We start from the raw sequence: 46,536 nt of genomic DNA on the forward strand, positions 1-46,536 counted from the left end.
GGGGCGACCGGGGCCTCCTCCTCCAGGACCTCACCGCCGAAGTTCTTCAGCAGCGCTTCGAGGCCGCCGTCGAATCCCTGGCCGACGGCGGCGAACCGCCAGACGTCCTTCAGGTAGAAGTCACCCAGCATCACGGCCCGTTCGGTGGAGAACTCCGAGCCGTTGAAGGAGTACCGGGCCACCTCCTCACCGCCGGCCACGATACGGATGTAGCCGGGGTTGATCTGTGACATCTGCCCGGTGCCGTCGAGGGTCGCGGTGAACGACAGCTTCTGGATCTGCGGCGGGATCCGGTCCAGCGTGATCCGGAAGGACTCGGTGTCGCCGGACTGCGTACCCAGCAGCTGGATGGCCTCCTCGGGGGACTTCGGCTGGTTGAAGAAGACGAAGTACCGGTCGTCCGAGAGGCGTTCGTCGGCGTCGAGGCCGAAGCAGCTGATGTCGAAGGTCAGTCCCGGGGCGGTGATCTGCACGCCTACGTACAGATCCGTGCCCGCGGTGAGGTCACTGATCCTGGCCTTGTGGCCGCGTTGGAATTCCCTGGCCATGCGTAACGACCGTCCCCCATCCCGAATGTGAGTGCGTCGCGCCAGGCTAACGGCAAAACCGGCCACCGGCTGAAGTCGGTACAGACCCGGTACACAACCGCCTTCAGGGACGCTGAAGCCGGGGCCGCGGGGAGAGGTTACTCACCGCGCGTACCGGGCGAATGGGGCAAACGGCTTGCGGCAACCACCCCTTCGAGGTAGCCGCGCGCCCGCTCGGTCCGCGGGTAGGCCTCAAGGAGCTGCCAGAAGTCGGGCCCGTGCCCCGGCACCAGCAGATGCGCGAGCTCGTGGCACAGAACGTAGTCGACGACGTATTCGGGCATCCCCTGCAACCGGTGGGAGAGCCGGATGCTGCCCTCGGCCGGGGTGCACGAACCCCAGCGCGTGTTCTGGTTGGTGACCCAGCGCACGGAGGCGGGCCGGGCCCGGCCGCCGAAGTACTGGGCCGACAGCCGCTCGGCACGCTCGGCGAGCTCGGCGTCGCCCAGCACCCGCCTGCTCTCCTGGGCGGCCAACTTGTCGAGCATGAGGTTCACCCAGCGTTGCTCCTCCGCCTCGGACATCCGGGCAGGGATCAGCACGACGGTGCGATCGCCCTCGCGGTACGCGGAGACCGTCCGGCGTCGCCGGGCGCTTCTGCGGACCTCGATCGCGCTCACCCCCGAGCCGCTCGGCGGCTGGCTCGTCGTGCTGCGCTGTGACTTTCCGGCGCGGTGCAGTGGGTCGGCGGGCACGCCCCGACGTTACCCGCTGCACACGCGGGAAGTCCCGGGTCCGGGACGGTTCGATGCCGATCCCCCACCATGCGTTTGATTTATACGACCAATACCCACCGCCTGTGGATAACTTTGGGCGGCCGCGCGCCGCGCCGGGCATGCTGGCAGTCGTCGGCGGAGCGTGACCGGTTCCTCCGACACTCCACTGCGAACCAGGATGTTCCGGGACTTTTCTGAGGCTACGGGGGCCTGACATGCATCCGATGGTGAAACCCGCGCTCCGGCGCGGCTGGCGCGACCTCAACACCGTGCAGTTCGGGATGACTCCGGCACACGCGTTGACCCTCGGTCCGATGGACACGGCTACGGGCAGCTTCCTGGAGCTGCTCAACGGCACCCGCGGGCTTCCGCTCCTGCGCGAGGAGGGACGCCGCATGGACCTGCCGGACGGACAGGTGGACGCGCTCGTGGGGCGGCTGTCACGGGCCGGGCTGCTCGACGACGCACGGGGAGGCGGCACGGCGGCCGACGCCCTGCGGCAGAACAAGGAGGTGCTCGACCGGCTGCGCCCCGACCTGGCGTCGCTCTCCCTGATCACCTCCGAGCCCGGCGACGCGACCGGCCGCCTGGCGGCCCGCCGCTCCCTGCGCGTGCAGATCAGAGGCGCGGGCCGGGTCGGTGCCGCACTGGCCTCGCTCCTGGCGGCCGCGGGGGTCGGCGAGGTCGACGTGCGGGACGTCGGCCGCGTCGAGCCCTGGGACGTGACACCGGGCGGACTGGCGGCCGAGTCGATCGGCGAGCGCCGGGACGAGGCCGCGCGCCGGGCGGCACGCCGGGCAGCGCCCGGCCGCCCACCGCGCCGCACCCCTTCCGCACCACCCGTCACCGGTGACCCCGGCTTCTCGCTGGTGATCCTCGCCCCGAGGGACGACGTCGTCGTGCACGCACCCGACCCGGCCGCCGCAGCCCCGCTCATGGCCTCCGGTACGCCCCACCTCTACGCGGGCGTGGTGGAGGGAACGGGCATCGTCGGTCCCCTCGTCCTACCGGGCGGCACCGGCTGCGCCGGCTGTCTGCACCAGGACCGCACCGACCGGGACCCGGTCTGGCCCCGCCTGATCGCGCAGTGGCGCTCCGGCAGAACACGGCAGGTGGGAGCGTGTGACGTGACACTGGCGACGGTGGTCGCCGGGCTCGCGGCCGCGCACGCGCTCGCCTTCCTGGACGGGCAGACGCCGTCCAGCGCGGGAAACCGTTGGGAGGTGTCCCTGCCCACTCTCCACTGGCACGCGCGGCCGGTCAGGCCACATCCGGCATGCCCCTGCGCAACTGCGGAGAGAGGAAACAGGGAACACTCCTCAACGGACGGAGCAGCACACGAGACAATGGCGGGGCAACGGCCGTCGACGCAGCGACCACGCACGGCGGACGCGGCACGGCCGGCTGGGACTTGGAGGGCGCATGTCTGATCTTCCCCGGAAGGCGGTCACCCGGACCGCCAAGCTCGCCGCGCTCCCGCTCGGCTTCGCCGGCCGGGCGACCTGGGGGCTGGGCAAGCGGATCGTGGGCGAGTCCGCGGAGATCGTCGGCCGCGAGTTGCAACAACGCACGGCCGAGCAGTTGTTCAAGGTCCTCGGGGAGCTGAAGGGCGGTGCGATGAAGTTCGGGCAGGCCCTGTCCGTCTTCGAGTCGGCGCTGCCCGAGGAGGTCGCCGGCCCCTACCGGGCGGCCCTGACCAAGCTGCAGGACGCCGCGCCCCCGATGCCGACCCGCACCGTGCATTCCGTGCTCGCGGAGCGACTGGGCGCGGACTGGCGGGAGCTGTTCCTGGAGTTCGAGGACAAGCCCGCCGCGGCGGCCTCGATCGGGCAGGTGCACCGGGGCGTGTGGCACGACGGCCGCGAGGTGGCGGTCAAGGTGCAGTACCCGGGAGCGGGCGAGGCCCTCCTGTCCGACCTGAACCAACTGAGCCGGTTCGCCCGTCTGTTGGGTCCGCTGATCCCGGGCATGGACATCAAGCCGCTGATCGCCGAGCTGCGCGACCGCGTCTCCGAGGAGTTGGACTACGGCCTGGAGGCGCAGGCCCAGCAGGTGCACGCGGAGGAGTTCGCGGACGATCCCGACGTGGTCGTCCCGGCGGTGGTGCACCAGTGCGACCAGGTGCTGGTCACGGAGTGGATCGACGGCATCCCGCTCTCCGAGGTCATCTCCGATGGCACCACCGAGCAGCGCGACCGCGCCGGCCAGCTCCTGGCCCGCTTCCTGTTCTCCGGCCCGGCCCGCACCGGTCTGCTGCACGCCGACCCGCACCCGGGCAACTTCCGCCTGCTCCCCGCCGACCCGGACGGCGAGGGCGAGTGGCGCCTGGGCGTCCTCGACTTCGGCACCGTCGACCGCCTCCCCGGAGGCCTGCCGACGCCGATCGGCGAGTCCCTGCGCATGACCCTGGACGGCGAGGCCGAGGCGGTCTACCAGCTGCTGTGCGCCGAGGGCTTCGTCAAGGAGTCCATAGAGCTGGACCCGGACGCGGTCCTCGACTATCTCCTGCCGATCATCGAGCCGGCCCAGGTGGACGACTTCACCTTCACCCGCGGCTGGATGCGCACCCAGGCGGGCCGCGTGGCCGATCCCCGCTCCCCCGCCTACCAGCTGGGCAAGCGGCTCAACCTGCCGCCCGCGTACCTCCTGATCCATCGCGTGACCCTGAGCACGATCGGCGTCCTGTGCCAGCTGGGGGCGACGGTGCGGATGCGCGAGGAGCTGGAGGAGTGGCTGCCGGGGTTCGTGCCGGAGGAGGACGCGGAGGAGTCGGTCGCGGAGGCGTGAGGCGGCCTCACCACCAGGCCGAGTCCAGCCGGCCCTCGATCGATCTGAGGTTCTCCCGCGAGCAGCGGTCGCAGAAGTACTGACGGACGCCGTTCTCCACGGAGCAGGTCCAGGTGGTGGGCGGGGGGCCGTCGGCTGGGGCACCGCAGCGGGCGCACACGAGGGAGTGCTGCGGCTCCGCGCTGGGGCCGCCGTGGTCACTGTCTCCGGAAAGACTCGTCACCAGGTGACGATAACTCCGCGGCCCGCGGTTGAGCGGTCACAACGCACCGCGGGGGCCGGTCCGTTCGGACGGACCGGCCCCCGTGGGGAATTTTCGCCTCCCGAGACCGGGAGGCCACCGCTTCAGGTGTGATCGGCTACTGCATGACCGCCATGGCGAGCGCACGGCGGGCGCGCATCGAGGCGCGCTCCGCCCGGCGCTGCATCCGGCGGGCGGTCGCCAGGCGCACGGCCCGGCGTTCCCGCTCGGCCTCATGCAGCCGCTCGTGCATATGCGCACGAGCCAGGGCTTCTGGGATGAGTTGCATCTCTCGGGTCCTCGTCTGGCGCGTGTCGGTCGCGCCGGTGGTGGTGAAGTCTGGGGTCGCGGAGCCAGTGGGCTCGCTGGTGGACGGCTTCATCGGGGCCTGCTTCTTGGGGTCGTGCGTGAGGGGGCGATCGATCGTTCCTGCGGTGTTCATGCCGTGACCGGGTTCTTGCGCGGGCGACCACGCGGCCGCTTCCGGGCGACGACGACGCCCTGCACGAACAGCTCGCCACCCCAGACGCCCCAGGGCTCACGCCGCTCCTTGGCGCCGGCGAGGCAGGCCTCGATCAGCGGGCAGGTGCGGCAGAGGGACTTGGCGTACTCGACGTCCGCCGGCGACTCGGCGAAGAAGACCTCCGGGTCGTAGGAACGGCAGGGGACGGGTACGCCAAGGTTCTCGATGGCGTCGTCGAGCGCGGTGAGCGCGGTGAGCGGGGTCAAGGTGGAGTCCTCCGTGAGGCCGGGCGGGGGGATCGTTTCGGAAGGCGGTACGGACGGGGCGTGCGCTTCGAGTTGCACGGTTCGTCTTCCTCGTCTGGTCGGTCCGGCCTGTTGACCGGGTGTCGGCTAGGTACCGGGTTCTTTTCTTGTCCCGAGGCTCCTTCGCTCCGTTGTCCGAGTTCTTGGACAAACAGAAGGGCCGCGGATCCCGGGTGGGGTTCCGCGGCCCTGAAGGCGCCGGCCTGATCGTCGATCAGGCTGGATCACTCCAGGGTTCTGGCCCACGGAAGGCCCACATCAGGTGGTGCTGCTTCGTCTGCTTCCGGAATCCGGCACCGGCCGCAAAGGCATAGGCATGGGCCTGTGCCACTACTGCTTCCAGTGCCTTGGTCGGTCGCTCATTCCGCTCACTGACGGGAAGACCCGCGAGAGAAACGGAGGACGCCGGACGCTCGGCACGAATGCCGGACAGACCGGTGCCCAGGGTCGAGGCGCCGAGCATGCACAGGGAGACGGTCGAGCGATCGGTCAGTTTGGCCGTGCTGATGGTGCTGGTGTTGATCCTGGTCACTGGACTCGCCTCCTCTCGGCGTCTCTGGGACTGGGGTGAGCCAGTCCGTTCGGATATGCAAGTACAACACGGAATCAGGGCCTCCGAGAAGGCCGCTGTTCTCGTGCCTAGAACCTATGGGGATTGCTGGGGCATGCGCAAACTATTTTTTCGACGAGTTCGTATCAGTCCCGCTCGTCGTCTCCCCCGGCCTCCCGGCCCGCGCAAAGGGCCAGCACATCGGCCCCGTACAGGGTGAGTTTACGCGCGCGGACGCCCGGGATGCGGGCCAGTTCGCCGACATCGTCGGGCACGGCCTCGGCGATGGCCATCAGCGTCTTGTCGGTGAAGACACAGAAGTCGGGCTGGCCGCTGCGCCGGGCCCGCTCGGCACGCCAGTCACGCAACCGCTCGTACAGTCCCTCGTCCATGTCGGAGGGGCACTCCTCACAGCGCATCAACTTCATCTCACCCGCGTCGGTGAGGGTGCGGCCGCAGACGCGGCAACGTGCGGGGGTGCGCTGGCCGCGTCGTGGGACGGCGGCCGGGGCCTCACTCACGAAGCCGCGCTCGACACCCCCGGAAGCACCCGCGGCGGCGCGGCCGACGGTGGCGGTGGAGCCGGGGCGCAGGCCGTCGAGGAAGCGGCTGGGGCGGCGGTTGGCTCGGCCGCCGGGCGATCGAGCCAGAGCCCAGGAGACATGGAGCCGTTCTCTGGCGCGGGTCACGCCGACATAGAGGAGCCGGCGTTCCTCCTCGACCTGTTCGTCGGTCTTCGCGTAGGTGATCGGCATCATGCCCTCGGCGACGCCGACCAGGAAGACGACGTCCCATTCCAGACCCTTGGCCGAGTGCAGGGAGGCGAGGGTGACGCCCTGAACGGTGGGGGCGTGCTGGGCGTTGGCGCGCTCGTCGAGCTCGGCGACGAAGTCTCCGAGGGTGGCTGCGGGTCGGGCGGCCGCGAAGTCGTGGGCGAGGCCGACCAGGGCGGCCAGGGATTCCCAGCGCTCTCTGACGGCGCCGGAGCCGGCCGGCGGCTCGGTGGTCCAGCCCTCCCCCGACAGGACCGCACGCACCTGGGAGGGCAGGGTGACGGCGTCGTCGAGGAGGGAGTCGTTGCCGCCGAAGCGGGCCGCGCCGCGCAGGGCGACGCCGGCCTTGCGCACCTCGGGGCGGTCGAAGAACCGCTCGGCGCCGCGCAGCTGGTAGGGGACGCCCACGTCGGCGAGGGCCTGTTCGTAGGTCTCGGACTGGGAGTTCGTGCGGAACAGGACGGCGATCTCGGCGGCGGGGACGCCGGCGTCGATGAGCTCGCGGATCCGGCGGGCGGCACCTTCGGCCTCGGCGGGTTCGTCGGTGTACTCGGTGTAGACGGGTTCGGGGCCCGGGGCCCGCTGGGAGAGCAGTTCCAGGCGGTGATCGGCGGCGCGGCCGCGGGCCTGGGCGAGCAGGCCGTTGGCGAGGTGGACGACCTGGGGCGTGGAGCGGTAGTCGCGGACGAGTTTGACGACCGTCGCGCCGGGGTGGCGGGTGCGGAAGTCGAGGAGGTGGTCGGGGGTCGCTCCCGTGAACGAGTAGATCGTCTGGCTGGCGTCGCCGACGACGCACAGGTTGTTCCGCTCGCCGAGCCACAGGTCCAGCAGGCGCTGCTGGAGCGGGCTGACGTCCTGGTACTCATCGACGACGAAGTGCTGGTACTGGGAGCGGACCTGCTCGGCGATGTCGTGCCGGTCCTGGAGGACGGCGACGGTCAGCAGCAGGACGTCCTCGAAGTCGATGACGTTCCGGTCGCGTTTGAGGGCTTCGTAGGCCGCGTAGAGATGGGCGATCTCCACCGGGTCGCGAGGGGCCTCGCGACCGGCCCGCTTGGCGGCGAGCGTGTAGTCGGCGGGGACGGTCTGGGTGACCTTCGACCACTCGATCTCGCCGGTGACGTCGCGCAGCTCGTTGCGGTCGAGTCGGGTGCCACAGGCTGCGGCCGCGTCCGCGACGAGCTGGATCTTGCGGTCGACGAGCCGGGGCATGGAGCCACCGATCGCTTTCGGCCAGAAGTACTGGAGCTGACGCAGCGCGGCGGAGTGGAACGTACGGGCCTGGACGCCCTGTGCTCCGAGCTGGCGGAGACGGCCGCGCATCTCGCCGGCGGCGCGGTTGGTGAAGGTGACGGCGAGCACGCTGGAGGGCTGGAGTATCCCGGCGCGCACGCCGTAGGCGATGCGGTGGGTGATCGCCCGCGTCTTGCCCGTGCCCGCCCCCGCCAGCACGCACACCGGCCCGTGCAGGGCGGTGGCCACCTCGCGCTGCTCGGGGTCGAGCCCTTCGAGCACCGCGTCGGCCGAGTCCGGTACCCGCGGGAAGAGAGGGGAGTGCGTTGCTGCTGTCACACGGCCATGCTGCCAGGTCGCCGGAGACGGCTGTGCCGGTTGTCCACAGGGAGGCCCTTGCAGTCGTACTAATGCGGCAGGCGTCACGTCGGCCGTGTGCCGCCTGTGCGGCGCGGGTCACGTGCCGCCGGATACCCCGGGTGGGAATGGCGGCCGGATCGCATATGTTCCTCCCCTGGACGAGCTTCCCGAGCTGCCTAAGGAGCGCGAGCGAGATGCAGGGCACTGTGACGATGTACAGCACCACGTGGTGCGGCTACTGCCGCCGGCTGAAGAGCCAGATGGACCGCGAGGGCATCGCGTACACCGAGATCAACATCGAGCAGGACCCGGCCTCCGCGGCGTTCGTGGAGAAGGCGAATGGCGGAAACCAGACGGTCCCGACCGTCCTCTTCGCCGACGGCTCGACGCTCACGAACCCTTCGCTGGCCCAGGTGAAGCAGAAGATCAGCGCGTAACCGGACGCCGACTCAGGCTTGCACGAGGTGGTCCCTGACTTCGGTCAGGGGCCACCTTTTTTCTGCGGTTCCCCTGCTTCTACGTTCGTGCCGCCGCTCTGCTGCCGTTCGTCCCGCCGGACCTCTCCCCACGGCATGGCCGGGTCCTCGAACCGGACGCGGTGGACGACGGCGACGGCGCTGGACGAAGTCGTATCCGCCCTCGTTCAGCGCCGTGTCGCCGAGGTAGTCCGCCTCCAGGAAGGTACGGGTCGGCCGTTATCGGGCTGTGGTCAGACGAAGCTCCGGGTGGGCAGCGGCTTGCCGTACCAGAGCTCGATCAGCCGGGCCGCGATCGAGATGCCGTACGGAGGCAGGACCTCCTCGGTCTCGAACGCGGCGCGCAGCTCTTCGCGGGAGAACCAGCGGGCCTCGCTGATCTCGTCGCCGTCGACGTTGATGTCGGTCGAGGTGGCGCGGGCCATGAAGCCCAGCATGAGGCTGGACGGGAACGGCCAGGGCTGGCTGGCGACGTACTCGACCTGGCCGACGGTGATGCCCGCCTCCTCGTAGACCTCGCGGCGCACCGCCTGCTCGATGGACTCGCCGGGCTCGACGAAGCCCGCGAGCGTCGAGAAGCGGCCCTCCGGCCAGTGGACCTGGCGGCCCAGCAGGATGCGGTCGTCCTCGTCGGTCACGGCCATGATCACGGCGGGGTCGGTGCGCGGGTAGTGCTCGGCGCCGCAGGCCGGGCAGCGGCGGATGTGGCCGGCCGCGGCGATGACCGTGCGCTCGCCGCAGCGCGAGCAGAAGCGGTGGGTGCGCTGCCAGTTCTCCAGGCCGACCGCGTGCACCATCAGACCCGCGTCGCGCGGCGACAGCAGCAGGCCGGCCTCGCGCAGGCCCGCCGGGCGGGCGGACTGGTCGATGCGACCGGGCAGGGCGTCCTTCTGGAGCGCGAAGTATCTGATGCCGTCCGCGTCGGTGCCCAGGAAGTAGCGGTGCGCCTCGGTGAGCGGGGCCTCGAAGGAGGGCGTCATGACGAGTTCGGTCCGGCCGTCCGACGTCTCGTCGATGAGGACCTGGCCGCCGGAGACCACGAAGCAGCGGGTCGTGGGGTGGCTCCATGCCGCCGCGAGCCAGGCCTCGTCGAGCCGGTGGTGGGCGGCGCGGTCGATGCCGCTCGGGGCGGTGAGCGAGATGGGTCGGTCGGCGGTGTGGTCGGTCCAGGTGGTCACGGGTGCTTCCAACTCCCCCAGTACAACGGTTCGTTTCGGCGGGCGGTTCAGCAGGAGGTAGGGCGGGAGGGGACCGGGCCCGGCACGTGTGCGGCATGCGGGGCGGTCACTCCAGTGTGCCCCGCGCGCGATGCCGCTCCGGACGGCCCGGATTCGTCAGGGCGCATGGCGCCAGTTCTCCGCGAGGTCGCCCCACAGGTACGCGCTGGTCTCGACGCCCTTGAGGAGGAGGTCGAGCTCGACCTTCTCGTTCGGGGCGTGCCAGCCGTCGGAGGGGACGGAGATGCCCAGGAAGAGGACGGGCGCGCCGAGGAGCTCCTGGAGATCGGCGGCCGGTCCGGATCCACCCTCGCGGGTGAAGCGGACAGGTCCCTCGAAGGCGCGGCCCATGGCGCGGGCGACCGACTGGAGCGCGGGGTGGTCGAGCGGGGTCAGGCACGGGCGCGTGGCCGAGCCGAACGTGATCTCCTGACGGATCCCTGCGGGCACCTGTTCGGCGGCCCAGGAGCGGACGGCCTTCTCGATGTGGTCGGGGTCCTGTCCGGCGACCAGCCGGAAGGAGAGCTTCACCATCGCCGACGACGGGATGATCGTCTTGCTGCCGGCGCCCTGGTAGCCGCCGCCGATGCCGTTGACCTCGGCGGTGGGGCGGGCCCAGACGCGCTCCAGGGTGGTGTGTCCGGCCTCGCCGTGGGTGGCGCGGGACTTGGCGGTGCGCAGCCACTGCCGCTCGTCGAAGGGCAGCTCGGCGAAGAGCTCGCGCTCGCGGTCGGTGAGCTCGACGATGCCGTCGTAGAAGCCGGGGATCGCCACGCGCGTGTGCTCGTCGTGCAGGGCGGCGACGAGGCGGGCGACGGCGGTCGCGGGGTTGGGCACGGCGCCGCCGAACGAGCCGGAGTGGATGTCCTGGTCCGGGCCGTACAGCCGGATCTCGCACTCGGCGAGGCCGCGCATGCCGGTGCACACCGTGGGGGTGTCCTCGGACCACATGCCGGTGTCGGAGACGATCACGGCGTCGGCGGTCAGCCGGGCGGCGCGCTCTTCGACGAGGGCCCTGAAGTGCGGGGAGCCGGACTCCTCCTCGCCCTCGATGAGCAGCTTCAGGTGGACGGCCGGGGCGCCGCGGCCGGTGGCGGCGAGGTGGGCGCGGACGCCGAGTGTGTGGAAGAACACCTGACCCTTGTCGTCGGCCGCCCCGCGCGCGTAGAGGCGGTTTCCGCGGACGACTGGCTCGAAGGGCTCGCTGTCCCAGCCGTCCTCGAGGGCGGCGGGCTGGACGTCGTGGTGGCCGTAGACGAGGACGGTGGGGGCCTCGGGGTCGTCGGCGGGCCACTCGGCGAAGACGGCGGGGGCGCCCGGGGTCTCCCAGACCTCGGTGGTCGGGAAGCCGGTCTCCCGGAGTTTGGCGGCGAGCCAGTCGGCGCTGCGCCGCACGTCGGGCGCGTGGTCGGGCTGGGCGGACACCGAGGGGATGCGCAGCCATGCGGCGAGGTCGTCGAGGAAGGCGGCGCGGTGCTGCTCGATGTACGCGCGGACGGCGCTGTCCGGGGTCTGGCTCATGGTCACGAGCCTATCGGCCCGCGCCGACATCCTCGTCGGGCGTTCGTCACACTCCGCTTCCCCGGGGTATCAGGTAAGGCCCCGTGTCATGGGTCGCACGAGTGCCCCGGTCACCCCGGTCCCGCTTCCCCTTCTCCGGTGAGCAGTCTCTCCAGGGCCGGCCGGTCGGGCAGGTCGACGGGCCGTACGACCTCGCCGCTGCGGACGTACAGGAAGGCGGCCGTGACCGACTCCGGGGGCACGCCCTGCTGCTCGGCCCAGCCGAGCCGGTAGATCGCGAGCTGGAGCGGGTCGGCGGCGCGACCGTGACTGGTCTTCCAGTCGAGGATCTCGTACGTCGCCGCTTCTCCGTCGCCGTTCTTGTAGACGGCGTCGATACGGCCCCGTACGACGCGGCCGGCGAGGGCGAGCTGGAAGGGGACCTCGACGCGGTAGGGCGTGCGGCGCGCGTACTCGGTGCGTTCGAAGGCCTCCTTCAGGGCGTCGAGGTCACGCTCGTCGGCGATCTCGGCCTCGCTGCCGGGCAGCTCGTCCGGCTCCAGCATGGGGAGCGTCAGCGCTTCGAAGCGGGTCTCCACCCAGGCGTGGAACCGGGTGCCTCGACGTGCGGCGGGTTGCGGAGGGCGCGGCAGGGGGCGCGCGAGTTCCTGCGCCAGCCCGTCCGGGTCGGCGGCGAGGCGCAGCAGCTGGGTGGCGGTGAGCGAGGTCGGCAGGGGTACGTCCGTGACGCTCTGCCGGGCGCGCAGGAGCTCTCCGGTGAGCGCGTCGAGGTCACGGTCCCAGGAGGCGATGGTGCGGGCCTCCTCGGGCGTCAGGGGCTCGCGCTCCGGATCGGTGGGGTGCGGGCGGGCGTGGGCGCGCGCGGTCGGGGCGGCCGCCTGGTGCGGGACGGTCGGGCGGTCGGTGCTCCAGGAGTCCCAGTCGTCGGGGCCCTCGTCGGGGAAGGCCTCGTCCTCGTCGCGGGCCGGGCCGAAGAACGGGTCGTCGTCCCCGGGGAGAGCCTCGTCCTCGTCCGGCGGCGGGGGCCAGTCCGGGTCGTCGAAGGTGTCGGGGTCATGGCCGGCCGCCGGGTGGCCGGCCTCGTGGGAGGCGAGGGCGTCCAGGTGGGCGAGGACGGTCTCGGCGGCCGCGCGGCGGCGGGCCAGGCCGGCCGTGTCCAGGGGCAGCGGCCAGGCCTGTTCGGCGGACGCCTGGTGCAGGGCCGGGTTCTCCTCGTCCTCCTCGGGCTCGTCCGCCCACGCCTCGATCTCGCCGTACCCGGCGGCGCAGTGGTCGTGCAGGGCCAGCAGGAAGTCGGACGGTCCGCGGGGCTTCTTCTGAGCGGGGCCCCACCAGTGGCCGGAGCCGAGGAGCAGGGAGCGGGGGCGGGTGAAGGTGACGTAGCCGAGGCGGAGTTCCTCGGTGTGCTGGTGCTCCTTCATGGCCTCGTGGAAGGCCTTCATGCCGCGGGAGTCCCAGGCCTCGATGTCGGGCAGGGTGGCGGCGTCGCCGCGCAGGGCGTGCGGCAGGACCTTGGCCTGGGAGGTCCACTTCTCGCGGCCCTGGGTGCTCGGAAAGGTGCCGGTGACCAGGCCGGGGACGGCGACGACGTCCCATTCCAGGCCCTTGGACTTGTGCGCGGTGAGCACCTTGACGGTGTTCTCGCCGCCGGGGAGGGCGTTGTCGAGGCCCTTCTCGTACTGGGCGGCGGTGCGCAGGAAGCCGAGGAAGGCCAGCAGGGTGGCCTCGCCGTCGTTCGCGGCGAAGGAGGCGGCGATGTCCAGGAAGTTCGACAGGGTCTCGCGGCGGCGGGCGGCCAGGGCGTGCGGGGACGCCGACAGCTCCACCTCCAGGCCGGTGACGGCGAGGACGCGGTGCAGGACGTCCATCAGTGGGTCGGCCAGCGAACGGCGCAGCTCGCGCAGTTCGGTGGCCAGACGGGCGAAGCGCACGCGCGCGTCCGGGGAGAACGGCAGTCCGTCGTCTACGTCGCCCTCGGTGCCGCCCAGCGGCGTCTCCAGGAACGTGTCGAGGGCGTCCGCGAGCGAGATCACCTCGGACGGGTCGACGCCCTCCACCGCTTCGGCGAGCCGCCGGTCGGGGTCGTCGTCGGCGCCCACGCGCGCGTGGGCCACGAGCAGCCGGGCGCGCCGGCCCAGCAGGGCGAGGTCGCGCGGGCCGATGCGCCAGCGCGGGCCGGTCAGCAGGCGCACCAGGGACGCGTTGGCGCCCGGGTCCTGGAGGACCTCGCAGACGGCGACGAGGTCGGCGACCTCGGGCAGGTGCAGCAGCCCGGAGAGCCCGACCACCTCGACGGGGATGTCCCGCGCGACGAGGGCGCCCTGGATCTCGGCGAAGTCGGTGGCCGTACGGCACAGGACGGCGATCTCAGCGGGTGCCTTCCCGGTGCGCACGAGGTGGGCGACGGAGTCGGCGATCCAGTCGATCTCCTCGGCATGGGTGCTCAGCAGGGCGCAGCGGACCGTGCCGTCGCGTTCGGCGCCGGGGGCCGGGCGGAGGGCCTCCACGCCCGCGTGCATGGCGCGCAGCGGTTCGGCGAGGCCGTTGGCGAGGTCGAGGAGGCGGCCGCCGCTGCGGCGGTTCTCGCTGAGGGCCTGGCGGGTGGCGGGGCGGCCGTCGGCGTGCGCGAAGTGCTCGGGGAAGTCGTCGAGGTTGGCGACGGAGGCGCCGCGCCAGCCGTAGATCGCCTGGCAGGGGTCGCCGACGGCGGTCACCGGGTGGCCCGTGCCGGCGCCGAACAGGCCGGCCAGCAGGACGCGCTGGGCCACGGAGGTGTCCTGGTACTCGTCGAGGAGCACGACGCGGAACTCGTCGCGCAGGACGCGGCCGACTTCGGCGATGCCGGCGAGGGCCGCGGACAGGGCGATCTGGTCGCCGAAGTCGAGCAGGTCGCGCTCGCGCTTGGCGGAGCGGTAGCGCAGGACGAGCTCGGCGAGTTCGCGGCGGGCGGCGGCCGTCTCGGGGATCTTGCGCAGGTCGGCGTTGGTGAGTCTGGTGCCGTCCAGGGTGCGCAGCAGGCCGACGTCCCAGGCGCGCAGGTCCTCGGGGCGTACGAGGTGTTCGGCGAGCTCGGAGTCGAGGGTGAGCAGGTCGCTGACCAGGTCGGCGAAGGAGCGGGTCAGGGCCGGGTACGGGCCGGGGGCCTCGCGCAGCACGCGCGCGGCGAGCTGGTAGCGGGTGGCGTCGGCGAGCAGCCGGGACGTCGGCTCCAGGCCGAGGCGGAGGCCGTGGTCGGTCAGGAGGCGGCCGGCGAAGGCGTGGTACGTGGAGATCACCGGCTCGCCCGGCGGGTTGTCCGGGTCGATGACGTCGGGGTCGGTGACGCCGGCCTTGATCAGGGCCTTGCGGACGCGTTCGGCAAGTTCGCCCGCGGCCTTGTTGGTGAAGGTCAGTCCAAGGACCTGTTCGGGGGCGACCTGTCCGGTGCCGACCAGCCACACCACGCGGGCCGCCATCACCGTGGTCTTGCCCGATCCGGCTCCGGCCACGATCACCTGCGGGGCGGGCGGTGCGGTGATGCAGGCCGTCTGCTCCGAGGTGAAGGGGATGCCGAGGAGCTCCTTGAGCTGCTCGGGGTCGGTGATACGGGCGGGCATGTCGCAGAGGCTAGCGGCGGGCACTGACAGTGGCGGCCAGATTGCCCGTCGGGCGGGAGGAAGCACAGGTCAGCGCCTGTGGTGCGATGCGTCACGCGCGTCACTCGACCACGTGGCGCCCCTCCGGCCGCGCGCTGCACGACGCCCGGAACGCGCAGTGCGCGCAGTGCTGGCCCGCGGTCGGCGTGAACCGCTCGTCGAGGACCTTCCCGGCGGCGGTGGCCAGCAACTCGCCGGCCCACTCCCCCTCCAGCGGCTGCTGCGCCTGCACCTTGGGCAGGGTCTCGCCGCCGTTCCGCTGGGCGGCGCCCTGCCTGAGGTGCACCAGTTCGGCACCGCCCGCCTCGGGGCGTACGCCGTCGAAGGCGTCGTCGACGGCGCCTTCGCGGACGGCGAGCTGGTAGACGGCGAGCTGGGGGTGGCGGGCCACCTCGGCGGCACTGGGTGCCTGCTTGCCGGTCTTGAAGTCGACGACGTACGCGCGTCCCTCGCCGTCCGCCTCGACACGGTCCAGCTGGCCGCGGATGCGCACTTCGTAGTCGCCCGCTTCGAGGGTGACGTCGAAGTCGTGCTCGCTGGCCACCGGTGTGCGCCCGGTGCGCTCCAGGACATGCCACTTCAGGAACCGTTCGAGCGCCACGCGCGCGTTCTGCTTCTCCTGCGTCGACTTCCAGGGCGCGTCGAAGGCGAGCGCGTTCCACACCGACTCCAGGCGCTCCATGAGGACGGCGAGGTCGGCGGGGGTACGGCCGGAGGCCACCTCGTCGGCGAGGACGTGCACGACGTTGCCGAAGCCCTGGGCGGTGGTGGCGGGCGCGTCGGCCTTCACCTCGCGGCCCAGGAACCACTGCAGGGAGCAGGTGTTGGCGAGCTGGTCCAGGGCGCTGCCGGACAGCACGACGGGCTGGTCGCGGTTGCGCAGCGGCACCTTGCTCTCGGTCGGCTCGAACATGCCCCACCAGCGGTAGGGGTGCGCCGAGGGGACCAGCGGGCGGCCGTCCTCGTCGGCGAGCGCGGCGAGCCGGGCCAGCCGGCGGGCGGCGGCTTCCCGCAGGGTGCCGGACACGCGCGGGTCGACGGTGGTGGCGCGCAGTTCGGCGACGAGCGCGGCCACGGACAGCGGGCGACGCGGGCGGCCCGTGACGTCCTGGGCCTCGACACCGAGTTCCGTGAGGAACCGGGAGGGCTGGTCGCCGTCGTCGGCGGGTGCCTTCACCGCGGTGACGACGAGGCGTTCACGCGCGCGCGTGGCGGCGACGTAGAACAGGCGGCGCTCCTCGGCCAGCAGCGCGCCCGGGGTGAGCGGTTCGGCGAGGCCGTCGCGGCCGATGCGGTCGGCCTCCAGCAGGGAGCCGCGGCGGCGCAGGTCCGGCCACAGCCCCTCCTGGACGCCGGCGACGACGACCAGGCGCCACTGAAGGCCCTTGGCGCGGTGCGCGGTCATCAGACGGACGGCGTCGGGGCGTACGGCACGCCGGGTGAGCGTGTCGGCGGCGATGTCCTCGGCCTCGATCTCCTCCAGGAAGTTCAGGGCGCCCCGGCCGCCGGTGCGCTCCTCCGCGCGCGCGGCTGTCGCGAACAGCGCGCACACGGCGTCCAGGTCGCGGTCGGCGTTGCGGCCGGCCGCGCCGCCGCGCCGGGCGGCCCGCTCCAGACGCCCGGGCCACGGTGTGCCCTCCCACAGGTCCCACAGCGCCTCCTCGGCGGTGCCGCCGCCGGCCAGGCACTGCCGGGCCTTCCTGAGCAGCGCGCCGAGGCGCTGGGCTCCCCGGGCGTACACCGGGTCGTGCGCGACCAGGCGTTCCGGCTCGGCGAGGGCCCGCGCGAGCAGCTCGTCCGAGGGCGGCGGCACCGGGTTGCCGCCCGCCCGCTCCTCCTCGCGCAACGCCCGCCCGAGACGGCGCAGGTCAGCCGTGTCCATGCCGGCGAGCGGAGAGGCGAGCAGCGTCAGGGCGGTCTCGGTGTCGAGCCAGCAGACGTCTTCGGGCCGATCCGCGAGGTCCTGGCCCCGGTCCACCGACCCCTGAGGCAAGTCCGCGACGCCCTGAGGCCGGCCCGCGGCGTCCCCGGACCTATCCGCCGCACCCTGAGACCGATCCGCGGCATCCCCGGACGGTTCCACGGCGCCCTCCTCAGAGAGCCCCGCGGTCTGCTCCGCACGCCCCTCCTGCTGCTCCGCAAGGGCATCCGCGTCACCCCGCACACCCGCTGCGGACACCGTCGCGGCCTCCGCCATGGCCACCGCCCTGAGTGCCGTCAGCAGGGGTGCCACCGCCGGCTCGTGGCGCAGGGGGAGGTCGTCGCCGTCGATGTCCAGGGGAACCCCGGCCGCCGTGAGGGCGCGGCGGACCGTCGGGATGGAGCGGGAGCCGGCGCGCACCAGGACGGCCATGTCGCTCCAGGCGACCCCGTCCTCCAGGTGCGCTCTGCGCAGGATGTCGGCGATGTTGTCCAATTCCGTACCGGACGTCGGGTACGTGTAGACCTCGACTCGGCCGCCGTCCCCTACCGGGGCGAGCTCGCGATGGGCGCGGACCTTGTCGGCCGGCAGGCGGGTCAGCGGCATGCGCTGGGTGAGCAGGCGGGTCGCGGCCAGCAGCCCGGAGGCGGAGCGGCGGGAGGTCCGCAGCACCTCGACGGGGGCCGGGCGGCCGTCCGCGCGCGGGAAGGCCGCCGGGAAGTCCAGGATGCCGTTCACGTCGGCGCCCCGGAACGCGTAGATCGACTGGTCGGGGTCGCCGAAGGCGGCCAGGGTGCGGCCGCCGCCGGCCAGGGCGTGCAGCAGGCGCACCTGGGCGGGGTCGGTGTCCTGGTACTCGTCGACGTACACGGCGTCGTACTGGGTGGCGAGCCGGGCCGCGACCTCGGGGCGGCGGGCCAGCAGCACGGCGCGGTGGACGAGTTCCGCGTAGTCGAGCACGCCCTGCATGTCGAGCACGTCCAGGTACTCGGCGAGGAAGGCGGCCGCGGCCCGCCAGTCGGGGCGGCCTGTACGGCGCGCGAAGGCGTCCAGGGCGCCGGGGCCGAGGCCCAGTTCGCGGCTGCGGGCGAGGACGGCGCGGACCTCGTCGGCGAAACCGCGGGTGGTCAGGCAGGCACGCAGCTCGTCCGGCCAGCGCACGTGCTGGAGGCCGAGCCGCTCCAGTTCCGGCTGCCCCGCGAGCAGCTCACGGACGGTGACGTCCTGCTCGGGGCCGGAGAGCAGGCGCAACGGCTCCACGAACAGGTCGTTGTCCTGATGGGCGCGGACCAGCGCGTAGCAGTACGAGTGGAAGGTGGTCGCCCGGGGCGCGCGGGCCGCCCCCATGCGCAGGGCCATGCGGTCGCGCAGTTCGACGGCGGCCTTGCGGCTGAACGTCAGGACGAGGATCCTCGCTGGGTCCCCACCCCGCGCGATCCGTGCCGCCACGGACTCGACCAGCGTGGTGGTCTTGCCGGTGCCGGGACCCGCGAGGACGAGCAGCGGTCCGGCCCGGTGGTCAACCACGGCGCGCTGCGCCGCGTCCAGACGAGGGGGATCCTGCTCGGTCGGCGGGGTACGCACCAGTCGGTAAGCGCCACGGTTCCCCTGTCGCACCTGGGGGTGCGACAGGCGCCTGGTGGAGGAAGAGGAGCTCACGTGGTTCGCCGGTCCTGGTGTCTGTGCTGGTTTGCAGGCCGCCGCGCGTGCGGGGCGGTGGCCGCGGGGTGAGAGGGACACGTGCAGCCGACGCTACGCCGGGCATCGGGACGGAAGCGGGGCTTCCGCTTCTTCCCTCCCGGCTCGCGCGACACGCGCACCCCACGCCTCACGAACGTACGGCATGCCACGGGCGTCCCCCGTGTCCCTCGTACGGGCCACAGGTTCCCCCCGAGGGCGTCCGATGGCGGAAGCTGTCAGGTGTGACCGTCCGCGTCCTCGCCGCCGTCCCACCGCGCCCGCTTCATGTCGAGCCGCGGCAGGTGGCCCTCGGCGGCCCTGCTCGCCTCCTTCAGCGGGGTGCCCTCCGCGCGATAGTGATCGAGCGCCCGCAGCTCGTGCCCCGGGAGCAGGGCCCCGTCGGAGCGCACGACGCGCCACCACGGAACGGCTCCCCCGTAGAGAGCCATCACCCGGCCGACCTGGCGGGGACCGCCCGCTTCCAGCCATTCGGCCACGTCGCCGTACGTCATGACGCGCCCCGGAGGAATCCGCTCAGCGACATCGAGGACCCGCTCCGCGTACTCCGGCAGCGCGTCCTCCGCCCGGGCCCCGGGAAGGCTCTCCTCGCTCATTCGTCCCATCCTGCCCCACCGCACCGACAACGTGACGCGATCGGTACCGAGCGCATCCCTCGCCCCGAAGCGGCAGGTCCGGCAGACTGTGCGCCCCCGCATTTGCACCCTGACGCCCCCGTGTGTCGGTGGAGCATGCCACCATCGTGCGGGCGGTGACTGGTGATACGAGATCAAGAAGAGACGATGAAGCAGCAGGGCGTGCACCCCGAAGGCGCGGAGGGCACCTCTGACGATCCGTCGCGCCCGGACCCCGCCGACACTCCGAAGAAGGGCCCTGACCAGGACGTACGCGGGGAAGTACGCGCGGACGACGGGGACTGCCCGGACGACGCGCACATCGACGAGGTCGAGGGCGACGAACCGCTGCTCCCCGCGCGCGTGCACCGTCCCTCCGACCTCATGCGGCTCCTGGTGGGTGTGCTCGCCATCGCCGTCCTGCTCGCGATCGCCGCGTTCGCGCACGGAACGACCTCGGGGCTCGAACAGGACATCAACAAGGGCACCGGTCAGGCACCCGACCTGCTGATCAAGATCGCGGGGCTGGCGTCCAGCATCGCGATCCTGCTGGTGCCGGTCGCGTTCGCGATCGAGCGGCTGATCAAACGGGACGGGTTGCGCATCGCCGACGGCGTGCTCGCGGCGGTCCTCGCGCACGGAGTGACCCTCGCCACCGACCTGTGGGTCGCCAGGGCCGCCCCCGACTCGATCCAGGAGGCGCTCACCCAGCCCTCCCCCGGTGACATCCACGCCCTGACCGACCCGGTGCACGGCTACCTCGCGCCGGTCATCGCGTACATGACGGCGGTCGGCATGTCCCGGCGGCCACGCTGGCGTGCCGTGCTGTGGATCGTGCTGCTGCTCGACGCCTTCTCAATGCTGGTCACCGGCTACACCACACCGTTCTCGATCATCCTTACGGTGCTGATCGGCTGGACCGTGGCCTACGGGACGCTGTACGCGGTCGGCTCCCCCAACGTCCGCCCCACGGGACAGACCCTGATGGCCGGCCTGCGGCACGTCGGCTTCCACCCCGTCGGAGCGGCCCGCGAGGAGGCCGCGGACACCGAGAACGGCGACCGCGGCCGACGCTACTTCGTCACCCTGGAGGACGGCCGGCCCCTGGACGTCACGGTGGTCGACCGGGAGCAACAGGCGCAGGGCTTCTTCTACCGCGCCTGGCGCAACCTGACCCTGCGCGGCTTCGCCACCCGCTCCAGCCTCCAGTCGCTGCGCCAGGCACTGGAGCAGGAGGCGCTGCTCGCCTACGCGGCCATTGCGGCCGGCGCCAACGCGCCCAAGCTGATCGCGACCTCCGAGCTGGGCCCCGACGCCGTCATGCTCATCTACGAGCACACCGGCGGCCGCACGCTCGACACACTGGCCGACGAGGAGATCACCGACGAGCTGCTGCGCCACACCTGGCACCAGGTGCGGGCGCTGCAGTCCCGGCGTATCGCGCACCGCAGGCTGGCGGGCGACGCGATCCTGGTGGATCGTTCCGGCAAGGTGATCCTCACCGACCTGCGCGGCGGCGAGATCGCGGCAGGTGACCTGCTGCTGCGCATGGACGTCGCCCAGCTGGTCACCACGCTCGGCCTGCGGGTGGGCGCCGAGCGGGCGGTGGCCTCGGCGGTCGGCGTCCTCGGCCCGGACGCGGTCGCGGACTGCCTTCCGATGCTCCAGCCGATCGCGCTGACCCGCTCCACGCGCGCGACGCTGCGCAAACTGGCCCGCGAACGGGCGGAGCGCGAACGCGAGGCGGTCCTGGAGGCTTCCCGGCAGGACAAACTGGCCCGCCTGGAGGCAGCCTCGGAAGACACCAGACCCGAACTCGAAAAGCCCGACAAGAAGACGGTGCGCGCCGAGCAGCGGGCCGAGAAGCGGGCCATCGACGAGGCTCTGGAAGAGGCCCGCGAGGAGGATCTGCTCACCCAGATCCGGCACGAGGTGCTGCGGATCCGGCCGCAGGCGCCCGTGGAGCCGGCCCGTCTGGAGCGGGTGCGGCCGCGCACGCTGATCAGTTTCATCGCGGGGGCCATCGGCGCCTACTACCTGTTGACGCAGCTCACCCACATCGAGTTCGGCACCCTCTTCGCGCAGGCCCAGTGGGGCTGGGTGGCCGCCGCGGTGCTGTTCTCGGCGCTCAGCTACGTCGCCGCGGCCATGGCCCTGCTCGGCTTCGTGCCGGAGCGGGTCCCGTTCGTGCGAACCGTGGCGGCGCAGGTCGCCGGGTCCTTCGTGAAGATCGTGGCACCGGCCGCGGTCGGCGGTGTCGCCCTGAACACCCGGTTCCTGCAGCGCGCGGGCGTACGGCCCGGGCTCGCGGTGGCCAGTGTCGGCGCCTCGCAGCTGTTCGGGCTCGGCTGCCACATCCTGATGCTGCTGTCCTTCGGCTATCTGACCGGCACCGAGAAGACCCCGTCGCTGTCGCCGTCCCGGACGGTCATCGCGGGTCTGCTGACGGTGGCGGTTCTGGTGCTCGTGGTGACGTCGGTGCCGTTCCTGCGGAAATTCGTCGTCACGCGCGTGAAGACGCTGTTCGCGGGTGTCGTGCCGCGCATGCTCGACGTGCTGCAGCGGCCCCAGAAGCTGGTCACCGGCATCGGCGGCATGCTGCTGCTGACCGCCTGCTTCGTGATGTGCCTGGACGCGTCGATCCGGGCGTTCGGCGACAGCTCGACCTCGCTCAGCATCGCCAGCGTCGCCGTCGTCTTCCTCGCCGGAAACGCGCTCGGCTCCGCGGCGCCGACCCCGGGCGGCGTCGGCGCGGTCGAGGCGACCCTGACGGTCGGCCTGATCGCCGTCGGCCTCCCCAAGGAGGTCGCCGCCCCCGCCGTCCTGCTGTTCCGGCTGCTGACCCTGTGGCTGCCGGTGCTGCCCGGCTGGCTGGCGTTCAACCACCTGTCACGCAAGGGCGCTCTCTAGACGCAGGGCGACCTGACCTGCGAGGGCGCCCCGTGGGCACCGGCCGGGGCGTACCTCTTACGGCCCGCGCCCCGAGCGCTCCGGCGGCCACGGATCCAGGATGGACGTATGCACCCCTCCCGGATCCTCGTCGCCCTCTCCGCAGCCGTCCTGCTGCCTGCCCTGCTCGCGGGCTGCGGCGGCGACTCCGCGAACCGGGATCTGACGGCACAGAAACTTCAATGGAAGGACTGCCCCGCCCCCTCCGAGGCGGAGGGCGGCGGCAGCGCCCCGTCACCGCTGCCGAACGGCGGCACCTGGCAGTGCGCCACCATGAAGGCGCCCCTCGACTGGAACGATCCCAAGGGCCCCACCATCGACCTCGCGCTGATCCGGGCCAAGGCCAGCGGCGACCCGAGCAAGCGGATCGGCTCGCTGATCTTCAACTTCGGCGGCCCCGGCGGTTCCGGCGTCACCACCCTGCCCGCCTTCGGCGAGGACTACGCGAAACTGCGCACCCGCTACGACCTGGTGAGCTTCGACCCGCGCGGTGTCGGCCGCAGCGCCCCCGTCGAGTGCGAGGACGACGCCCAGCTCGACGAATTCTTCCAGCAGGACGCGACGCCCGACGACGCGGCCGAGCGCGCCCAGCTCGTCAACCGCACCAAGCAGTTCAACGGGGCCTGCGAAAAGCGCTCCAAGAAGGTCCTGCCGCATGTCCGCACCACAGACGCCGCCCGTGACATGGACCTGATGCGCCAGGTCCTCGGCGACAAGAAGCTCCACTACTTCGGCATCTCCTACGGCACCGAACTCGGCGGTGTCTACGCCCACCTGTTCCCCAAGCACGTGGGCAGGGCCGTCTTCGACGGGGTCGTCGACCCCACGCAGAACCCCGAACAGGGCTCCCTCGGGCAGGCCAAGGGCTTCCAGCTGGCGCTCGACAACTTCGCCCAGGACTGCGTGTCGAAGGCGACCGAGTGCCCGATCGGCGACACCGCCCAGGACGTCAAGGACCGGATCGCCAAGCTGCTCAACGACCTTGAGAAGAAGCCGATCCCGGGCGTCTTCCCGCGCGAGCTGACCCAGACCGCCGCGACGAACGGCATCGCGCAGTCCCTGTACTCCAAGGACTTCTGGGAGTACCTCACCGAGGGACTGGAGGAGGCGTACGACGGTGACGGCAGGATCCTGCTGCTGCTGTCCGACTCGATGAACGGGCGCAACGAGAACGGCGAGTACAGCAACATCACCGCGGCCAACGTCGCCATCAACTGCGCCGACGACAAACCGCGGTACACCGCCGACTACGTTCAGGAGAGGCTGCCGGTGTTCCGCGCCGCGTCCCCGCTGTTCGGGGACTTCCTGGCCTGGGGCATGATCAGCTGCACCAACTGGGCGGTGCCGGGCGCCGCCTACCATCCCGACGTGAGTGCGCCGGGATCGGCGCCGATCCTCGTCGTGGGCAACACCGGCGACCCGGCGACGCCGTACGAGGGCGCGCGGAAAATGGTGGAGGCGCTGGGCAAGGGCGTCGGTGTGCAGCTGACCTACAAGGGACAGGGGCACGGGGCCTACGACAGCAAGAACAAGTGCGTGCAGGACGCGGTGAACGGCTACCTGCTGGACGGGAAGGTGCCTCGGGCCGGCACGGTCTGCGCCTGACGCACGCGCTCTCCTCACATACACTCCAGGAAAACCGCAGGTCAGACGGTTATCCACAGGCCGGAGCGGGCTTCGCTTGATCCGCCTACGATGGCCTGACCGCTCCCCGCTGCTCGATGCGGAGAGCTCTTGAGGGGGTGCACATGTCGCGTTTTCCACGCTGGGCGGCCACGGTCGCCGCGGCCGCGCTGGTGGCCGGTTGCAGCAGCGGATCCTCGGACGAGGGCGGAAGCAAGGGACGGTCCGGCCCGCCGTCGGGGTCGCCGGCCACCACGGCAGCAGCCGACCTGCCCGCCTCGCTGACGGGGCAGAAGCCTGACTGGGGCCGCTGCAAGGCCACCGGGGACTCGTCCGCGCCCGGCGCCGACTGGCAGTGCGCCACCCTCAAGGTGCCGCTGGACTGGGCGAAGCCGGACGGCTCGACGATCGGCCTCGCGCTGATCCGGGCCAAGTCCAGTGGCGACGCCGACCAGCGGATCGGTTCGCTGCTGTTCAACTTCGGCGGACCGGGCGGCTCGGGCGTCTCGATGATGCCGTACTACGCGGCCACGGCCTCCAAGCTCCGCGAGCGGTACGACCTGGTGAGCTGGGACCCGCGCGGGGTCGGGGAGAGCGAGGGCATCCGCTGCCGCGGCGACCGCCAGATCCAGTCCGCCGAGACGGTGGACGCCACCCCTGACACCCCGGCCGAGGAAAAGGCCTACTTCCAGGACGCCGCCGACTTCGGCAAGGGCTGCCAGAAGGCCGCCCGGAAGCTGATCGCGCACGTGTCGACGACCGACACCGCCCGGGACATGGACCTGATGCGCCAGGTCCTCGGCGACGAGAAGATGCACTACTTCGGCATCTCGTACGGCACCGAACTCGGCGGTGTGTACGCCCACCTGTTCCCGAAGAACGTGGGGCGGCTCATCCTCGACGCGGTGGTCGACCCGAGCGCGGACGCGATGGGCCACGCCGAGAACCAGGCGCGGGGCTTCCAGCGGGCCCTGGACGACTACCTGAAGTCCACCGGCCAGGACCCGAAGCAGGGGGCGCAGAAGATCGCGGACCTGCTGAAGCGGATCGACGCCAAGCCGCTGCCGACCTCCTCCGGGCGCAAGCTCACGCAGACGCTCGCGGTCACCGGCATCGTCCTGCCGCTGTACAGCGAGGCCAGCTGGCCGACGCTGACCAACGCCCTGAAGTCGGCGGAGCGGGGCGACGGTTCGCAGTTGCTCTCGCTCGCCGACAACTACAACGAGCGGGACTCCTCCGGCCACTACGGCACGACGACCCACGCCCAACGGGTCATATCGTGCCTGGACGACAAGCAGCGGCCGACGCTGGAGGAGACGAAGAAGCGGCTGCCGGAGTTCGAGAAGATCTCGCCGGTGTTCGGCGACTTCCTGGGCTGGGACACGGCCGGCTGGTGCCACGACTGGCCGGTAGCCGGGCAGTACGACAGCCCGGAGGTCGGCGCGCCGGGCGCGGCGCCGATCCTGCTGGTCGGCAACACCGGCGACCCGGCGACCCCCTACGAGGGCGCCCGCAGGATGGCCGACGAACTGGGCAACGGTGTCGGTGTGGAGCTCACCTGGAAGGGCGAGGGACACGGCGCCTACGGCAACGGGAGCGACTGCGTGGACTCGACAGTGAACGCGTACCTGCTCAAGGGCACGGTGCCGAAGGACGGCAAGGTCTGCTCGTAGCGTCGGCGCCGGGCGCGGCGCCCCGGACACCGGAAAGGGGCCCGGCACTCGTGGTGCCGAGCCCCTCCGGGACCAGGGAAGGCGCGGGCCTGAAAGGCGCGGGCCTAGTAGACCGGCTTGTCCGGCTCGATCTGGTTGACCCAGCCGATCACGCCGCCGCCGACGTGCACGGCGTCCGCGAAGCCCGCGGACTTCAGCACGGCGAGGACCTCGGCGCTGCGGACACCCGTCTTGCAGTGCAGGACGATCTTCTTGTCCTGCGGGAGGGTCGCCAGGGCGGTGCCCATGAGGAACTCGTTCTTGGGGATCAGCTTGGCGCCGGGGATCGAGACGATCTCGTACTCGTTGATCTCGCGGACGTCGATGATCTCGATGTTCTCGCCGTCGTCGATCCACTCCTTGAGCTGCTTCGGAGTGATCGTCGAGCCGAGCGCCGCCTCCTGGGCCTCCTCGGACACGACGCCGCAGAAGGCCTCGTAGTCGATGAGCTCGGTGACGGTCGGGTTCTCGCCGCAGACCGCGCAGTTGGGGTCCTTGCGGACCTTGACCTGGCGGTACTGCATCTCCAGGGCGTCGTAGATCATCAGTCGGCCGACCAGGGGCTCACCGGTGCCGGTGAGGACCTTGATGGCCTCGGTGACCTGGATGGAGCCGATGGAGGCGCACAGCACGCCGAGCACACCGCCCTCGGCGCAGGACGGAACCATGCCGGGCGGCGGGGGCTCCGGGTACAGGCAGCGGTAGCAGGGACCGTGCTCGGACCAGAAGACCGAGGCCTGGCCGTCGAAGCGGTAGATCGAGCCCCACACGTACGGCTTGTTCAGCAGCACGCAGGCGTCGTTGACCAGGTAGCGGGTCGCGAAGTTGTCCGTGCCGTCGACGATCAGGTCGTACTGGCTGAAGATGTCCATCACGTTGTCGGCTTCGAGCCGCTCCTCGTGAAGGATCACGTTCACGTACGGGTTGATGCCCTTGACGGAGTCACGGGCGGACTCGGCCTTGGAGCGGCCGATGTCCGACTGGCTGTGGATGATCTGGCGCTGCAGGTTCGACTCGTCGACCTCGTCGAACTCCACGATGCCGAGCGTGCCGACGCCCGCGGCGGCCAGGTACATCAGCGCCGGCGAGCCCAGGCCGCCGGCGCCCACACACAGCACCTTGGCGTTCTTCAGCCGCTTCTGCCCGTCCATCCCGACGTCGGGGATGATCAGGTGGCGGGAGTACCTGCGGACCTCGTCTACGGTGAGCTCGGAAGCCGGCTCGACCAGGGGTGGCAGCGACACGGGGACTCCGTTGGTCGGTCAATCACTACGGTTGTTCTCGCTGTAACACTGCCATGGGCTTCTTCATTCCGAGACACCTGTTCCGATCCGCGAGACAATTTCGTCCCAGTAGCCGGGCATGGTCTCCCACGGGTCGGCGCGGCCGCCCTGGTCGGTGCGGTCCGTGAAGTAGATCGTCGCCGCGCCCTGCCAGCGGGCGATGCGCAGCGCCTCGTCGAGGTGGCCGCGGGGCACGCTGTGCACGCAGTGGCAGAAGCGGTCGGGCGGATAGTCGGCGGTCCACTCGGCGACCTGCGACCAGCGGTAGTCCGACCAGGAGCCGGAGAAGGTCACCAGTTGGTCGGCGTTCTCGGCGTAGCCCGGGTGGGGATGGGTGCCGTGGCCGAGGACGATGTGGGGATCGTCACCGCTCGCGCGGAGCGCGGTGACGGTGCGGCGGACGTCGGGGAGCGCGGTGCGCTCGGTCGGGCAGCGGTCGAGGAGGAAGCCGTCGACCCGGTACCAGTCGCGATAGCGGTGCGCGTCGCCGAGCAGGTCGGCGCGGGCACGGGCGCCGAAGGTGGTGTCCAGGTGGCCGAGGACGCGGACGCCCGCGGTGCGCAGCCGGGCCACCGCCGCCAGGCAGTGCGGATCGGGGCGAGTGCCGGGGCCGCCCGCGACGTTGAGGACGACCCAGTGCAGGGGCGTGCCCGGCCGGGTGAGTTCGGCCCACTCGGCCGGGGCGACGAGCGGGTGCGCATAGCCGGGGACGCCGAAGCCGGTACGGACGCCGGTGTGCGCCGTACCGACCGCGGCGCTGGTCAGATGCGGCATGCCGCCTCCATCCAGATGTCGGCCAGGGACTCTTCGAGGTTGATCCGGGGCCGCCAGCCGAGCCGGTCGCGTGCGGTGCGCACGTCGGCCTGCTGCCAGCTGCCGCAGCCGTCCGGGTACGGGTACGCGACGGGGCCCGCGTGGTCGGCTTCGGAGCGGGGGTGGCCGATGGCCATCCGCAGGGGGCCGGGCGGGCCGTCGAGTTCGTGCAGGGCGCCGCCGTACCCGGCGACCCGGGCGAGGACGGCGGCGGCGTCACGGAGGCGGACGGCGCGGCCGGAACCGATGTTGATGACGCCCTGGGCGGCGGAGAGCGAGGCGGCGTGGACGGCGCGTGCCACATCGCGGACGTCGATGAAGTCGCGCTGGGCGCCCAGCCCGCCGAGCTTGAGTTCGCCGTCGCCGGACTGCATGGCGCGGCGCATGGCCTCGGCGAGGCGGCCGAGCGGGGAGCCGGCCGGGGTGCCGGGTCCGGCGGGCGAGAAGACGCGCAGGACCACGGCGTCCAGGCCGGAGCCCAGGACCAGTTCGGTGGCGGCGAGTTTGCTGACGCCGTACGGGCCGCCGGGGCGCGGGACCGCGTCCTCGGCCGTGGAGGAGCCGGGCTGGCTCGGGCCGTACTCGGAGCTGCAGCCGACCTGCACCAGGCGGGCGCCGCAGCCGCTGCGGCGCAGGGCCTCGCAGATGGTCGCGACGGCGACGGTGTTGTGCCGGGTGAGTTCGCGGGCTCCGCCGCGGGTGGCGCCGGCGCAGTTGACGACGACGCCGGGGTGGACCGCGTCGAGGAAGCGGGTGAGCGCCCCGGGGCTGCCGGTGGCGAGGTCGAAGCGGACGTCGGCGTCGTCGCCGCGGCCGAGTGCGGTGAGCTGGACGGCCGGGTCGGCGAGCAGACGGTCGGCGACGAAGCGGCCGAGGTAGCCGTTGGCTCCGATCAGCAGGACCCTCATCGTTCGGCTCCCGGGGTGTGCGCTCCGGCTGTTCCGGTGGCTCCGGACGCTCCGGGTCGGGAGGTGGTCATCTGGTGTTCTCCTTCGAAGGGATGATGCGGTTGCCTCTGGTGGCCCGGCCGGGCACCTGCGGCGGGGGCTGATCCGTGGTCGCGCGGGCGGATGTGCCGCGCGCGGCGGTGGGTCGCGTCGGTCACCGGGCCTCTCCCGTCGCCGCGTGCGCCGACGCGCGGGTCAGCGTGCGGGCGGCGTGGCCCAGCAGGGCGAGGGCGGCCGCTCCGCAGGCGAGGGCCGGGACGCTGCCCACGCCCCAGGCGTCCACGAGCGTTTCGACGGGGGTGGACAGGAAGGCGCACCCCGGGAGGCGCCCGCCGAGGACCAGGGCCGGGGCCGCCGCCTCGGTCGCGACCGCCGCGGCGAGGGCGTGGGCGGCGGCGTGCGGGTGGTGGTGGACGGCGAGGAGGCGGGCCACCAGGAGGAGTGCGCCCAGGGTGAGGACCTCGGGGTAGGCGGCGGGCTCGTGCAGGGCCGCGCCGCACAGGGCGGCCAGGACGGTGAGCGCGCCCAGGAACAGGGTCACGGCGCCGAGCAGCAGGGGCCGTGCCGCGGCGGTGAACTCCTCCAGGCCGCGGCTCGCCGCGAGCCTGCGGCGGGCGCGGGCGGCGAAGAGGTGGGCGGTCCAGGCCGCCGGGGCGCAGGCCAGGACGAGCGCGAGGACGGGAGCCGTGGACAGGGGCCAGGATCCGTCCGGTGTGCCGGTGGGCGGGCTGTCGGGGCCGCCGTGCAGGACGGCGAGGAGGAGGCCGTCGCCGAGGAGGGCGTAGGCGAGGAGCCAGTGGACGCACGCGCGGGTGCGTGCCGCGGTCGCCCACGCGTGCGTGCCGGGCGGCGTGCTCAGCGGGCCCCGGCGAAGTGCCGTGCGCAGGGCGAGGACCACGGCGAGGACGCCGACGGCGGCCGCCAGGAGTCGTGTGCGGCCGTGGGTGAGATGCAGGGCGGCCACGACCGCCGCGCTCAGGGCTCCGGGGAGGAGGGTGAGCAGGGCCCAGTCGGCGCGGGCCCTGACAGTGGTGGCGGTCTCGGCGTGCGGGAGGCCGTCGCCGTCGCGGGGCACGCGCGCGTACATCTCCTCGGCGAGCGAGAACACGTCGCGGTGTCGGAAGCGGGCGGCGGTGCGGTCGGTGATGCCGTGCGCCTCCAGGCCCGCCGCAATCTCCAGCGGGTCGACGGCCCGCTCGCACAAATCGCGGTGACGGTGCATCAGCGCCTTCACAGGGTCGGCGGCACCCCTGCGGGCGGCGGGTCTGCGCCCCCTGCCCGCCTCGGCCCCGACTCGGCTCCCGCCCGCCGCCGCCGTCGTCGACGAGGCGACCGCACGCGGGGAGTCCCACTCGGGTACCTCGACGGGAGCGGCGCCGATCCGGTCCGCAGCACCCGAGCCGCCCATGCCGAAGCCGTCCGAGTCGCCCGTGGAGAAGCCGTCCGGCTCGCGCGCGCCGGAGCGTTCCGGCTCCGCCGCGTTGGAGCCGTACGCGTCCCGTCGGACGGAGGCGTCGGCTCCCCACGCGCCAGGGTCGTCCGCCTCCGGCTCTCCCACGTCCTCCGACCCCCGTCGGCGCCACCCCTCCGACGGGGCGTCCCAGGCGCCGGGGCTGCCGGGGGTGCCGGGACGGTCCAGTTCACCCAGGTCGCTCATCGGGCCGCCTCCGGGGCTGTGACGGGTGTGGCGCATGCCGGTGCGGTGGTGGCCCAGCCGGGTCCGCCGCGGGCGAGGACGCGGGAGGCGGGGCCGGTCCAGCGGCCGGGGATGTGGGCCTCGGCCGGGACGGCGAAGGGGCGGGGCTCGCGGGCGTCGTCGACCGCGTAGCGGACGGGGCAGTGCGCGACGATCTCCAGGTAAATGCCGTGAAATGCCGCGATGTTCTGCTCGACGGTAAACAGTTCGAGCGCTCGGGCGCGCGCGGCGGCGCCGAGACGCTCACGGCGCTCGGGAATGCGCAGCAGCGCCACGCACGCCTCGGCGAGCGCCCGTGGATTGCGCGGCGGCACGACCAGTCCCGTGCCGCCGATGACCTCCACCACCGCGCCGACGTCCGTGGACACGGTCGCGCGGCCGCAGAACATGGCCTCGACCAGGCTGATCGGGAACCCCTCGACGACGCTGGAGAGGACGATCACGGTGCCGGAGGCATAGGCGTCGGCGAGGGTCGGGCACTCCGGGCCGCCGATCTCCTCGAAGGACACCGGGTTGTCGCCGACGGCGTGCACGCCGTCGGCCTCGTCCGGGAAGAGCTGCGCGGCGAGGGCTCTGCAGTGCCCCAGATACGCCTCGCCGTCGGGGCCCGACGGCGCGCCGACGACCCGCAGGCGCGCCTTGGGTTCGTCCTTGCGGACCTCCGCGAAGGCGTGCAGCAGGGACACCAGGTCCTTGGCGGGCTCGACCCGGCCGACCCACACGAGCGTGTCCGGGTCGGCCCGGTCCTCGGACTCGCCCACTTCCGCGAAGCGGGAGGCCTCCATGCCCGGGTAGACCGTGCGGATCTTGGCGCGATCCGCACCGCAGCGCTCCTGCCAACGGCGGGCGTGCGCGTTGCCGGGCGTGACGACGGCGGCGCGGGCGTAGACCTCGGCGGCGAGCCTGCCGTGGAAGGAGGCGAGCAGGGCCCGCACGGCGGGGGCGGCGTCCCCGGAGGCCAGGTAGTGGGCGCGCAGTTGCACGCCGTACTCGGTCACCAGCAGCGGTACGCCGAAGAAGTGACGGGCCAGCAGTCCGGGCAGGGCCGCCGGTCCGCCGGCCGCCGCGTGGCACAGGTCGGCCGAACCGAGGCCCTCTTCCGTGTACCAGTCGAGGGAGAGGGGGCGCAGGGTGCGTTCGAGGTGCGCGGCCACGGTGAGCAGTTCGGGCACCCGGGCCTCGCGCGCCGCGCGGAGCGCTCCGGGCGCACGGCAGGCGCGCTCCAGCGCGCGTAGGGCGGTGTCGGAGCGGAGCGCGCCGACCAGGCCGCCCTCCTCGCGGGCCAGTTCCGCGAGTCCGTACACCGCGGAGGTGAAACGGTCCGCCTGGTCGTCCGACCCGGAACACACCGCCTCGGCGAGTTCGCCGTAGCAGTCGGCGAAGCGCCGGCGTGCGCGCCGCCCGTACACCACGGCGTCGTCCTCGGCCGTCCACAGCGGGGCCGTACGCACCCGACTGACCTGCGGCGGGAGCGGGATCCAGCCCTCGTCCTCCTGCTGTCGGCTGCGGCTGAGCGCGTAGATGTCGAAGTCGTGCTGCCCGAGCCCGCGCACGAGCCGGTCGCACCAGAGCCTGGCGTCACCGCTCACATACGGATAGCCACCCTCCGTAAGCAGTCCGATGCGCACGAGTGCACCCCCGATCTCCCATATGGGGAGCCACCGTTGCCCGGCGGCTCGCAGCGGGACGAAGGTATGCGGACAGGACGGTGGCGCGACGGACGGTTGTCCGTCGCGCCACCAAAAGGGGTGAACGGTCGTAACTTTCCCGTGCGGGTCGCGTTCCGTCGCGCTAGGAGATCAACCGCGCACGGATCGTCACATCCGGACCGAAGGGATCACGCCACCGCCAACTCCCGTCGGGCGGCCCGCCGACGGGCCGCGACCTCGGGGTCGAGGGCGGGTACGGCGGCGAGGAGCCGCCGGGTGTACGGGTCCCGCGGGGAGTCGTACACCTCGTCGGCGGGTCCGGACTCGACGATCCGGCCCCGTCGCATCACCGCGACCCGGTCACTGACCTGACGTACGACGGCGAGGTCGTGCGCGACGAAGACGAGCGCGAGTCCGAGTTCGCGCTGCAGTTCGCCGAGCAGGGCGACGACCTGGGCCTGGGTGGTGACGTCCAGCGCGGACACGGGCTCGTCGCAGACGATGACGCGCGGGTCGGCCGCGAGCGCCCGCGCGATGCCCACGCGCTGGCGCTGTCCGCCGCTGAACTCGTGCGGGTAGCGGTCGTAGTGCGCCCCTTCGAGCCCCACGCGCTCCAGCAGTGCCCGTACGCGCTCCCGGATGCGCTCCTCGGCCCCTTCCCCTCCCACTTCCCCTCGCGCTTCCCCCCGCGCGCGCAGCGGGTCGGCGATGGACTCGCCCACGCTGCGGCGCGGGTTGAGGGAGGAGACGGGGTCCTGGAAGACCATCTGCACGGCCGGGTTCACACCGGTGTGCGCGCTGCCCTCGTAGCTGATCCGCCCCGCCGTCGGCTCCAGCAGTCCGACGAGCATGCGTCCCAGGGTGGTCTTGCCGCTGCCGCTCTCGCCCACGATGCCGAGGGTCTCGCCCCGGCGGATCGTCAGCGCCACGTCGTCCACGGCCACGACCTGCTGCTTGCCGCGGCCGAAGGCGCGGCCGAGTCCCGTCGCCTCCAGGACGACCTCGTCGGTCGCCCGTGACGCGCCGCGCGGCGCGTCCACGCGCGGGACGGCGCCGAGCAGTTCGCGGGTGTACGCCTGCGCGGGCGCCCCGAGGACCGTGCCGACCGGGCCGTGCTCGACGGCCTTGCCGTGCCGCATGACCAGCACCTCGTCGACGCTCTCGGCGGCGACACCCACGTCGTGCGTGACGAGCAGCAGGCCCATGCCGGTCTCCTCGCGCAGCGTGTGCAGCAGGTCGAGGATCTGGGCCTGAACGGTCACGTCCAGGGCCGTGGTCGGCTCGTCGGCGATCAGCAGGTCCGGTGCGCAGGCCAGCGCCATGGCGATCAGGGCACGCTGGCGCATGCCCCCGCTGAACTCGTGCGGGCGGGAACGGGACCGCCGCCGGGCGTCCGGGATTCCCACCCGGTCGAGCACCTCCACGGCACGCGCGCGTGCCGCCCGTCGCGACACGCGCGCGTGCACGCGGTGCACCTCGGCGATCTGGTCGCCGATGGCGTAGTACGGGTCGAGCGACGACAGCGGGTCCTGGAAGACCATGGCGGCCTTCCCGCCGCGCAGCCGCCGCAGTTCCTCGTCGGAGGCCCGCTGTACGTCGGTGCCGACGACGTGGACCGAGCCGCCGATCCGGGCGCCCGTGCCGTGGTGCAGGCCCAGCAGCGCCCCGGCGACGGTCGACTTGCCGGAGCCGGACTCGCCCACCAGGGCGAGGGCCGCACCCCGTTCCAGGCGGAACGACAGCCCGTCCACGGCCCGCAGGGACCCGAACTCCACGGTCAGGTCCGTGACGTCCACCAGGCTCATGCGAGCACCACCCGTCGGTCGGCCACCGCGTACAGCACGTCCGCGACGGCGTTGGCGAGGACCACGAAGAAGCCGATGACCAGGACCATGCCGACGACCACCGGAAGGTCGACGACCTTCACCGCGTGCACCAGTTCCTGGCCGATGCCGGGGAGGCCGAAGAGGGTCTCGGTCAGGACGGCGCCGCCGACGGCCGAGCCGACGTTGTTTGCGTTCAGCGCGATGACCGGTGCCAGGGCGCCGCGCAGGGCGTGCCTGCGGATGATGGCCCGCTCGCCGACGCCGTAGGCCCGGAAGGTCCTGATGTGGTCCTCGGCGAGGGTCTCCAGCATCGACGCCCTGGTGAGACGGGCGAACGCGGCCGCCTCGATGAGGGCGAGCGAGAACCACGGCAGGAGCAGGTTCCACGCCCACTGCTCGGGGTCGTCGGTGAAGGGGACGTACTGCGGGAAGGGCAGCAGTTGGAACTCGCCGCAGACGACGATCATCAGGACGAGGCCGATGACGAAGACGGGCGTGGCCGTGCCGGCGAGCGTGACAGCGGTGAGCACCCGCTCGGAGATCCGGCCGCGCCGCCACGCGGACAGCACGCCGGTGCCGACGCCGAGCACGAGCCAGAGCACCATCGCGCCCAGCACGAGCGAGAGGCTGACCGGGAGCTTCGTCAGGATGATGTCCAGGACCTGCTGGTCGCTCTGGTAGGACAGGCCCAGGCAGGGGGCCGCACAGTGCTCCAGCGAGGTTCCGGTGGAGTAGTCCCGGCCCACGAGGATGCCCACCAGGAAGTGCCAGTACCGCAGGTAGAGCGGGTCGTCGAGCCGCAGCTGCTCGGTGACCTGGCGCACCTGTTCCGGCGAGCAGCGCGGGCCGCAGGTGATCTGGGCGACGTTGCCGGGGGTGGCGTAGAAGACGACGTAGATGATCACCGAGATGGCGAGCAGGGTGATCACGGTGCCGACGGCGCGGCGCAGGACGAACCCGCCGAAGCCGTTCATGCGTTGCCCTCCTTGTGCGGCTTGTCGCTCTCACTGTGGGCCGTTTCGCCCGCCTTCGCCTCGCGCCTGCGGCCGGTGCCCACGCGCAGGCGGGAGGCCGCGCGCGGGTCGAGGGCCGTGCGCACTCCGTCGCCGAGGACGGTCAGGGCGAGGACGGTGAGGAACAGGGCGCCGGCCGGCAGCAGCAGGTACTGCGGGGCCGCCTGGTACCAGACGTCGGCGGCCGTGAGCATCTGTCCCCAGGACGGCGTCGGCGGCTTCACACCGACACCGAGGAAGGACAGGGCGGCCTCCACGGAGATGTTCGACGGCACCAGGAGCGCCGCGTACGTGATGACCGGCGCGGCGAGGCCGGGCAGCAGCTCGCGGCGGGCGATCCGCCATCTGCCCCAGCCGCTCAGCCGGGCGGCGGAGACGTAGTCGAGCCCCTTGAGGGTGAGCGTCTGCGCGCGGACGATCTTGGCGATGTTGCCCCAGCCGATCAGGCCGATGACGAAGGTGACGAGGACGGTCCGCGGGAAGCTCTCCGGGACGATCGCGAGGAGCGCCAGCGACATCACCATGAGCGGCATGGCGACGATGATGTCCGTGGCCCGGCTCAGCAGTTGATCGACCCATCGGTTGCCGAGGGCGGCCCCGACGCCGATCGCGACACCCAGGACGACCTGCAAGGCGGTCGCCGCGAGCGCGACGCCCAGCGACACCCGGGCCCCGTACACGAGCCGCGCGAACAGGTCGCGTCCCGTCTGCGGTTCGACGCCGAGCCAGTGGTCCGCGCCGATGCCGCCGAAGGAGCCGAGGGGCACGCCGCCGCGCGCGGAGTCGATCAGGGAGGGGTGGTAGGTGGTCGGGTCCTGGCCCTCGACTGCGGTGAGCAGCGGCGCGGCGAGCGCGACCAGGACGAGCAGCGCGACGACGGCCGCCGCGACGAGGGCGGAGGGCCGCGCACGCAGCCGCCGCCAGAACCGGGAAGCCCCCGAGGCCCCCGGGACGGGTGTGTCCGTCCCGGGGGTCCGCGAGGCGACGAGTGTCTCGCTCACGGCGCTACTTCACCGAGACCTGCGAGATGTCCAGCACGCCCGTCCAGTCGCTGATCACGATGTTCTTGACGTCCTTGCCGTACAGGCGCTTGTAGACGGGGTGGAACAGCGGCACGGTCAGGGCCTGCTCGCCGATCCTCTTGTCCAGTGCACCCCACCGCTTGGCGGCAGCGTCAAGATCGGTCAACTTGTTGATCGCGTCAATCTCGGCATTGACCGACTTGTCGTCGAGCAGGCCGGTGTTGAAATTCGCGCCGTCCTTGACGATCTGGCGGCCGTCGAAGATCGGGGCGAGGAAGGGACCGCCGGAGGGCCAGTCGGCACCCCAGTGGGCGAGGAAGAAGCCGGGTTCGGTCTTCACGCTGTGGATCTTGTCCCGGTAGTCGTTGTCCTCCAGACCCTGGAGCCGGACCGTGATGCCGGCCTTCTTCAGGGCGTCCTGGACGGCGGTGGCGATCTCCGGGCTGGTCTCGAAGTTCTTGTCGTTGGAATGCGTGAGCGTGAGGGTGAGCCCCTTGCCGTAACCGGCCTGCTTCAGCAGCTCCTTGGCCTTCTGGGCGTTGCCGGTCGCGCCCGCCGGGAAGAGGTCGTACGGCTCGTGGCCGAAGGACTTCTGGTTCGGCAGGTAGGTGGTCGCGGCCTCGGCCAGCGCGGAGCCGCCCGCCGCGTTGATCACGGACGACCGGTCGACGGCGTACGAGATCGCCTGCCGTACCTTGACGTCGTCGAACGGCTTGACCGTCGGGTTGAACGCGAGGTAATTCGTGTAGCCGAAGTGGCCGGTGCCCACGCGCGCGGCCAGCTCCTTGTCGCCGGTCACCTTGGCGAGCTCGGCCGGGCCGAGGTTGGTGTCGGTGGTGACCGCGGCGGCGTCGGCGCCCTGGGACGCGGACAGCCGCTGGTTGATCACGGAGGAGTCGAGGCCGGAGCGCACGTCGATCGTGTCCGGGTAGGCCTTGCGCTCGGCGTCCGTGGCCGCCGACCAGTGCGGGTTGCGCTCCAGGACGAGGTGCTCACCGTCGTTCTCGTTCTTGACGACCTTGTACGGGCCGGACGAGACCGGGTGCTCCTCGTACTTGGTGCCCGTGTCCTTGCCCTTCGGGACGGGCGTGAACTGCGTCTGCGTGGCCAGGTACGGGAACTCGCCCTCGGGCTTGTTCAGGTGGAAGACGAGGGTCCGCTCGTCCGGCGTCTCGATCGCCGACAGGCCCTTCTTGTCCTTGTACGGCCCCTGGTAGTCCGCCGCGCCGACCAGCCAGTCCCGCAGGTAGGGGGCGCCGCCGGAGAGTTCGGGGGCGAAGGAGCGCTCGATGCCGTACTTGATGTCGGCGGAGGTGATCGGCGTGCCGTCCTCGTAGGCGAGGCCCTTCTTCAGGGTGTACGTCCACACGGTCGCGTCCTTGTTCGGGCGCCCGGTGTCGGTGGCGAGGTCCGGGACGACCTCGGCGCCGGCCGCGCCGTCCTCGCGGTTGCGGGTGGTGAGCGTGCGGAAGACCAGGGACGGGACGTTGCCGCCGCCGGAGGTGTACAGGCGGGCGGGGTCGAAGTCGGTCTGCGGCTCGGAGTTCAGGACCGTGAGCGTGCCGCCCTTGTGGGGCGTGGAGTCGCCTGCGGAGCCCTTGGCATCGTTGTCCTTCGGCCCGCAGGCGGCGGCGCCCGCTGCCACGACCAAGGCAAGCGAAACGGTGGCCACGCGGGCTCTGTGCACGGACGGTTGACGCATCGGAATGACGACCTCTCGGGGTTCTCTTCGAGGGTTTCTCGAATGATGAGACGGATGAACGAAGGGTGAGACGAATGCGGACAGACGTCTGCCCCGGCGCCGGGTCGTCGAAGAACCCGTGACAGCAGCTGCCGGACATGGGCAGCGGCACGATCACGGAAGAGGTGAAGGTGAAAGTCGCGACGCGAACGCCAGGGGCGAGCGTCAGCGACAGTAGATGTCGGCCACGCAGAGTGCGGTCACGCCGATGAGCGCCAGCTCGATGGCGGCGCTGTCGGAGTCGGCATGACTAGACCACATGCGCAGAAATATGAACGAACATTCTGCTCATGTCAATGTGACCTCGGAGGCGTCCGTCAACTCCCGGGAAACGGCCAGGGGTTGGGCAGGCAGTGGATTCCGTCGTGGTCGAGGAACTTGGTCTGCTGCTGCATGACCGGGGCCAGCTCGCCGTCCTTGTCGCAGGTGACGTGGCCGTAGCCGAGGCGGTGACCCACCTCGTGGTTGATGAGCATCTGCCGATAGGCGTGCATCTTGTCGCCGTACGTCTTCGAGCCCTGCGCCCAGCGGTACGCGTTGATCATCACGCGCTCGGTGGAGGCCGAGTCGCAGGAGACGTTGCCCTCCGCCGTGTCCAGACCGGACTTGGCGCACCACGTGGCGGTGGTGGCGGGGCTGGCGAGCGTGATCACGAAGTCCGCCTTGCCGGAGGAGACGCGCTCGAAGGTGCGGGCGCCCTTGTGCGCCCAGCTGCGGCCGTCGTTGAGCGTCTTCTGCACGGCGGCGGCGAAGAGCTCGCCGTCGAGACCGAGCCCCTGCTCCACGTCGACGCGGTAGGTGTACTTCTGCCCCTTCCCCGGCGCCTTGTCGAAACCGGGGACCGCGTCGAACTTGCCCGAGCCCTTGAAGGTGGCGCTGAGCGGGTACTTCTTGCCCATCTTCTGGTCGTACGTCAGCGTCGCCACGCTCGGTGCCGCGGACGGGGTCGTCCGGTCCTTGCCGCGCGAGGCGGAGTCGTGGTCGGTGCGGGCCTGGTCGGGGGCCGAACGCGACTGCACGTCGTTGCCTTCGTGGCCGTCGGCGACCTGTCCGGCCACGATCACGGCGAGCACGGTGGTGACGGCGGCGGCCGCGATGCCGGTGAAGGCCCGGCCCTTGGTCCCCTTGGTCTGCGCCGCCGGGCCCGTCGGGGGCGCGTCGTCGTCGTCCGCGGAGGTCTCCGGCGCGAGCGGGTCGCCGACGGGGGCGTACGACTCCTCCCGCAGCGTTCCCGCCTCGGACCGGAGGGGGAAGCGGTCGTCGGAGCGGGGGGTGAAGACGTCGTCCTCGCCGAAGGCGTCGAGGTAGTCCTGCCGTGGCCCGCCCGGCGCCGCCCCCTTGCGCTGCCGCGGCAGGGCCGCACCGGGCCCCGCGGCCGCGCCCTGTGGGGAAGCCCCGGCCCGCCCCTTGAACGCGCCCCAGCCACCGCCGGCTTCACGCTGCTCGGGATGCCCGCCGCGGGCCTGGGGGACGCCGCGAGCGGGGGTGCCGTCGGGGAAACGGGGGGTGCCGTGAGCAGGGGTCCCGTCCGGGAGGCGGCGGGTGCCCTGCGGAGGCGTGCCGTCCGGCGGACGGGGGGTGCCGTGGGCAGGGGTGCCGTCCGGGAACCGAGGCACACCGCGAGCCGGGGTGCCGTCCGGCAGACGCGGGACACCCCGGGCGGGCGTGCCGTCGGCAGGACGCGGGCCCCCTTGCGCGGGGGCCCCGTTCCGGAAACGCGGCACACCGCGCGCGGGAGTGCCGTCGGCGAGATGCGGCGTCCCGTGAGCGGGCGTGCCGTCGGCGAAGCGTGGCGCCCCCGGTACCCGCGTCTGCTGCGGGCCGCGCGCTGCCCCGAACCCCGGAGCCTCGTGGCCCTCGTACGGCTGCCGTTGCCCGGGCAGCGGCGCGGGCCCTTGACCGGCCCCCGGCTCCAGCCCCGGGTGGCCGAGTCGCACGGCCTGCGGCGCGCCCTGGGGAGATCCCTCGGCGCCACGTTTTCCGGGCTCTGCGGTTATGTCCGCGGCGTCACCCTTGGGTGCGGGCCCGCGGCGGCTGTGGCGTCCCACGTCGGTCCCTCAGCTCCCCGCACCCGTGCCGGAGGAGTCGCCCCCGGCAGCCGTAACGCTGCCGGCGGAACCGGGACCGCCGTCGACCACCGAACGCGCACCGCCCTCCGCCACCGGACCGACACCACCCTCCGTCACCGCACCGGCACGACCGGCACCACCGGAGCCGCCGGACATCCCGACGCCGCCGTCATTCACCAAGCCCAACTCCCCGACCTCCGCCAAGAGTTCCCGGAACGCCGCGCTCACCGTCTCCGGGTACTCCATCATCGCGACGTGCCCAGCGTCCGGCAGGGACAGCAGGCGCGTGTCGCGGAAGGAGCGGGCGGCCTTCTGTGCCATGCGGTAGCCGACGAGTTGGTCGCGCCCACCGTAGATGAGCAGCGTGGGGGCGAGGACGCGCTCGGCCTGCCGCCACAGCCCGTGCTGCCCGCCCAGCGTGTACGCGTTCACCAGCCCGCGCGAGGACCGCGCCATCGCGTCCCAGAAGTACGGCAGTTGCAGCCGCCGCTCCAGTTCCTCGACGGCGTGCCGGAAGGCCTCCGGCGTCACCTGCCCGGGGTCGCCGTAGCACAGCGCCAGCACACCCTGGACCCGCTGCTCGGCCGTCCACTCCCTGGTGACGCGGGTGAACAGCGCGGCCACACCGGGCACGGCCAGCAGCGCCGTCGGCACCGCGGTCCGCTGCACCCTCAGCTCCGGCAGCGCGGGCGAGATCAGCGTGAGCGTCCGTACGAGATCGGGGCGGACGGCGGACACGCGCGTGGCCACGGCTCCGCCCAGCGAGTTCCCGAGGAGGTGGACCGGACCGTGCCCGGCCGCGTCGAGATAGCGGATCACCGCGCGCGCGTGGCCCGTGATGGAGTAGTCGCCGTCGTCCGGCGGCGGGGAGTCACCGAAGCCCGGCAGGTCGACCGCCTCGCTGTCGACCACGCCGTCGAGCCCGGCCATCAACGCCGACCAGTTCTGCGAGGAACCGCCGAGCCCGTGGACGTACAACGCGCGCGGCAGACCCTCGCGCGCGGGAGGTCTCGACCGGATCGAGAGCGTCACACCGGGCAGCCGCACGGACCTGAGCCGCTCGCCCTCCGCGACCCTGACGGGCGCCACCTTGGGGAGCACGCTGGCAGGCGGCACGAAAGGCAGCTCGGTCGAAGACATGCGGCAATGTTACGAGACGATCACGCTGTGACTCATGTGTTCGCCGTCACAGAAACCACCCGAGAAGCCGACGCGATGACGCAGAAGACCGCATAGCGTCCGCATCACGGGTCTCCTAGGCTCATACAGAGGGCACCCGCAGTAGCCCCTGCTTCTCCCAGGGACGTTCGTAGAAAGGGAGCCCACCATGGCCTATGACCCCATCGACCCCGACTCTATCCAGGACCTGCAGGTCGACAACGCCGTCGAGATCGACGTCGAGGCTTCCGAGGGTGACGCCGCCGAGCAACTGGCGGACGTCGTCCCGGAGCGCGACGACCCTCTCACCGGTGTGGATCCGGACCGAGCGAACGAGGCCGACCTCATCGAACAGGCGCGCGTGGTCTCCCTGGACGAGGACGACTACCGCTGACAGTGGAGCGCGGACAGAGAGCGACCTGCCCTGTTCGAGTCCTCCGATACGGCTTTCGCCACCGTCCGGTACGTGAAATTCTGCGCTCGCACCGCGCACATCACGGTTACCGAAAAGTACGATGGCCGCGCGGCGCTCACCGCATGTGGACGATTTTGGGAGGCGGCGTGACAGCCATCGAGCAGACAGAGGCGGCACGCCCGCGGGGCACACGCCTGCCGCGCCGTGCCCGACGCAACCAGCTGCTGGGCGCCGCCCAGGAAGTCTTCGTGGCGCAGGGCTACCACGCGGCCGCCATGGACGACATCGCCGAGCGCGCCGGCGTCAGCAAGCCGGTGCTCTACCAGCACTTCCCGGGCAAGCTCGACCTCTACCTCGCCCTGCTGGACCAGCACTGCGAGTCCCTGATCCAGGCCGTGCGCAGCGCCCTGGGTTCGACGACCGACAACAAGCAGCGTGTCCGGGCGACGATGGACGCGTACTTCGCGTACGTCGAGGACGACGGCGGCGCCTTCCGCCTGGTCTTCGAGTCGGACCTGACGAACGAGCCCGCCGTGCGCGAGCGCGTCGACAAGGTCACCAACGAGTGCGCCGAGGCGATCTGCGACGTCATCGCCGAGGACACGGGTCTGTCCCGCGCCGAGTCGATGCTGCTGGCCTCGGGTCTCGGCGGCCTCGCCCAGGTGGTCGCGCGCTCCTGGCTGCACAGCGACCGCAGCGTCCCGCGCGACCAGGCGGTGCAGCTGCTGACCTCGTTGGCCTGGCGCGGCATCGCCGGGTTCCCGCTGCACGGGAACGAACAGATCCACTGACGGCACCGGCCGGGATTGTTCCCTCCCGCTGTTCGCTCCTGGCGTTCTTGCGCGGAGCGTGGACGTCCCCTCACCGGGCTAATGTGTGCTGGTACGGCGCGGAAGGTCGCGCACTTCACTGACCGTCGGAGGGACATAGCCGTGGAGGTCAAGATCGGCGTGCTGCACGCGCCCCGCGAGATCGTTCTGGAGAGCGGTCAGAGCGCGGAGGAGGTCGAGCGCCTCGTGTCCGATGCGCTGGCCGGGAAGTCGCAGCTGCTGAGCCTGGAGGACGAGCGCGGCCGCAAGATCCTGGTCCCTGCGGACCGTCTGGCGTACGTCGAACTCGGCGAGCCGGCGGTGCGCAAGGTGGGCTTCAGCGCGCTGTAGTCACAGCTGACGGAAGGGGGCCCGGTGGCACACGCCACCGGGCCCCCTTCCGCGTCGTCCCCGGTCGTCCCGCCGTGCATCGGCACACGTGAACGACCATCACAGCCGGTGCACAAGTCACCCACAGGGGAGGATTGCATTCCGCAGGTCACGGGTATGACGGGCTACGACCGCGAAGCGCGGGCCGGCCGTGTGGGAGGGACCCCCGTCATGATCCTGGAAGCTCTCGGCTCCGCCCTGCTCGGTGTCGCCCTCGCCTGGGTCGCGATGCACCGCCTGTCCCACCGGCTGCCGGCCCGCCCGCTGGTGTTCTGCACGGGCGTCGCCGGAGCCCTGTTCGGTGACTTCGTCACCCACAGCGCGCTGGGCCCCGGCACGGGCCTGCTGAGTCTCCTCGGCGCCGCGATCGTCTCCGCGGCCTCGCTGTCCCTGCTGCTGCGCCCGGCCGGGAGACTCCGGCGACGATCAGCGACGGCGTAGTACCTGACCCCGTCCGGCGACTACGCCGCCAGCCCCAGGGCCGCCATCCGCTTGGTGTGCGCCTCGGTGATCCGGGAGAACATCCGGCCGACCTCGGCGAGGTCGAAGCCGTCCGCCACGCCGCCGACGAGCATCGTGGACAGCGCGTCCCGGTCGGCGACCACACGCTGGGACTGCGACAGCGCCTCGCCCATCAGACGCCGTGCCCACAGAGCCAGCCGGCCACCCACGCGCGGGTCCGCGTCGATCGCCGCGCGCACCTTCTCGACGGCGAAGCCGGCGTGCCCGGTGTCGTCGAGGACGGCCAGCACGAGCTCACGCGTGTCGGAGTCGAGGCGGGCCGCGACCTCCCGGTAGAAGTCACTGGCGATCGAGTCGCCGACGTACGCCTTGACCAGGCCCTCCAGCCAGTCCGAGGGCGCCGTCTGCTTGTGGAAGCCGTCGAGGGCCGCGACGAACGGCTCCATCGCCCGGGTCGGCTCCTCGCCGATCTCCGTGAGCCGGTCCCGCAGGCGCTCGAAGTGGTGGAACTCGGCCGACGCCATCTTCGCCAGCTCCGCCTTGTCCGCCAGCGTCGGCGCCAGCTTGGCGTCCTCCGCGAGCCGCTCGAACGCCGCCAGCTCGCCGTAGGCGAGTGCGCCGAGCAGGTCCACGACCGCGGCACGGTACTGCGGGTCGGCGGAGGCCTTCGCCCAGTCCTGGGCGGCGACTCCGGTGGCTTCCGTCGAGGCTTCCTCGGGGGCGTTGGCAGGCTTGTCAGAGCTCGTCATGAAGCGCACAATAGCCCGCCCGCCGCGGGACGGAAGCCCGTGGTCAACCACTGTGACCACGACTACGTGACCAAATCGGCCATCGCGTGTGCGCGATTCCGGGGTATGGTGGTAATGCGCCTGCTGGTACTTGGTCGTACCTCGACAGGCCGCAGGTATGAGGATGCCCGGTCGGTGGCCCGATCGGCTCCGACCCGACAGCCCTCCTGGCCGTACGGCACTGTGCGTACGACAACCAGAGGGACCCTCAGCGGTACGAGCGCTAGAGCGTCGGCAGTGGTCCCGCGCCAAACGGCTTGCCCCCCACGGCTCGCCCGTTAGGCAGTCGACGTCCCCAGCACGGTCCTGACACGACCCCCGAGCTCGCCTCGCGCCGCGCCACACAGAAGAGGCAGCACCCTGACTACGACGTTTCGTGAACTCGGAATCCTTCCCGAGACCGCCGAGGCCCTGGAGGCCGTCGGCATCATCACTCCCTTCCCCATCCAAGAGATGACGCTCCCTGTCGCCCTCTCGGGCACCGACGTCATCGGCCAGGCCAAGACCGGCACCGGCAAGACGCTGGGCTTCGGTCTTCCGCTCCTTGAGCGCGTCACCGTCCCCGCCGACGTCGAGGCCGGCCGCGCCGCGCCCGAGGCGCTCACCGACGCCCCGCAGGCCCTCGTCGTCGTCCCGACGCGCGAGCTGTGCACGCAGGTCACCAACGACCTGCTGACCGCGGGCAAGGTGCGTAATGTGCGCGTCGTCGCGATCTACGGCGGCCGGGCCTACGAGCCCCAGGTCGAGGCCCTGAAGAAGGGCGTCGACGTGGTCGTTGGCACCCCGGGCCGGCTCCTGGACCTCGCCGGCCAGAAGAAGCTCGACCTGAAGCACGTCAAGTCCCTGGTCCTCGACGAGGCCGACGAGATGCTCGACCTGGGCTTCCTGCCCGACGTCGAGAAGATCATCAACATGCTTCCGGCCAAGCGGCAGACCATGCTGTTCTCGGCGACCATGCCGGGCGCGGTCATCGGTCTCGCGCGCCGCTACATGTCGCAGCCCACCCACATCCGCGCCACCGCGCCGGACGACGAGGGCGCGACGGTCGCGAACATCAAGCAGTTCGTCTACCGCGCGCACTCCATGGACAAGCCGGAGATGATCGCCCGCATACTGCAGGCCGACGGCCGCGGACTGGCGATGATCTTCTGCCGCACCAAGCGCACGGCCGCCGACATCGCCGAGCAGCTCCAGCGTCGCGGTTTCGCGTCCGGCGCGGTCCATGGCGACCTCGGCCAGGGCGCCCGCGAGCAGGCGCTGCGCGCCTTCCGCAACGGCAAGGTGGACGTCCTCGTCTGCACCGACGTCGCCGCCCGCGGCATCGACGTCGAGGGTGTGACGCACGTCATCAACTACCAGTCCCCCGAGGACGAGAAGACGTACCTGCACCGCATCGGCCGTACGGGCCGCGCGGGCGCCAAGGGTACGGCGATCACCTTCGTCGACTGGGACGACATCCCGCGCTGGCAGCTGATCAACAAGGCGCTGGAGCTGGGCTTCAACGACCCGGTGGAGACGTACTCCACCTCCCCGCACTTCTTCGAGGAGCTGAGCATCCCGGCGGGCACCAAGGGTGTCCTGCCGCGCTCGGAGCGCACCCGCGCCGGCCTCGACGCGGAGGAGCTGGAGGACCTGGGCGAGACCGGCGGCCGCGGTGCGCGCGGTCGCGGTGGCCGGGGCGGACGCGGCGAGGACCGTTCCGCCGAGGCCGAGCGCGAGCGTCCGGCGCGTACGCCGCGTCGTCGCCGTCGTACGCGCGGTGGGGCTCCGGCCGACGCCACGGCCGTCGGTACGCCGGTCGACTCCGCGTCGCCGGGCACCGAGGCCGGCACGGCGGAGGAGCAGGCCGGCACCCGCACCCCGCGTCGCCGTCGCCGTACGCGCGGCGGGGCATCAGGCGAGGCGGTCGCCGCCACCACGGTCAGCGAGCCGACGCAGGCCGCTGAGGCCGCCGTGGAGACGGCGGAGGGTCCGGCCGCGGTCGAGACCCCGGACAAGCCGCGTCGCCGCCGCACCCGTAGGTCCGCGGAGCGGGCGGTGAACCCGGCCGAGAGCACGACCGAGGCTGCCGCGGAGCCCGTCGCGACCGTGGAGACCCCCGAGGTCGCCGAGGTCACCGAGGTCGCGGAGGCCAAGCCGCGCCGCCGTACCCGCAAGGCCGCCGAGCCGACCGAGGCCGCCGAGACCGCGGTCGCCACGGCCGAGGGCACCGAGGACGCAGCCCCGGCGACCAAGCCGCGCCGCACGCGGAAGACGGCGGCCGCCGCCGAGACCGCGGTGGACACGGCGGAGGCCACCGAGGCCAAGCCGCGCCGCACCCGCAAGAAGGCCGCTGTCGCCCCGGAGGCGACCGCGACCACCGTGGAGGCCGTCGAGGCCGCTGAGGTCACCGAAGCCGCCGAGGCCAAGCCCCGACGCCGTACGCGCAAGGCGGCCGAGGCCGCTGTGGACACGGTGACCGCGGTGGACGCCGCGGAGGTCACGGAGACCAAGCCGCGCCGTACGCGCAAGACCGCTGCCGCCGCCGAGGCGGCCGTGGACACGGCCGAGGGCACCGAGGCCAAGCCCCGTCGCACCCGCAAGACCGCGGCGGCCGCCGTGGCGACGCCGGAGGCCGCCGAGGCCGAGGCCAAGCCGCGCCGGACCCGTAAGGCGACCGCGGCTGTGGAGACGGCCGAGGGTGTGGAGGCCGAGCCGGCCAAGCCGCGCCGTACGCGGAAGGCCGCCGCCACCGTCGCCGAGGCGGCCGTCGACGCCGTCGACGGTGCGGAGGCCAAGCCCAAGGCCCGTCGGACGCGCAAGGCCGTCGCCGAAGCGGTGACCGCCGAGATTCCGGCGCAGGCCGGCGAGGAGCCGGAGGCCAAGCCGCGCCGTACCCGCAAGGCCACGGCGCCCGCCGTCGAGGCCACCGGCGAGACGGCCGAGGCGAAGCCGAGGGTCCGCCGGACCCGCAAGGCCGCGGCCGCCGTGGAGGCGACCCCGGAGGCCTGATCCGGCACCTGGAAACAGCAGGAGCAACACCCCGACGGCCCGGCCCACCTCACGTGGGACCGGGCCGTCGGCGTCTGCGCCCA

The 46,536-nt window shown here is 72.2% G+C and carries 36 protein-coding genes; 11 read left to right on the top strand and 25 right to left on the bottom strand.

The window, feature by feature from the left end; translation table 11 throughout:
• Both IPZ69_RS31450 and IPZ69_RS31455 read right to left on the bottom strand, forming a co-directional pair.
• On the bottom strand, positions 1 to 548 hold a 548-nt coding region (locus IPZ69_RS31450; protein WP_235458053.1), incomplete at its 3' end, for a TerD family protein.
• Between the two features lie 137 nt (positions 549 to 685).
• Positions 686 to 1,282, bottom strand: a complete 597-nt coding sequence (locus IPZ69_RS31455) for a M48 metallopeptidase family protein (protein WP_235458054.1) — start codon at positions 1,280 to 1,282, stop codon at positions 686 to 688.
• A gap of 236 nt (positions 1,283 to 1,518) precedes the next feature.
• Between IPZ69_RS31455 and IPZ69_RS31460 the strand changes: the two genes are divergently transcribed.
• Both IPZ69_RS31460 and IPZ69_RS31465 read left to right on the top strand, forming a co-directional pair.
• Complete coding sequence (locus IPZ69_RS31460) at positions 1,519 to 2,733, top strand: TOMM precursor leader peptide-binding protein (RefSeq protein ID WP_235458055.1); 1,215 nt, start codon at positions 1,519 to 1,521, stop codon at positions 2,731 to 2,733.
• Positions 2,726 to 4,090 carry an ABC1 kinase family protein gene (locus IPZ69_RS31465; protein ID WP_235458056.1) on the top strand — a complete coding sequence of 455 codons (1,365 nt, stop codon included), beginning with the start codon at positions 2,726 to 2,728 and terminating at the stop codon, positions 4,088 to 4,090. Before IPZ69_RS31460 ends, IPZ69_RS31465 begins: the two co-directional genes overlap by 8 nt.
• A gap of 7 nt (positions 4,091 to 4,097) precedes the next feature.
• Here the strand turns inward: IPZ69_RS31465 and IPZ69_RS31470 are convergent, their stop codons facing one another.
• From IPZ69_RS31470 to IPZ69_RS31490, 5 genes are all read right to left on the bottom strand, one after another.
• Positions 4,098 to 4,313, bottom strand: coding sequence for a hypothetical protein (locus IPZ69_RS31470; RefSeq protein ID WP_235458057.1), 216 nt, complete (start codon positions 4,311 to 4,313; stop codon positions 4,098 to 4,100).
• Between the two features lie 136 nt (positions 4,314 to 4,449).
• A complete protein-coding gene (locus IPZ69_RS31475; RefSeq protein WP_235458058.1) occupies positions 4,450 to 4,773 on the bottom strand; it encodes a hypothetical protein in 324 nt (107 codons plus the stop codon).
• The gene (locus IPZ69_RS31480; protein ID WP_019072119.1) at positions 4,770 to 5,138 is read right to left on the bottom strand and encodes a WhiB family transcriptional regulator; all 369 of its coding nucleotides are present in this window, start codon (positions 5,136 to 5,138) and stop codon (positions 4,770 to 4,772) included. Before IPZ69_RS31480 ends, IPZ69_RS31475 begins: the two co-directional genes overlap by 4 nt.
• 175 nt (positions 5,139 to 5,313) lie before the next feature.
• Positions 5,314 to 5,631 (bottom strand): hypothetical protein, encoded by a 318-nt coding sequence (locus IPZ69_RS31485; protein WP_235458059.1) that lies wholly within the window; start codon positions 5,629 to 5,631, stop codon positions 5,314 to 5,316.
• Positions 5,632 to 5,795: 164 nt separating this feature from the next.
• Positions 5,796 to 7,994: an ATP-dependent DNA helicase UvrD2 gene (locus IPZ69_RS31490; protein ID WP_235458060.1), complete on the bottom strand. Its 2,199-nt coding sequence runs from the start codon at positions 7,992 to 7,994 to the stop codon at positions 5,796 to 5,798.
• Positions 7,995 to 8,209: 215 nt separating this feature from the next.
• Between IPZ69_RS31490 and IPZ69_RS31495 the strand changes: the two genes are divergently transcribed.
• A complete protein-coding gene (locus IPZ69_RS31495; protein ID WP_235458061.1) occupies positions 8,210 to 8,452 on the top strand; it encodes a mycoredoxin in 243 nt (80 codons plus the stop codon).
• A 272-nt stretch (positions 8,453 to 8,724) separates the two neighbouring features.
• Here the strand turns inward: IPZ69_RS31495 and nudC are convergent, their stop codons facing one another.
• The 5 genes from nudC to IPZ69_RS31520 all read right to left on the bottom strand — a co-directional run bounded on the left by nudC (position 8,725) and on the right by IPZ69_RS31520 (position 19,079).
• The gene (gene nudC / locus IPZ69_RS31500) at positions 8,725 to 9,669 is read right to left on the bottom strand and encodes an NAD(+) diphosphatase (protein WP_235458062.1); all 945 of its coding nucleotides are present in this window, start codon (positions 9,667 to 9,669) and stop codon (positions 8,725 to 8,727) included.
• Positions 9,670 to 9,825: 156 nt separating this feature from the next.
• Positions 9,826 to 11,229 carry a dipeptidase gene (locus IPZ69_RS31505; protein WP_235458063.1) on the bottom strand — a complete coding sequence of 468 codons (1,404 nt, stop codon included), beginning with the start codon at positions 11,227 to 11,229 and terminating at the stop codon, positions 9,826 to 9,828.
• A gap of 110 nt (positions 11,230 to 11,339) precedes the next feature.
• Complete coding sequence (locus IPZ69_RS31510) at positions 11,340 to 14,825, bottom strand: ATP-dependent DNA helicase (RefSeq protein WP_235458064.1); 3,486 nt, start codon at positions 14,823 to 14,825, stop codon at positions 11,340 to 11,342.
• A 100-nt stretch (positions 14,826 to 14,925) separates the two neighbouring features.
• Entirely contained in the window at positions 14,926 to 18,444 is a 3,519-nt protein-coding gene (locus IPZ69_RS31515) for an ATP-dependent helicase (protein WP_235458065.1), read from the bottom strand.
• 257 nt (positions 18,445 to 18,701) lie between these two features.
• Positions 18,702 to 19,079 (bottom strand): MGMT family protein, encoded by a 378-nt coding sequence (locus IPZ69_RS31520; protein WP_235458066.1) that lies wholly within the window; start codon positions 19,077 to 19,079, stop codon positions 18,702 to 18,704.
• A gap of 186 nt (positions 19,080 to 19,265) precedes the next feature.
• On the opposite strand from IPZ69_RS31520, the gene IPZ69_RS31525 reads away from it, so the two are divergent.
• From IPZ69_RS31525 to IPZ69_RS31535, 3 genes are all read left to right on the top strand, one after another.
• The gene (locus IPZ69_RS31525) at positions 19,266 to 22,007 is read left to right on the top strand and encodes a lysylphosphatidylglycerol synthase transmembrane domain-containing protein (protein ID WP_235458067.1); all 2,742 of its coding nucleotides are present in this window, start codon (positions 19,266 to 19,268) and stop codon (positions 22,005 to 22,007) included.
• A 108-nt stretch (positions 22,008 to 22,115) separates the two neighbouring features.
• Positions 22,116 to 23,651 (top strand): alpha/beta hydrolase, encoded by a 1,536-nt coding sequence (locus tag IPZ69_RS31530; protein ID WP_235458068.1) that lies wholly within the window; start codon positions 22,116 to 22,118, stop codon positions 23,649 to 23,651.
• Between the two features lie 143 nt (positions 23,652 to 23,794).
• A complete protein-coding gene (locus IPZ69_RS31535) occupies positions 23,795 to 25,342 on the top strand; it encodes an alpha/beta hydrolase (RefSeq protein ID WP_235458069.1) in 1,548 nt (515 codons plus the stop codon).
• Between the two features lie 104 nt (positions 25,343 to 25,446).
• Here the strand turns inward: IPZ69_RS31535 and moeZ are convergent, their stop codons facing one another.
• The 12 genes from moeZ to IPZ69_RS31595 all read right to left on the bottom strand — a co-directional run bounded on the left by moeZ (position 25,447) and on the right by IPZ69_RS31595 (position 40,580).
• Positions 25,447 to 26,625: an adenylyltransferase/sulfurtransferase MoeZ gene (gene moeZ / locus IPZ69_RS31540; RefSeq protein ID WP_235458070.1), complete on the bottom strand. Its 1,179-nt coding sequence runs from the start codon at positions 26,623 to 26,625 to the stop codon at positions 25,447 to 25,449.
• 63 nt (positions 26,626 to 26,688) lie between these two features.
• Positions 26,689 to 27,438: a spherulation-specific family 4 protein gene (locus IPZ69_RS31545; RefSeq protein WP_235458071.1), complete on the bottom strand. Its 750-nt coding sequence runs from the start codon at positions 27,436 to 27,438 to the stop codon at positions 26,689 to 26,691.
• Positions 27,426 to 28,385, bottom strand: a complete 960-nt coding sequence (locus IPZ69_RS31550) for an NAD-dependent epimerase/dehydratase family protein (RefSeq protein ID WP_235458072.1) — start codon at positions 28,383 to 28,385, stop codon at positions 27,426 to 27,428. Before IPZ69_RS31550 ends, IPZ69_RS31545 begins: the two co-directional genes overlap by 13 nt.
• A 193-nt stretch (positions 28,386 to 28,578) precedes the next feature.
• Entirely contained in the window at positions 28,579 to 30,081 is a 1,503-nt protein-coding gene (locus IPZ69_RS31555; protein ID WP_235458073.1) for a hypothetical protein, read from the bottom strand.
• The gene (locus IPZ69_RS31560) at positions 30,078 to 31,748 is read right to left on the bottom strand and encodes a DUF3492 domain-containing protein (protein ID WP_235458074.1); all 1,671 of its coding nucleotides are present in this window, start codon (positions 31,746 to 31,748) and stop codon (positions 30,078 to 30,080) included. The genes IPZ69_RS31555 and IPZ69_RS31560 overlap by 4 nt, the downstream gene beginning before the upstream one ends.
• A 209-nt stretch (positions 31,749 to 31,957) precedes the next feature.
• Positions 31,958 to 33,574, bottom strand: a complete 1,617-nt coding sequence (locus IPZ69_RS31570) for an ABC transporter ATP-binding protein (RefSeq protein ID WP_308407566.1) — start codon at positions 33,572 to 33,574, stop codon at positions 31,958 to 31,960.
• Positions 33,571 to 34,569: an ABC transporter permease gene (locus IPZ69_RS31575; protein WP_235458075.1), complete on the bottom strand. Its 999-nt coding sequence runs from the start codon at positions 34,567 to 34,569 to the stop codon at positions 33,571 to 33,573. The genes IPZ69_RS31570 and IPZ69_RS31575 overlap by 4 nt, the downstream gene beginning before the upstream one ends.
• Entirely contained in the window at positions 34,566 to 35,609 is a 1,044-nt protein-coding gene (locus IPZ69_RS31580) for an ABC transporter permease (protein WP_235458076.1), read from the bottom strand. The genes IPZ69_RS31575 and IPZ69_RS31580 overlap by 4 nt, the downstream gene beginning before the upstream one ends.
• 4 nt (positions 35,610 to 35,613) lie before the next feature.
• Entirely contained in the window at positions 35,614 to 37,332 is a 1,719-nt protein-coding gene (locus tag IPZ69_RS31585; RefSeq protein WP_235458077.1) for an ABC transporter substrate-binding protein, read from the bottom strand.
• 204 nt (positions 37,333 to 37,536) lie between these two features.
• Complete coding sequence (locus IPZ69_RS47950; RefSeq protein ID WP_356148122.1) at positions 37,537 to 37,632, bottom strand: Ms4533A family Cys-rich leader peptide; 96 nt, start codon at positions 37,630 to 37,632, stop codon at positions 37,537 to 37,539.
• Between the two features lie 56 nt (positions 37,633 to 37,688).
• Positions 37,689 to 39,419 (bottom strand): DUF3152 domain-containing protein, encoded by a 1,731-nt coding sequence (locus IPZ69_RS31590; protein ID WP_235458078.1) that lies wholly within the window; start codon positions 39,417 to 39,419, stop codon positions 37,689 to 37,691.
• 9 nt (positions 39,420 to 39,428) lie between these two features.
• Positions 39,429 to 40,580, bottom strand: a complete 1,152-nt coding sequence (locus IPZ69_RS31595; protein ID WP_235458079.1) for an alpha/beta fold hydrolase — start codon at positions 40,578 to 40,580, stop codon at positions 39,429 to 39,431.
• A 187-nt stretch (positions 40,581 to 40,767) separates the two neighbouring features.
• On the opposite strand from IPZ69_RS31595, the gene IPZ69_RS31600 reads away from it, so the two are divergent.
• The 4 genes from IPZ69_RS31600 (at position 40,768) to IPZ69_RS31615 (ending at position 42,653) form a co-directional block, all read left to right on the top strand.
• Positions 40,768 to 40,992: a hypothetical protein gene (locus IPZ69_RS31600; RefSeq protein ID WP_235458080.1), complete on the top strand. Its 225-nt coding sequence runs from the start codon at positions 40,768 to 40,770 to the stop codon at positions 40,990 to 40,992.
• A 167-nt stretch (positions 40,993 to 41,159) separates the two neighbouring features.
• Positions 41,160 to 41,804 (top strand): TetR/AcrR family transcriptional regulator, encoded by a 645-nt coding sequence (locus IPZ69_RS31605; protein ID WP_235458081.1) that lies wholly within the window; start codon positions 41,160 to 41,162, stop codon positions 41,802 to 41,804.
• 141 nt (positions 41,805 to 41,945) lie between these two features.
• Complete coding sequence (locus IPZ69_RS31610; protein ID WP_235458082.1) at positions 41,946 to 42,173, top strand: DUF3107 domain-containing protein; 228 nt, start codon at positions 41,946 to 41,948, stop codon at positions 42,171 to 42,173.
• Between the two features lie 210 nt (positions 42,174 to 42,383).
• Complete coding sequence (locus IPZ69_RS31615; RefSeq protein WP_235458083.1) at positions 42,384 to 42,653, top strand: hypothetical protein; 270 nt, start codon at positions 42,384 to 42,386, stop codon at positions 42,651 to 42,653.
• Between the two features lie 20 nt (positions 42,654 to 42,673).
• Here the strand turns inward: IPZ69_RS31615 and IPZ69_RS31620 are convergent, their stop codons facing one another.
• On the bottom strand, positions 42,674 to 43,423 hold the full coding sequence (locus IPZ69_RS31620) for a ferritin-like fold-containing protein (protein ID WP_235458084.1): 750 nt from the start codon (positions 43,421 to 43,423) through the stop codon (positions 42,674 to 42,676).
• A 492-nt stretch (positions 43,424 to 43,915) separates the two neighbouring features.
• On the opposite strand from IPZ69_RS31620, the gene IPZ69_RS31625 reads away from it, so the two are divergent.
• Positions 43,916 to 46,453, top strand: coding sequence for a DEAD/DEAH box helicase (locus tag IPZ69_RS31625; RefSeq protein ID WP_235458085.1), 2,538 nt, complete (start codon positions 43,916 to 43,918; stop codon positions 46,451 to 46,453).
• The last annotated feature ends 83 nt before the right edge of the window (positions 46,454 to 46,536 follow it).

It is taken from the genome of Streptomyces olivochromogenes (assembly GCF_021538895.1).
GTDB classification, from domain to species: domain Bacteria; phylum Actinomycetota; class Actinomycetes; order Streptomycetales; family Streptomycetaceae; genus Streptomyces; species Streptomyces olivochromogenes_A.

Bases quoted from the DNA above. Each gene is read 5' to 3' on its own strand.
- IPZ69_RS31460 (WP_235458055.1), top strand. From the start codon at position 1,519: ATGCATCCGATGGTGAAACCCGCGCTCCGGCGCGGCTGGCGCGACCTC.
- IPZ69_RS31465 (WP_235458056.1), top strand. From the start codon at position 2,726: ATGTCTGATCTTCCCCGGAAGGCGGTCACCCGGACCGCCAAGCTCGCC.
- IPZ69_RS31475 (WP_235458058.1), bottom strand. From the start codon at position 4,773: ATGAACACCGCAGGAACGATCGATCGCCCCCTCACGCACGACCCCAAG.
- IPZ69_RS31495 (WP_235458061.1), top strand. From the start codon at position 8,210: ATGCAGGGCACTGTGACGATGTACAGCACCACGTGGTGCGGCTACTGC.
- IPZ69_RS31505 (WP_235458063.1), bottom strand. From the start codon at position 11,229: ATGAGCCAGACCCCGGACAGCGCCGTCCGCGCGTACATCGAGCAGCAC.
- IPZ69_RS31510 (WP_235458064.1), bottom strand. From the start codon at position 14,825: ATGCCCGCCCGTATCACCGACCCCGAGCAGCTCAAGGAGCTCCTCGGC.
- IPZ69_RS31520 (WP_235458066.1), bottom strand. From the start codon at position 19,079: ATGAGCGAGGAGAGCCTTCCCGGGGCCCGGGCGGAGGACGCGCTGCCG.
- IPZ69_RS31525 (WP_235458067.1), top strand. From the start codon at position 19,266: ATGAAGCAGCAGGGCGTGCACCCCGAAGGCGCGGAGGGCACCTCTGAC.
- IPZ69_RS31530 (WP_235458068.1), top strand. From the start codon at position 22,116: ATGCACCCCTCCCGGATCCTCGTCGCCCTCTCCGCAGCCGTCCTGCTG.
- IPZ69_RS31535 (WP_235458069.1), top strand. From the start codon at position 23,795: ATGTCGCGTTTTCCACGCTGGGCGGCCACGGTCGCCGCGGCCGCGCTG.
- IPZ69_RS31545 (WP_235458071.1), bottom strand. From the start codon at position 27,438: ATGCCGCATCTGACCAGCGCCGCGGTCGGTACGGCGCACACCGGCGTC.
- IPZ69_RS31550 (WP_235458072.1), bottom strand. From the start codon at position 28,385: ATGAGGGTCCTGCTGATCGGAGCCAACGGCTACCTCGGCCGCTTCGTC.
- IPZ69_RS31555 (WP_235458073.1), bottom strand. From the start codon at position 30,081: ATGAGCGACCTGGGTGAACTGGACCGTCCCGGCACCCCCGGCAGCCCC.
- IPZ69_RS31570 (WP_308407566.1), bottom strand. From the start codon at position 33,574: ATGAGCCTGGTGGACGTCACGGACCTGACCGTGGAGTTCGGGTCCCTG.
- IPZ69_RS31575 (WP_235458075.1), bottom strand. From the start codon at position 34,569: ATGAACGGCTTCGGCGGGTTCGTCCTGCGCCGCGCCGTCGGCACCGTG.
- IPZ69_RS31585 (WP_235458077.1), bottom strand. From the start codon at position 37,332: ATGCGTCAACCGTCCGTGCACAGAGCCCGCGTGGCCACCGTTTCGCTT.
- IPZ69_RS47950 (WP_356148122.1), bottom strand. From the start codon at position 37,632: ATGTGGTCTAGTCATGCCGACTCCGACAGCGCCGCCATCGAGCTGGCG.
- IPZ69_RS31595 (WP_235458079.1), bottom strand. From the start codon at position 40,580: ATGTCTTCGACCGAGCTGCCTTTCGTGCCGCCTGCCAGCGTGCTCCCC.
- IPZ69_RS31600 (WP_235458080.1), top strand. From the start codon at position 40,768: ATGGCCTATGACCCCATCGACCCCGACTCTATCCAGGACCTGCAGGTC.
- IPZ69_RS31615 (WP_235458083.1), top strand. From the start codon at position 42,384: ATGATCCTGGAAGCTCTCGGCTCCGCCCTGCTCGGTGTCGCCCTCGCC.
- IPZ69_RS31620 (WP_235458084.1), bottom strand. From the start codon at position 43,423: ATGACGAGCTCTGACAAGCCTGCCAACGCCCCCGAGGAAGCCTCGACG.
- IPZ69_RS31625 (WP_235458085.1), top strand. From the start codon at position 43,916: ATGACGCTCCCTGTCGCCCTCTCGGGCACCGACGTCATCGGCCAGGCC.